Source organism: Rhodoferax sp., from assembly GCF_030646845.1.
GTDB lineage: Bacteria > Pseudomonadota > Gammaproteobacteria > Burkholderiales > Burkholderiaceae_C > Rhodoferax.
Window position 1 is genome coordinate 1 of the sequence record NZ_JAUSLE010000084.1, and the last position, 57,459, is coordinate 57,459.

Here is a 57,459-nt window from a genome sequence, read left to right on the forward strand (position 1 = left end):
GGCGTCTTCTGCGCTGCGGCGCTTGGCGTCTATCGCCACCACGATGCACTGCGCGCCGTACTTGGCCGACGCGTCTTCAATCACCTGCGGATTAGCCAGTGCCGCCGAGTTGAAACTGGTTTTGTCCGCCCCGGCATTGAGCAGGCGGCGCACGTCCTCGACCGTGCGCACCCCGCCGCCGACGGTGAGCGGAATGAACACCTGGGACGCCACCGCTTCAATGATGTGCAATATCAAATCACGCTCGTCGCTGGTGGCGGTGATGTCAAGAAACGTCAGCTCATCGGCACCCTGATCGTTGTAGCGCGCGGCAATTTCAACCGGGTCGCCAGCATCGCGCAGTTCGGTGAAATTAACGCCCTTGACGACACGGCCGCCGGTCACGTCAAGGCAGGGAATGATGCGTTTAGCTAGCATGGATGAGCCCCCACGCTTGCCACTTCGTGTGCTGCGCTGCCCCCCGAGGGGGCCGCTGCGCCTGCGGCCCGGCAAAGCCGGTTCCGCGGCCCCTGCTTGAAAATGCTGCCCCAGAGTTCACCATCGCGGTCATCCGTTGAGTTCATCGGCGCGCGTCTGCGCCGCTTCAAAGTCGAGATCGCCACTGTAGATGGAGCGGCCGCAGATCACGCCATGAACGCCCTCTTCCTCCACCTCGCACAGCGCTTCAATATCGGCCATGTTGGACAGCCCGCCCGAGGCGATGACAGGAATCGTCAGCGCCTGCGCCAGCCTGACGGTGGCGTCAATGTTGATGCCGCTGAGCATGCCGTCCCGTCCGATATCGGTGTAGATGATGGACTCCACACCGTAGTCTTCAAACTTCTTGCCCAGGTCCACCACGTCATGACGGGTGAGCTTGCTCCAGCCGTCGGTGGCCACTTTGCCGTCCCGGGCATCCAGGCCCACGATGATGTGGCCGCCAAAGGCGGTGCAGGCGTCCTGCAGAAAACCAGGGTTCTTCACCGCTGCCGTGCCAATGATCACGTAACGCAGACCGGCATCCAGGTAGCGCTCGATCGTGTCCAGATCGCGGATGCCGCCGCCGAGCTGCACGTCGACCTCGTTGCCAACCTCTTTGAGAATCTTGCGAATGGCCAGCTCGTTTTTCGGGTGACCGGCAAACGCGCCATTCAGGTCCACCAGATGCAGGCGTCGCGCGCCTTTGGAAACCCAGGTGCGGGCCATCACGGCTGGATCTTCGCCAAAGGTGGTGGATTGGTCCATGTCGCCTTGTTTGAGGCGAACGCAGTGGCCATCTTTTAAGTCAATTGCGGGGATTAAAAGCATGATGCTTAAGGTTGGAGAGGAAGGATGGTTTCAACGGGCTCGGGATGAGCAGGATTATCAGGGGTTCCAGTGAAGGAAGTTCCGATAGAGAGACAGACCGTGTTCGGCACTTTTTTCAGGGTGGAACTGGGTCGCAAAAATATTGTCGCGGGCAATCGCCGAGCTGAAGCGGCTGCCATAGTCGGTCTCGCCGACGCTGTGGCGTGCATCTGATGGCCGGGCGTAAAAACTGTGCACAAAGTAGAAGTAGCTGCCATCCGGCACGTCACCCCAGACCGGGTGCGGTGCACCGCCGTGGTTGTTGCGGTAAACCTGGTTCCAGCCCATTTGCGGCACTTTGTAGCGGCTACCGTCGGGCTGCAACTGGCCGGCAAGCTCGAACTTGAGCACTTCGCCATGAATCAGGCCTAATCCAGGGGTGCCAACACCCACCGGGCCCTCGGCACTGTGGTCCAGCAGCATTTGCATGCCCACACAGACGCCAAACAGGGGTTTGCTGGCCGCCGCTTCCAGCACCGACGCTTGCAGACCCGACTCACGCAATTCACGCATGCAGTCCGGCATGGCGCCCTGACCGGGCAGCACCACGCGCTCGCAGGCCCGCACTTCGTCCGGGTTGGCCGTAATCACCACCCGGTAGCCGGTGCCGGCCGCCGCGGCCTGCACCGCCTGCGACACCGAACGCAGGTTGCCCATACCGTAATCGACCACAGCCACGGTTTTCTCACGTCCACCACTTACTATCAAATTCATAGCTACTTACGCAATACCGACGGGGGCTAGAGGCCTATATGGCATAGAAACCTACAAAGACCCCTTGGTCGATGGAATGGTGCCCAGGGCGCGCGCATCAAACTCCAGCGCCGCGCGCAGGGCCCGGGCGAAAGCCTTGAACACGGTCTCGGCCTGGTGGTGGGCGTTCTCGCCGCGCAGGTTGTCGATGTGCAGCGTGACAAAGGCATGGTTCACAAAGCCCTGAAAAAATTCATGCGCCAGCTGGCTGTCGAAGGTGCCGATGATGCCGCTCTTGAAGGGCACGTTCATGATCAGGCCGGGGCGGCCGGACAGGTCAATGACGACGCGGGAGAGCGCCTCGTCCAGCGGGACATAGGCGTGACCATAGCGGCGAATGCCTTTTTTATCGCCCACGGCCTTGTGCACGGCCTGGCCGAATGCAATGCCCACGTCTTCCACCGTGTGGTGACCATCAATGTGCAGGTCCCCATCCGCCTGAATGTCCAGGTCGATCATGCCGTGGCGCGCGATCTGGTCCAGCATGTGATCAAAAAAGCCAATGCCCGTGTGCAGCCGGGCCTGGCCCGTGCCGTCCAGGTTAAGTTTGACCGTGATTTTTGTCTCGGCCGTGTTGCGGGACACTTCAGCCGTGCGTGGCGCCGGGATGGATGTGATGGTGGAGGTCGTCATAGTGATTCTCGAAGGGCCGCGAGCATGAGCCGGTTCTCGTCGGCGGTGCCGACGGTCAGGCGCAGGCAGTTGGCCAGCAGTGGGTGCATTTTAGAAACGTTCTTGACCAGTACCTTGCGCATCCGCATGCCTTCAAAAGTTTTTTGCGCGTCAGGCACCCGCAGCAGAATCATGTTGGCATCGCTGGGATAGACCCGCACGCCGGGCAAAAGCGCCAACGCTTCTAAAAGCATAGCACGCTGCGCACGTATCTCAAGGGCCTGGGCCGCAAAAACCTCATGATGCTCAAGCGCAAACAGGGCGCACTCGCAGTTCAGCACGCTGATGTTGTAGGGCGGGCGCACCTTGTCGATCTCGGCGATCAGCGCCTGCGGCCCCATCATGTACCCGAGCCGCACACCCGCCAGACCGAATTTGCTCAGGGTGCGCATCAGCAGCACATGGCTGTGGCGCGCCAGCCTGTCGATGTAGCTTTTGCTGGAAAACGGCTGGTAGGCCTCGTCCATCACGACCAGGCCGCCCTGCGCGCCCACGGCCAGGATGATCTTCTCGATCACCGCGTCGTCCCACAGATTGGCGGTGGGATTGTTCGGGTAGGCCAGATAGGTGATGGCGGGCTGGTGCTGCGCGATGGCGGCCAGCATGGCAGGCTCGTCCAGCTCGAAATCGGCCGTGAGCGGCACGCCATGAAAGCCAAGCCCCTGCAACTGCGCGCTCATGGCATACATCACAAAGCCGGGCACCGGCGCCAGCACGCCGGCGCGTCTGAAGCCATTCTCCGCGCCCGGCGGCACGGCGCAAGCCAGCGCCAGCAGGCTGATCAGTTCATCCGAGCCATTGCCCAGCATGATGTCAAAGCCCTCGGGCATACCGGCATAAGCGGCCAGCGCGTGGCGCAGGTCATTGACACGGCCATCGGGGTAGCGGTTCAGCGCGAGCGCGCCCAGACGTTGCCCCAACGCGACCTGCAATGCGGGCGGCAAACGATGCGGGTTCTCCATGGCGTCGAGTTTGACCATGCCCGCCGAGTCCTGGATGGCATAGGCGTGCATGGACTGCACGTCCTGACGAAAGATGCTCGCCCCCACGCTTGTCGCTTCGCGTACTGCGCTGCCCCCCGAGGGAGCCTTCGCGCCTTGGGGCAGCCCGGCGGCGCTCATGCCCGCATTCGCACTTGTCGCTTCGTGTCCAGCATTTTTCATTTCGTCACCCGCATCGGGGGTACAGACGCCAGGCGCAACTCGGCCGCGCGGGCATGCGCCTGCAGGCCTTCGCCGTAGGCCAGCTCAGCGGCGATGCGGCCCAGCGTCTGGGCGCCCGCTTCGCTCACCTCGATCAGGCTGGAGCGCTTCTGGAAATCGTACACACCCAGGGGGCTGGAAAAGCGTGCCGTGCCGCTGGTCGGCAGCACGTGGTTGGGGCCGGCACAGTAGTCGCCCAGCGATTCACTGGTGTAGGCGCCCAGAAAAATGGCGCCCGCATGCTTGAGCAGCGGCTCCCAGCGGTGCGGGTCACGGCTGGACACCTCCAGGTGCTCCGGCGCAATGCGGTTGCTGATGTCGCAGGCCTCTTCCATGCTGCGGGTATGAATCAAGGCGCCGCGGCCATTGAGCGACTTGGCGATGATCTCTGCCCGCGGCATGGCGGGCAGCAGGCGGTTGATGGCGTCCTGCACCTGCGCGATGTAGGCCGCGTCAGGACACAGCAGAATGCTCTGCGCCAACTCGTCGTGCTCGGCCTGGCTGAACAGGTCCATCGCCACCCAATCGGGCGGCGTGCTGCCGTCCGCCAGCACCAGAATCTCGCTCGGCCCGGCAATCATGTCGATGCCGACGGTGCCGAAGACACGGCGCTTGGCGGCGGCCACATAGGCATTGCCGGGGCCAGTGATCTTGTGCACCGCAGGAATGGTTTGCGTGCCGTAAGCCAGGGCTGCCACGGCCTGCGCCCCTCCGATGGTGAATGCGCGGGTGACACCCGCTGCATAGGCGGCAGCCAGCACCAGCGGGTTCTTCTCGCCCTTCGGCGTGGGCACCACCATGATGATTTCACCCACACCCGCCACATGCGCGGGGATGGCGTTCATCAACACCGAGGAGGGATAGGCCGCTTTGCCACCGGGCACATAGATGCCGACGCGGTCCAGCGGCGTGACTTTCTGGCCCAGCAAGGTGCCGTCCTCGTCGCGGTAGCTCCAGCTTTCACCGCTGGCCTTTTTCTGCGCTTCATGGTAGCTGCGCACCCGCTGTGCGGCCGCTTGCAGGGCATCACGCTGGGCAGCAGGAATCGCCTCGAAGGCGGCCTTCAGTTCGGCCTGTGTCAGTTCCAGCCCGGCCACCGTCGCGGCTTGCAGACCATCAAAACGCGCGGTGTACTCCAGCACCGCCGCATCACCGCGCTGCTGCACATCCGCCAGAATATCGGCCACCCGCTGCTCGATCGCGGCATCGGCATCGGCCGACCAATGCAGGCGCGCCTTGAAGTCAGCATCAAATGTGCTGTCAGCCGTGGATAGATGGGCGGGAGTAGCTATAAAAGTCATAGCAATCTAATAAGATAAATGGCCTGGGTTATTTGGCAACGGCGGAGGCAAAGGCATCGATGATCTTGCGAATCGGCGCCTGTTTCAACTTGAGCGCCGCCTGGTTGACCACCAGCCGCGAGCTGATGTCCATGATGTGCTCGACCTCGACCAGATGGTTGGCCTTGAGCGTATTGCCGGTAGAGACCAGATCGACAATCGCATCCGCCAGCCCGACCAGGGGCGCCAGCTCCATGCTGCCGTAAAGCTTGATCAAGTCCACGTGCACGCCCTTGGCGGCGAAAAATTCGCGGGCAATTGCCACGTACTTGGTGGCCACCTTCAGACGCGAGCCCTGCTTCACGGCAGACGCGTAGTCAAAATCGGCGCGCACCGCCACGCTGATGCGGCACTTGGCAATCTGCAGATCCAGCGGCTGGTAAAGACCATCGCTGCCATGCTCCAGCAGTGTGTCTTTGCCGGTGATGCCCAAGTCCGCACCGCCGTATTGCACGTAGGTCGGCACATCGGTGGCGCGCACCACCAGCACGCGCACATCGGGCTGATTGGTCGCGAGGATGAGCTTGCGCGATTTTTCAGGATCTTCCAGCACCTCAATGCCAGCAGCCCGCAGCAGGGGCAAGGTCTCTTCGAAAATCCGCCCTTTGGACAAAGCCAGTGTGATCATTTCACTCTCTCAATATCGGCACCCAGGCCACGCAGCTTGGCTTCCATCTGGTCGTAACCCCGGTCCAGATGGTAGATGCGGTCCACCACGGTTTCACCAGCGGCCACCAGGCCAGCAATCACCAGACTGGCAGAAGCACGCAGATCGGTGGCCATCACCGTGGCGCCCGAGAGCTTTTCGACACCTTCCACCACCGCCACCTTGCCATCAATCTGGATGTTGGCACCCAGGCGCACCATTTCATTCACGTGCATGAAACGGTTCTCGAAAATGGTCTCGGTCACCTTGGCCGTGCCATGCGAAATGCAATTGAGCGCCATGAACTGCGCCTGCATGTCGGTCGGGAAACCCGGGTACTCGGTGGTGCGAAAACTCTGCGCCTTGAGGCGGCCCTGGGACTGGACCCGGATGCCACCGTCCACCGGCGTGACTGTGGCCCCGGCATCGCGCAACTTTTCCACCACGGCTTCCAGGTGCTCTGCCCGGCCATGCCGCAGCAGCACATCGCCACCGGTCGCGGCCACCGCACAGAGGAAGGTGCCCGTCTCGATCCGGTCAGCCACCACCTGGTGCGCACAGCCATGCAGCTTCTCGACCCCCTGGATGCGAATGCGGCTGGTGCCGTGCCCTTCAATCTTCGCCCCCATCTTGATCAGCATTTCGGCCAAATCAGGAATCTCGGGCTCCTGCGCCGCATTCTCCAGAATGGTCTCGCCTTCGGCCAGGCATGCGGCCATCAGGAAGTTTTCAGTGCCGGTGACAGTGACCATGTCAGTCGCAATCCGTGCACCTTTCAGGCGTGTCCAGCCCTTGGGCAATCTGGCGATCATGTAGCCATGCTCGACCACAATCTCGGCACCCATGGCGGTCATGCCCTTGATGTGCTGGTCCACCGGCCGTGAACCAATGGCGCAGCCGCCCGGCAAGGACACCGTGGCCTCGCCAAAACGCGCCAGCAGGGGACCCAGCGCCAACACCGAAGCGCGCATGGTCTTGACCAGCTCATAGGGCGCTTCCGGCGAGCTCAGCGACCCGGCGTTCACGGTGACGACACCGTCATCGCTGCGCTCAACACCGACACCCATGTTGCGAATCAGCTTGAGCATGGTGGACACATCCTGCAAGCGTGGCACGTTGCTCAGGGTCACCGGCTCCGCCGTCAGCAGACAGGCACACAACTCTGGCAAAGCAGCGTTCTTGGCACCAGAGATGAAAACATCCCCGTGCAACTGCCGGCCGCCGCGAATCAGTAATTTATCCATACGGTCAGGCCTGCTGCGCGGCCCACTCGGCCGGCGTGAAAGTCTTCATCGACAGGGCATGCACCTCGTCGTTCTGCATCTTCGTGCCCAGCGTGGCGTACACCTGCTGATGCCGCTGGATCGCGCGCCGGCCTTCAAATTCGGCGGAAACGATCGTGGCATACCAGTGGCGGCCGTCGCCCTCAAGCTCGATGTGCTCGCATTTGATGCCAGCCGCAATCATGTTTTTGATCTGGTCTGCAGTCATGTCAACAATCCAAAAAGTAAAAAAAACAATTCAACCGCGAATCTTGTAGCCTGTGCGAAGCAGGTACATCGCAATCACGCTCACCACAGCCAGCGCGACACCCACCACGCACAGGCTCAACCACGGCGACACATCGCTCACGCCGAAAAATCCGTAGCGAAAACCGTCAATCATGTAAAAAAACGGGTTGAGATGGCTCACGTTCTGCCAGAACGCTGGCAGTGAATGAATGGAATAGAAAACGCCACTCAAAAAGGTCATGGGCATGACGACAAAATTTTGAAAGGCGGCCAGTTGATCAAACTTCTCGGCCCACAAGCCGGCGATCAGACCCAGGGTGCCCATCAGCGCGGCGCCCATCACGGCAAAAGCTGCTATCCACAGCGGCGCCGCAAAACTGACATCGGTAAACAGGGCGGAAACCGCAAACACGCCCAAGCCAACGACCAGACCCCGAATCACGGCCGCCCCCACATACGCCACAAACCAGTTCATGTACGAGAGTGGCGTCAGCATCAGAAACACGAGGTTGCCCATGACTTTGCTCATGATCAATGACGACGAGCTGTTGGCAAATGCGTTTTGCAGCAGGCTCATCATGGCCAGACCCGGCACCAGAAAAGCGGTATAGCTGACCTTGTCGTAGACCTTGACATGGGCTTCCAGGGCGTGCCCGAAGATCAGCAGATACAGCATCGCGGTCAGCACCGGACCCGCAACGGTCTGAAAGGCCACCTTCCAGAAGCGCAGCACTTCCTTGTACAACAGGGTTTGCCAGCCCGTCATGCTGCAAACTCCGCGGCCAATTCATGTTTCTTCATCACGTCCAGAAAGACATCTTCCAGATCGGCCTTGCGTATCTCCACATCGTGCGCCACCAGGCCCGCTTCGCGCACTGCGGCCAGGTACTGTTCAATTTCCAGGGCATCGTGCGCGGGGAACTGAACAATTCGCCCGGTAATTCTGGCCTTGTCCGCCAACACCTTGGGCAGCTGGCCGTCGACCTTGAAACGGAGCACGTTGCTGGAGGCCGCCTTCAACAGTTCGCTGGTGTGGTCCAGGGCCACGATCCGGCCCGACTTGAGCATGGCAATACGGCCGCACAAGGCTTCCGCCTCCTCCAGGTAGTGGGTGGTCAACAAGACCGTGTGCCCCTGCTTGTTGAGCTTGGCAATGAATTGCCACAAAGTCTGGCGCAACTCCACGTCGACACCGGCAGTGGGCTCATCCAGCACGATCACGGGCGGCTTGTGCACCAGCGCCTGCGCCACCAATACGCGCCGCTTCATGCCGCCTGACAGCTGACGCATGTTGGCGCCCGCCTTGTCGGTCAGGCCCAGGCTGTCGAGCAACTCATCGATCCAGGGATCGTTGTTCTTGATGCCAAAGTAGCCCGACTGAAAACGCAGCGCTTCCCGCACGTTGAAAAACGGGTCAAACACCAGCTCTTGCGGAACGACCCCCAGACTACGGCGCGCGAGGGCATAGTCAAGGTGCACATCATGACCCAGCACCGACACTTTGCCTGAATTGGCCCGTGAGAGACCGGCCAAAATGCTGATCATGGTGGTCTTGCCGGCGCCATTGGGACCCAGCAGACCGAAAAATTCACCCTCTTCAATGTCAAGGCTGACGCGGTCGAGCGCAAGAAAAGTGCTGCCTTTGGGTCCGCGTGGGGAAGGATAGACCTTGGAGACGGACTGGAAAGAAATTGCGGGCATGGGAGTCCGCTATTTTATGGGTGTCAACGGCGTGGCGGGCAACAACTCATCAATGCCGTACAGACTGGCCAGATCACCCAGGCGGGCGGGCAAGCCGCGGATGGAAAAACGCTTGCCCACAGCCAGGGTCTCGCGCCGGAACTCCAGCAGAACCGCCAGCGCCGCCGAATCGAATCGGCTCAGTGCCGTGGCGTCAACCACCACGTCCGGACCCGATTGGGCGCGCAAGCCCTGTACCAGCATGCGCAGGCATGCGGTGGCTTGGGATTGCGTCAGCTCATTTGGCAAGACCAGCACAATCAACCCTTCTTGGCGCTGGCGTTGGCCTTGTTGCGGTCCACCAGGGTGGTGATCAAGCCATTGAGGCCCTTGGCATTGATTTCCTGGGCAAACTGGCTGCGGTAGGTTTCAACCAGCCACACACCCAACACGTTCAGGTTATAGATTTTCCAGCCGGCGCCCTCACCAGGCGTTTTTTCCAGCTTGTAATCCAGTTGAATGGGGTCGCCCCTTCCTTTGACCTCGGTACGAACCACCACTTCTTTGTCTTCTGCAGCCGCACGCAAGGGCTTGACGACAATGACCTGATCACTGACCTGCGTCAGCGCGCCCGCATAGGTACGCACCAGCAATATCTTGAACTCGTCCTGCAAGCGTTTCTTCTGCTCCGGTGTAGCTTGCCGCCAGGCCGGTCCGACCGCGGATGCCGTCATGCGCGGGAAATTGACGTTTGGCATGATCTTGTTGTCCACCAGCACAACAATCTGCGACACATCCCCACTCTGGATGGTCTTGTCCGCCTTGATGCTGTCCAGCACGTCTGTCGACAAGCGTTTGATCAGGACATCTGGCGCTTCATCTGCGGCACTCACTGGCAGGGCCAGCAGGCTTGATGCGCTCAAAGCAAGCCCGACAAAAAGGTGACTCAATAAACGACGATTCATGGCTTTGCCCTCTCTTCTCCGGAAACTCCGGAATTGTTTAACGTTTCAGCCCGTGGTCGGGCCAGATCCTGTTGCGACGGCACAGCATCCAGACTCTCTTCCTCTGGCGGGTTGCCATCGAAAATCGAACTGCGGCGGCTCTGAAGAAAGGCATCGCGCGTGAACGAGTATTTGTCCAGCGCAGCCTCCTCCAGCAGGCCGGTGACTCTGAGCAAACCGGCCCGGTTGTCAACGACTCTCACCGCTTTCGCGGTGTTGCGGGTCGGAACGTGCTCGATGTTGGAGACAATATCGCCCATCATGTCAACAGGCAGAGCCACGGTGTCGCGCAAGGTCGAAGGCCCAAGCAAGGGAAGCACGAGATAAGGGCCCGGCGCAACGCCCCAATAACCCAGCGTGTGCCCGAAATCCTTGGTGTGTTTGTCGATGTTCATCTCGCTCGCCACGTCAAGAATGCCGCCCAGGCCGAGGAATGTATTGACGCCAAAACGAACCAGACTTTCTGCTGCCGCTTGCCCCTTCAACTGCAAGGCATTGTTCACAAACGACCAAGCATCTTCCAGATTGCCAAAAAAATTGCCGACGCCCCGGCGCACCGGCCCCGGCAGGACGTCCCGATACGCCGTGGCAACGGGCTTGAGGACTGCCTTGTCGAGCGCATCGTTGAACCGATAAACCCCACGATTGAACGGTTCAAGCGGGTCGCCCGGATTGGCGTTAGGCCCGGTTGCACAGCCACCCAGCAGGAAAAAAACCAGCAGCGCGCCGATCCACCGGACGCCACCGGCGCCCGAACCACCCATGCGGTACATACTCAGATTGACCATCATTTCTTGGCCTTGCTCCCATTGGCAGAGGCCGAGTCGGCGGTCTTGCTGTACAGGAACTGACCAATCAGGTTCTCCAGCACCACGGCCGATTGGGTACTGGAAATGGTATCGCCCGCCACCAGTACCTTTTCATCAGCACCGGCCTCAAGCCCCAGATACTGCTCACCCAGCATGCCGCTGGTCAATATCTTCAGGGAACTATCCTTGGGAAACACATAGCGGCTCTCCATGGCCAGAGTGACCTGAGCCTGAAAGGACTTGTCATCAAAGACGATCCGCTCTACCCGCCCCACCACCACACCCGCACTTCGCACTGCGGCCTTGGGCTTGAGCCCGCCAACATTGTCGAATTTGGCGTTGATTCGATAGGTCGGCTGGAAATTCAGGTTCAGCAAATTGGCTGACTGCAGGGCCAGGAACAGGATGGCCAGCGCACCAATCAGTACAAAAATGCCAACCCACACATCATTCTTCGAGCGTTGCACAACACTCTCCCTCAAATAGTAAACATCATGGCAGTCAGGATGAAATCCAGACCAAGAACCGACAGGGACGCGACCACCACGGTACGGGTGGTCGCGCTGGCCACGCCTTCAGGCGTGGGTTGGGCTTCAAAGCCCTGCAACAGCGCGACAAAGGTCACGGTAAAACCAAAGACGATGCTTTTGATGATGCCGTTACCGACGTCTTGCCAAACGTCGACGCCACCCTGGATTTGACTCCAGAACGAACCCGCATCAACGCCAATCATGAGCACGCCCACCACCCAGCCGCCAATGATGCCCATGGCACTGAAGACAGCTGCCAGCACGGGCATCGTGATGACGCCGGCCCAAAACCGGGGCGCCAGAATTCGTTTCACCGGGTCGACCGCCATCATTTCCATGACGCTGATCTGCTCGCCCGCCTTCATGAGGCCGATCTCAGCCGTCAGGGAGGTTCCCGCCCGACCGGCAAACAACAGGGCGGTCACCACCGGCCCCAGTTCCCTGACCAGCGTGAGCGTCACCAGCAGGCCCAATGACTCGGATGCGCCAAAGCGCTGCAAAGTGTAGTACCCCTGCAAGCCAAAGACAAAGCCGACGAATAAGCCGGACACCCCGATGATGACCAGTGAGTAGTTGCCCAAAAAATGAATCTGGTCGCGGATCAGGCCGAAACGTTTCAAGCTGCCACCCAGCGACGCCAGCAGACGAATGAAAAGACGGGCACCCTGCCCCAGATCGGCCAATTGACGGCGAGCGGCAAACCCGACATCGCCTGGTTTGTACCAGCTCATGACCTGGCTCCACTTCTTGAGGGGCGTTGCACCGCGGCGGAGCCCAAACCCAAGTCTTCCTCGAAAGAAGGGCCCGGATAGTGAAACCGCACCGGACCGTCGGACAAGGCATTCACGTACTGGTATACCAGCGGGTCGGTACTTTGTCGGACCTGTTCGGGGGTGCCCTGGGTCGCAATTTTTCCATTGGCCAGAATGATCACATGATCAGAAATCGCAAACGTCTGCTCCAGCTCATGGGAGACAAAAATGCTGGTCAACCCCATGGAATCATTCAGTTGGCGGATCAGGCGCGCCGCCGTACCAAGGGAAATCGGATCAAGTCCGGAAAACGGCTCGTCATACATCACCAATTCAGGGTCCAGTGCGATGGCTCGCGCCAATGCAATGCGTCGGGCCATGCCACCCGACACCTCGCTGGGCATCAAATCGCGAGCCCCACGCAAGCCCACTGCATTCAACTTCATCAGGACGATGTCCCGAATCAGGGCTTCGGGCAAATCGGTGTGCTCGCGCAGCGGAAACGCCACGTTCTCAAACACCGACAAATCCGCAAACAGCGCGCCAAACTGAAACAGCATGCCCATACGGCGACGCGCGGCGTAGATCTGGGTCTGGTCCATGGGGGTGACGTCCTGCCCGTCGAACAGCAATTGCCCTGACTGCGCCTTGTTTTGTCCGCCGATCAGCCTCAAAATGGTGGTCTTGCCGCCACCAGACGCCCCCATGAGGGCGGTGACCTTGCCACGCGGCACAGACAGCGAAATGTCGTCCAGAATCACCCGCTCACCGTAACCAAAGGTCAGGTTGCGGAGTTCGACAAGAGATTCTGCAGTGGATGAAGCGGCCATATTAAAAGAAAGGCCGGGGTATGCCCGGCCCTTGGATCATACGGGATTACCCGACCTCAGACTGGCGCAACACACGCAGTAGCCAGCGGGAAGAACATCTCAACGGGGCAGATCGCTGAATCCCATCAGAAATTCATCCACCGAGCGCGCGGCCTGGCGACCTTCGCGGATGGCCCACACCACAAGGCTCTGGCCACGGCGGATATCGCCGGCGGCAAAGACCTTGGGCACGTTGGTGGCATAACCACCCGTGAATTCAGTCGTCGCTTTGGCATTCCCGCGGGCATCCTTGTCGATGCCAAATGCCTCCAACACGGTCGCCACAGGGTTCACAAAACCCATGGCAAGCAGGACCAGGTCAGCCTTGTAGGTCTTCTCGGTGCCGGCAATCTCGACCATCTTGCCATCCTTGAACTCGATGTGCACGGTCTTGAGGCCGGTGACTTTGCCCTTTTCACCAATGAATTCCTTGGTGGAAATGGCGAACTCGCGCTCACACCCCTCTTCATGGCTGGAGCTGGTGCGCAGCTTGAGCGGCCAATAGGGCCAGGTCATGGGGCGGTTTTCCTCGACGGGTGGCTGGGGCATCACTTCAAACTGGGTAACACTGGCCGCGCCGTGGCGATTGCTGGTGCCTACGCAGTCCGAGCCTGTATCGCCACCGCCAATGACGATGACATCCTTGCCGTCGGCACGCAATTGCGCTTTAAGCTTGTCACCAGCATTGACCTTGTTCTGCTGCGGCAGGAATTCCATGGCGAAATGAATGCCGTCCAGGTCGCGCCCGGGCACCGACAGGTCGCGCGACTGCTCGGCGCCGCCGGTCAGCACGACCGCATCAAAGTCCTTTTGCAGCTGGGCGGCAGAAATGGTCTCCTTGGCCCAATTGGTGACTTTGGAGCCTTTGGGCAATTCACCCACCAGCACGCCGGTGCGGATCGTGACGCCTTCTTGCTGCATCTGCTCGATGCGGCGGTCGATGTGCGACTTTTCCATCTTGAAATCCGGAATGCCATAACGCAGCAAACCGCCCACCCGGTCGTTTTTCTCGAACAGGGTGACGTCATGGCCGACGCGTGCCAGCTGTTGCGCAGCCGCCATGCCAGCCGGGCCGGAGCCTACTACCGCGACCTTCTTGCCGGTCTTGTGTTTGGCCGGGCGGGGAGCAACCCAACCCTCCGCCCAGGCACGATCAATGATGGCGTGTTCGATGGACTTGATGCCCACCGCGTCGTCATTCACGTTCAGCGTGCAAGCCGCCTCACACGGAGCGGGACAGATACGGCCTGTGAACTCGGGGAAATTGTTGGTGCTGTGCAGCACCTCAATGGCGTTTTTCCAGTCGCCGCGGTACACGAGGTCGTTGAAGTCGGGAATGATGTTATTGACCGGGCAGCCGTTGTTGCAGAACGGTGTGCCGCAGTCCATGCAGCGCGCTGCCTGCACCTTAGCCTGGGCCTCGTCCAGGCCGACGACAAACTCTTTGTAATTCTTCAGGCGCGCCGGGACGGGCTTGTAGCCCTCCTCGATGCGCTCAAACTCCATGAAGCCAGTGACTTTTCCCATGATTCCTGTCCTTATACGCTGATGCCGCCCCGCCCTATTTGGCTGGAGTCACTTCTTTTTTTGTAGCTGCTTGTGCACGACTGGTGAGGGCTAGCGCCTCTTTTGGCAAAACCCCTCGTCCACGTGCATGAATTTCGCCCAGGGCGCGCTTGTACTCCAGCGGGAAGACCTTGACGAACTTCAGGCGGGAAACATCCCAGGTGTCGAGCAATTCACGGGCCCGCTTGCTGCCGGTCCAGCGGTTGTGGTCTTCGAGCAACTTGCGCAGCTGCGCTTCGTCACTTTGACCCCGATGCCATATGGCTTTGTCGACACTGGCCTCCTGCTCCGCCGTTGTCAACACCTTGTCCATGGAAACCATGGCGGTGTTGCAACGCTTGGAGAATTGGCCGTCTTCGTCATACACATAAGCCACGCCGCCACTCATGCCGGCGGCAAAGTTGCGGCCAGTCTTGCCCAGTACCGCCACCGTGCCGCCGGTCATGTACTCGCAACCGTGGTCGCCGGTACCTTCCACCACCGTGGTGGCGCCAGACAGACGCACGGCAAAACGCTCGCCGCCCACACCGCTGAAGAAGGCCTCACCACTGGTGGCGCCAAACATCACGGTATTACCCACGATGGTGTTGCGCACGGCGTCGCCCCGGAAGTCGATGCTGGGGCGCACCACAATGCGGCCACCCGACAGGCCCTTGCCGGTGTAGTCGTTGGCGTCGCCAATCAGGTACATGGTGATGCCCCTGGCCAGGAAGGCGCCAAATGACTGGCCACCCGTGCCTTCGAGCTGGATGCGGATGCTGTCGTCCGGCAAGCCTTCGGGGTGCACCTTGGTCACCGCGCCGGAGAGCATGGCACCCACCGAGCGGTTGACGTTGCGGGCAACCTCCATGAACTGCACTCTTTCGCCCTTGTCGATGGCTGCGCGGCTCTTCGCGATCAGCACGTTGTCCAGGGCTTTTTCCAGGCCATGGTCTTGCGTCAGCGTCTGGAAGCGCGGCACGTCGGCCGGCACCGGCGCCATGGCAAACAGGCGACTGAAGTCCAGACCGCTGGCTTTCCAGTGGGCGATGCCCTGGCGGGTGTCCAGCAGGTCGGCTCGGCCAATCATGTCGTCGAACTTGGCGATGCCCAGTTGCGCCATGATCTGACGCACTTCTTCGGCAATAAAGAAGAAGTAATTCACCACATGCTCAGGCTTGCCAGAGAACTTCTTGCGCAAGGCCGGGTCTTGCGTGGCCACACCAACCGGGCAGGTGTTGAGGTGGCACTTACGCATCATGATGCAGCCTTCCACCACCAGCGGCGCAGTGGCGAATCCGAATTCGTCAGCGCCCAGCAGCGCGCCAATGACAACGTCGCGACCGGTCTTCATCTGGCCGTCGGCCTGCACGCGAATGCGGCTGCGCAGACGGTTGAGCACCAGCGTTTGCTGGGTTTCAGCGAGACCGATTTCCCAGGGGCTGCCCGCGTGCTTGATGGACGACCAGGGCGACGCGCCCGTGCCGCCGTCGTGACCGGCGATCACCACATGGTCGCTCTTGCACTTGGCGACGCCCGCCGCGATGGTGCCGACGCCAATTTCCGACACCAGCTTGACGCTGATGCTGGAATGCGGTGCGACGTTTTTCAGGTCGTGAATCAGCTGCGCCAGGTCTTCAATCGAGTAGATGTCGTGGTGCGGCGGCGGCGAGATCAGACCCACACCCGGCACGGAATGGCGCAAGCGGCCGATATATTCGGACACCTTGCCACCAGGCAGCTGGCCGCCCTCACCGGGCTTGGCGCCCTGGGCCATCTTGATCTGGATCTGGTCGGCACTGGTCAGGTACTCGGCCGTCACACCAAAGCGGCCCGACGCCACCTGCTTGATGCGTGAACGCAAGCTGTCGCCCGCGTTCATGGCGATGTCAACCTCCACCACATCTTTGCCAATGATGTCGGCCATGGTCTGACCTTGCTTGATCGGGATGCCTTTGAGTTCGTTGCGGTAACGCGCAGGGTCTTCCCCGCCCTCGCCGGTGTTGCTCTTGCCGCCAATGCGGTTCATGGCAATGGCGAGCGTGGCGTGGGCCTCGGTGGAAATCGAGCCCAGCGACATGGCACCGGTGGCAAAGCGCTTGACAATTTCCTTGGCGCTTTCCACTTCGTCAATCGGAATGGCTTTGGCCGGGTCAATCTTGAATTCGAACAAACCGCGCAGTGTCATATGACGCTTGCTCTGGTCATTGATAAGCTGGGCGTACTCTTTGTAGGTATTCCAGTTGTTGGAACGGGTGGAGTGCTGCAGCTTGGCAATCGCATCCGGGCTCCACATGTGCTCTTCGCCACGGGCGCGCCAGGCGTACTCGCCACCGGCATCCAGCATGGATTCCAGAATGGGGTCGTCGCTGAAGGCGGCCTTATGCATGCGGATGGCTTCTTCGGCAATCTCGAAGACGCCAATGCCTTCGACGCGGCTGGGGGTGCCGGTGAAATACTTGGCGATGGTCTCGGAATTCAGGCCAATCGCCTCGAACAACTGGGCACCACAGTAGCTCATGTAGGTCGACACGCCCATCTTGGACATGATCTTGGACAGCCCCTTGCCGATGGCCTTGACGTAGTTGTAGATCGCCTTGTCAGCACTCAGGTCGCCCGGCAACTCCTTGTGCATGGCAGCCAACGTTTCCATGGCCAGGTAGGGGTGCACGGCTTCCGCGCCGTAACCGGCCAGCACGCCGAAGTGATGCACTTCACGCGCGGTGCCGGTCTCGACCACCAGACCGGCGGTGGTACGCAAGCCGGCTATCACCAGGTGCTGGTGAATGGCACTCAGGGCCAGCAGCGCTGGAATCGCCACCTGGCTGGCGCTGACGCCGCGGTCACTGATGATGAGAATATTCTTGCCGCCCTTGATGGCATCCACCGCTTCGGCGCACAGCGAGGCCAGCTTGGCCTCCACACCCTCGTGGCCCCAAACCAATGGATAAGTAATGTCGAGCGTGTAGCTGCGGAACTTGCCTTGCGTGTGTTTTTCGATGTCGCGCAGCTTGGCCATGTCGGCAAAATCGAGCACCGGCTGGCTCACTTCGAGGCGCATCGGCGGGTTGACCTGGTTGATGTCCAGCAGGTTGGGCTTGGGGCCGATGAAGGACACCAGACTCATCACGATCGCCTCGCGGATCGGGTCGATCGGCGGATTCGTCACTTGCGCAAACAACTGCTTGAAGTAGTTGTACAGCGGCTTGTTTTTGTCACTCAAGACAGCCAGCGGACTGTCGTTGCCCATGGAGCCAATGGCTTCTTCGCCCGCGGTGGCCATAGGGGCGATGAGGAACTTGAGGTCTTCCTGCGTGAACCCAAACGCCTGCTGGCGATCCAGCAAACTCACCACGCTCTCGGATGCGCTGGCGGGCTCACCGCCGCCCACCACATCGTCCAGGCGGATGCGCAGGTTTTCAATCCACTGCTTGTAGGGCTTGCTGTTGGCAAGGCTGGACTTGAGCTCTTCGTCGTCGATCATGCGACCCTGTTCCAGGTCAATCAGGAACATCTTGCCAGGCTGCAGGCGCCATTTGCGCACTATCTTGTTTTCGGGCACGGGCAGCACGCCCGACTCGGACGCCATGATGACGAGGTCGTCATCGGTGATGCAGTAGCGCGATGGTCGCAGGCCATTGCGGTCCAGCGTGGCGCCTATCTGGCGGCCGTCGGTGAACACGATGGAGGCTGGGCCATCCCAGGGCTCCAGCATGGCGGCGTGGTACTCATAGAAGGCCTTGCGGCGCTCGTCCATCGTGGTGTGCTGCTCCCAGGGCTCGGGAATCATCATCATGACGGCCTGGCTGATCGGGTAGCCGGCCATGGTCAGCAGTTCCAGGCAGTTGTCAAACGTGGCGGTGTCGGATTGGCCGGCAAAACTGATCGGATAGAGCTTCTGCAGGTCGGCGCCGAGCACCGGGGAAGACATCACACCTTCGCGCGCCTTCATCCAGTTGTAGTTGCCCTTGACGGTGTTGATCTCGCCGTTGTGCGCCACGTAGCGGTACGGATGCGCCAGCGGCCATTCGGGGAAAGTGTTGGTGGAGAATCGCTGGTGCACCAGACCCAGGGCGGACACGCAGCGCACGTCTGCGAGGTCCTTGAAATACACACCCACCTGATCGGCCAGCAGCAGTCCCTTGTAGACCACGGTGCGACTCGACATGCTGGGCACGTAATACTCTTTGCTGTGCGTCAGCTTGAGTGCCTGGATGTGGGCGCTGCAGGTCTTGCGGATCACATAGAGCTTGCGCTCCAGGGCATCCTGCACGATGACATCGTTGCCACGGCCAATGAAAACCTGGCGCAGGATCGGTTCCTTTTCGCGAACGGTGGGCGACATCGGCATATCCCGGTTGACCGGCACATCGCGCCAGCCCAGCAGCACCTGGCCCTCGGCCTTGATGGCGCGCTCCATCTCCTGTTCGCAGGCCAGCCTTGAGGCGTGCTCCTTGGGCAGGAAGACCATGCCGACACCGTATTCACCAGGAGGCGGCAGCGTCACACCCTGCGCCGCCATTTCTTCGCGGTACAGCGCATCGGGCAGTTGGATCAGAATTCCGGCGCCGTCGCCCATCAGCTTGTCGGCCCCTACGGCACCGCGATGGTCCAGGTTTTCGAGAATCTTCAGGGCATTCTTGACGATGTCGTGGGACTTGAGACCCTTGATATGCGCCACAAAGCCCACGCCGCAAGCATCATGCTCGTTCTCGGTGGAATACAAACCGTTGTTCTGAAGATGTTGGATTTCGGCAGCCGTCGTCATGGCGCTCTCCTAAAAATTGCACTGGGATGCGAAGAATACTGCAATGCAACAAAAGTGCCAAGCGGAATAATTGGGGTCAGATTCCAATTATTTTACGATTGAAGCCATCTATTTTTAATCGGGGACACATCGATATTGATAGCGTATAAGCCAATATGCATGAGGGATAGAGGCAAATTTCCTATAACTTCTTGGGCGAAACTGGCCGTCCAGCGGTGCTTTTCGTCACGCGGCGCTCAGTTCTTTTTTGCAGATCTGCGACGAAATCCGTATCGCCGAGCGCCCAGCCACGCAAGGCCGAGTCCGTCAATGCCACCTGCTGCACCGGGCTGATGCCCGACTGCACCAGTTCCGCGTATGCCGCTTCGCGGGCAAAGGGCGTGTTGCCCAGCGCCCAAACCAGCGGGTGCGGGGTGATGAGCTTGTCAATGTGCTGTCCTGTGTAGTGACCGTGACTGGACCAGCGATAGTCGCGCGCCTGGGCCACCAGCCCGGCGCGCACCGGATTGAGGTCGATGTAGGCCATGCACGCGAGCAAATAACGGTCCGCCTGGATCAAGGTGGACTTGTAGCGCCCCTCCCACAAGGTGCCACTGCGTTTTTGAGAATCGTTGAAGTAGCGTACATAACGCCGGCCCACGGCCTGCATCATCTGCGGCAGGGCCTCCAGGGTCTGAGGCGTCACCAGCAGATGAAAATGGTTGCTCATCAAGACATAGGCGTGTATGTCGACGGCGAATTTCCTGGCGTTTTCATCCAGCAGGTCAAGCAGCGTCTGGTAATCAGCCGCAGACGCAAAAATGGCCTGGCCGTTGTTGCCGCGCTGGATGACGTGGTGAGGATAGCCGGGCAGCGTGAGTCGGGAGAGTCGGGCCATGAAAATCCAGGTTTCAGAGACAGCAAATCCTGTCGGGATATGCCCCCGATGTTTACCTGACTGTCGGCGCTTTGGTCACACGAACCTTGCCGCCCGTCGTGACGAGAATCACCGGGTCGCCTGGCTGCAATATCTCGCTTCCTTTGGCTTGCACAATGGCGCGCCGGTCGCCATTCTTCAGCTGCACCAGAATCTCGACAGCCTCTTCCCGCGTGCCCATGCGTTCAACTGCATTGCCGGCCACGGCGCCGGCCACCGCCGCCAACACGCCAACAATGGCGCCCTCACGCCGACCACCCACGCTGGAGCCGGCGATGCCACCGACAACACCCCCGGCCGCTGCGCCCACGCCGGACTGGCTACCCTCCACCGTGACCGGTCGAATCGTCAGAACGGTCGCGTCCACGACTTCTGACAGACGCTGGGCGTCGCCACGTTGAATGATGTCTGGGCTGCTCGTAGCACACGCCGCAAGGGCCACAACGAGGCTCAATGTCAAAAATACCTTCATCATTTGTCCTCCACATCGAAAATTCGCGCGCCAAGCCGAAGCCCGCTCTCAATTCAAGGCGTTACGACCCCATCCATTTGAGCAGCGCGCGCATCCGGTCTTCGGCGCCAGTGTCAAACTCTTTGACGCCGATGCGTTTGAGTAGTTCTTGTCCCGATTCTGAGTTGGACAAAGCCAGCAACTCCTTTTGCACCGCCTGGATTTGATCGGGGCGAATCTTGCCATAAGCCACCAGCGGGAAGTAGGGCTGGGCCACGCTCTTGTGCAAAATGCGGTTGCCATCCGCTTCCCATTTCTTGCCTATTCCGGAATAGGAGGCGATCGCCCCTACCTCAGCAAACTTGTTGTCAAGGTAAAAGCCCACGGCCGCCTGTTCGCGCACGTATTGCACGTTCTCCTTGCCCAGCTCAATACCTTTGTCGCGCAATTCCGCGGCACAAAAGCGCGACATGTACGCTGCTTTTTCCGGTATGACGATCTTTTTCCCCTTGATGTCATCCAGCGTTTTCAGGGGCGAGCCTTTGGCAACGACGATGTAGCACTGCCCGTCGGGCTTGGCGCTGGCCACGTAGTTGTAGCCGTGGTCGCGCATGCCGCGTGCCGGATAGTCGCTGGGGCGGGCGATCACAAACGCAAACCGGCTGGTTTTCAGCCCTTCCTCCAACGCGGAAAATTCACGGATGAAAACCACGTTGACCGTGGTTTTCATTCCGCGCCCGATGGCATCGGCCAGCCCCCTGTACTTGGCGATGACCTGGGCATGGTCCATGCCGCCCGATGTGCCTTCGCTGACGGCCAACACGAGATCGCTGTCGGCCTGTGACGGCAGTGGCAGCGCCAGACTGAGCGCCAGAATCAGCAGTGCAAGGTGTCTGTTCATTTTTTTTTCTCAAAATTAAAGGGGATGAATCGGCGGTGATGGTGCCGTGACGTCCGACGCCACCTGCGGCAACTTGAATCGGGTCTCCAACAATTCTGCCAGACCAAACTGCTCCAGAATCGCGCGCAGCCGGTCGGCGGCACTTCGTTTCTTCTGTCCGGTGTACTTCGCGATGATGAGCTCGTTCTTCATGCTGTGTTCCCAGCCGACCAGCTCGGTGACTGTGACCTGGTAACCGTTGGCCTCGAGATACAGACAGCGCAGGACATTGGTGATCTGGCTGCCCATCTCCCGTGTGTGCAGGGGGTGGCGCCAGAGTTCCGCCAACGGTGTGCGCGACAGGGAGAGCGCCTTGTGCTCGCTCAAGCGTCGCGCCACTTCAGCCTGACAACAGGGCACCAACACCATGAATTTGGCATGTTTTTGCAGGCCGAACGCAATGGCATCATCGGTGGCCGTGTCGCAGGCATGCAGCGCCGTCACCACGTCGATACGCTCGGGCAGTTCGTCCGACCGGGCCGACTCGGCGACGCTCAGGTTCAGGAACGACATGCGGCCGAAGCCGAGCCGGGCCGACAACTCACGCGACTTCTGCACCAGTTCGGGTCGAGTCTCGATCCCATAGATGTGGCCCGTCTTCTGGTCCTTGAAAAACAGGTCATAAATGATGAAGCCCAGGTACGATTTGCCCGCGCCGTGGTCGGCCAGCGTGATGCCCTCAGGCTTGTCGGGCAACTCCTGCAGCAACTTCTCGATGAACTGGAACAGGTGGTACACCTGCTTGAGTTTGCGCCGCGAGTCCTGGTTGAGCTTGCCGTCACGGGTCAGGATATGCAGTTCTTTGAGCAACTCGATGGACTGGCCGGGCCTGATTTCTGGTGCCATGGCCACAGACTCTTGCACCTTGGCTTGCAGCCCACTGCCGGCATGGCGATCAGTTTTTTTGGTTTTCATCATTCGGTCCTGCTGCGCCCTTTGTGCCGGGTGTCTCGTCGTCGACTGGACCGGTTGAACGCCCTACCCCCAAGGCCGCCCAGCCCGCAGGCCCGAGCCGCTCAAGGGTTTGCATGTTCTGCTCATAAATGCTTTCCGCTTCCGGAAAGGCCTGCACCGCTTTGTCAATGCTGTCTTCGCGCAGCAGGTGCAGGGTCGGATACGGCGCGCGATTCGTGAAATTGGTGATGTCGTTGACCGAAGTCCCGGCAAACTGGAAATCCGGGTGGAAACTGGCAATCTGAAGCACCCCGTCGAGCTCCAGATCAAACAGGGCCTGGTCGGCCTCGGCCAGGAAATCATTGAAATCGAGAAAATCGGCAAGACAGTCAGGCGCTATCAAAAGCGTCGTGTCGCGCGCAGATGGATCTTGAGCCTGCAGCTCTTTTAACTCGACGACGAGTTCCTGCAGCAGGTCCTCGGGCGTCTGGGCGCCGCTCACCACATAGTGAATCTGCCCCTTCACATGCACGCCCTTGGCAAACGGACACAGGTTAAGGCCAATCACGGCACGCTCCAGCCAGACGCGCATGTCCTGCTCAATCAAATGAGCGGGGGCTTGGGGAGGGGAATGAGTCATCGGCTTGGGTTGTTCGAACACGAAACGTGCGCATACTGAATTTTAGGCGCGAGAGCCTTCAAGCTGCAGTTCCTGGTTCCAGCTGGCGCCCTAGCTGCCGGGCCAACAGCATACCCAGCACCGAACAGGCCCCGGTAACCAACCACGTCCAGTGCCAGCCTCCGGCGCCACTGGCCACCCAGGCCACCAGCGGCGGTCCGGCAAACTGGCCAAAGGCAGCCCATTGCTGCATCCAGCCGACGGTGGTGGACACAGTACGCTCACCCGGGGCCAACCGAACTGCCAGCGAAAACAAGGTGCCCGGAATCATGCCGCCCACCGCAGAGAACAGCAAAATGGCAGCAAAACGGATCATCGGCGGCAAGCTGGCACCGTCAGCCAAGGGAAGCGTGGCAAACGCCAGAAATGCCCCCAGAGCCATGACGCAAAAGCCTGTGTAAAGAAGATGCTGCGCAGGAACACCACGATGCAACAGACGCCCTGACGCCATGTTGCCCACGATATTTACCGCTGCCGCCAGTGCCGTCAGCACAGCGCTGGCGCTGCCCGCCACCCCGGCCTGGGCATAGATCGAGGGCAGAAAACCGATCACGGCCAACCACTGACCGGAGTACATGGCAAAGCTCAACGCCACCAGCCAGGGACCCGGTGAACGCAGCGTTTGGTGCAGGCGTTGCGACCAGGCTTCCCGGTCCGTCCCGCGGCTGTCAAGCGCCGGCACTGGACGGCGTTGATTGTCGCCGGGTACTGCGCACCAAACCCAGGCGGCCATCAGCAAAGACAGGCCGGCCGTGCCCCACCACCAGACTTGCCAGCTGGTGGCAAAGATCACCAGCGGGCCCGACAACAAGGCCGCCGCCGTGCCCAAAGGCATATAACCCCCCCAGATGCCCAACATGGCGCTGAGGCGATGGGCTGGCACCAATTGGCGCACGAGACTTGGCGCCGGCATGGAAACCAGCAAAAAGCCAAAGCCCTCGAGCGCCCGAAGTGCTATCAGACTCGCAGCATCCTGCGCCCAGCCACCCAGGGCTCCCGCCCCAAAAAGCACCAACAGTCCAGTCATCAGGCTGCGCCTCAAGCCGATCCCATCGGCCGTCAAACCAACGGCGAGACCCAGCGTCATACCGGCCAGCTGGACCATGGAGAGCAAAAATCCGGACTGCAGCAGCGTGATGCCCAGCGCCTCATGCAGCACCGGCAAGGCAGGCGGCAACTTGCCGACATGCAGTGCGGCACTGACACCCGCCAAAATAACCACGAAGGCCGGGTCGATGCGCCTTGGCCTCTCGCGCAGGGCGTCGGTCATGTCAGCAAGCGCTGGCCGGTCAGGCGCTCATGCTCACGACCGGCAAAGCGGTCGGTCATGCCGGCGATGTAGTCCGCCACCACGCGCGCCGTGGTGATGGCCTCATCTGGTACGTCGCGCGCCGCCTCTGATCGCGCCAGAAACCCGCCCTGCATTTCTTGCGGGTGCTCCAGATAGCCAGCGAAAAGGTCACGCACCACCTGCTGCGCCTGCCCCGTGGTTTGCATGACCCGCGGATGACGGTACAAATGCTGCAACAGGAATTTCTTGAGCGCCTGCGACTTGAGCCGCATATCCTGGCCAAACTGCACCAGGAGCGCCATCTGGCGAACTGCCTCGACGCTGTCTGGCGCGGCCGCTTCCAGCGCGGAGGTGGTCGCCACAATCACGTCGTACACCTGTGCACTGAGCATGCGGCGAATGGTTTCGTAGAGCAGGCGGCGCCCCTGTGTCTTGTCCTGCAATTGCGGATACTCCAGCAGCGTCTGCCGCCTGAAGTCATCAAACAGGGCCACTTCCTGGAGCTGGTCCAGCGTGATCAGGCCGGAACGCACACCGTCGTCAATGTCATGTGCGTTGTAGGCAATTTCATCGGCCAGATTGCACAACTGCGCCTCCAGGCTGGGCTGTGTTCGATCGAGAAAGCGCCGGGCTACGCCGCCGGGCTGGCTCTGCTCGAGCTTTAGGGCGTTCGCGCGGGAACAGTGTTTGAGAATGCCTTCGCGCGTCTCGAACGTCAGGTTCAGACCGTCGAACTGGGGGTAGCGCTCTTCCAGTTGATCCACAACGCGCAAGCTTTGCAGGTTGTGCTCGAAGCCACCGAACGCGGACATGCATTCATTGAGTGCGTCCTGCCCGGCATGGCCAAATGGCGTGTGTCCCAAGTCGTGTGCAAGCGCAATGGCCTCCACCAGGTCCTCATTGAGCCCCAGCGACCGCGCAATCGACCGCCCCAACTGCGCCACCTCCAGCGAGTGAGTCAGACGCGTGCGAAACAGGTCGCCTTCGTGGTTAAGAAACACCTGGGTTTTGTACACCAGCCGCCGAAATGCGCTGCAGTGAACGATACGGTCGCGGTCGCGCTGGTACTCGGTGCGCGTGGGTGCCGGCTCTTGCGGGTACAGTCGACCGCGCGATTTGGCTGGGTGGCAGGCAAAAACAGCGAGCATCATACTTATATATAAAACTAGGCTCCAGCCCCCGTCACATATGCGTCATCAGCTATTGTTTTGGTAGCAGTCAAGTGCAACACAAGTCAATCACTTCGCGCACCAGCGCATCGGGCGCGCTGCGCATGGCCGCCTTGGCGGGCCCGTCGATCACGACAAACCTGATTTCCCCGCCCTCCGCCTTCTTGTCCACGCGCATGAGTTCCAGGTAGCGCCCGGCGTTATCGGCCTTGGACAGATACGGTCCGGTCACGGGCAGACCTGCGTTGCGAATCAGCGTGGTCAGCCGCCGAACAAAGACGTCGTCCACCAGACCCAGACGATGTGACAAGTGCGCCGCCATCACCATGCCACAGCCGACGGCCTCGCCATGCAACCACTGGCCGTAACCCAGCCCCGCCTCGATCGCATGACCAAAGGTATGACCAAAGTTGAGGATGGCACGCAGCCCCGATTCACGTTCATCCTGTCCCACCACCCACGCCTTGATTTCACAGCTGCGTTTGACCGCATGGGCCAGTGCCGCGGGTTCGCGCGCCATCAGCGCGTCAATGTTGGTCTCAATCCATGCCAGGAAGTCCAGGTCCGCAATCGGGCCGTACTTGATCACTTCGGCCAGACCGGCGCTGAGTTCACGTTGGGGCAGGGTCTTGAGCGTATCCAGGTCACACACGACCTTGAGCGGCTGATAAAACGCACCGATCATGTTCTTGCCGGCCGGATGGTTAATACCGGTCTTGCCGCCTACCGAAGAGTCGACCTGCGCCAGCAAGGTCGTGGGCACCTGAACAAAAGGCACCCCCCGCATATAACTTGCGGCGGCAAAGCCTGTCATGTCGCCTACAACGCCGCCGCCGAGGGCGAAGAGAACCGTTTTCCGGTCACAGGCGTTCTCCAGCAAGGCATCGAAAATCAGGTTGAGGGTCTGCCAGGTCTTGAATTCTTCGCCATCGGGCAGGATCACCGTGTGGATGTTCGGGTACTTTCCCTGCAAGGCCGTTTGCAGCCGCTTGGCATACAGTGGCGCGACCGTGGCATTGGTCACGATCAACGCGCTACTTGATCCCGGAAGCTCTGAATAGGTGAGTGGATTGTCAAGAAGCGCGCCAGCAATGGCAATGTTGTAGCTGCGCGACTGCAGATCAATGGTGACGGTTGATCCTGTTGAATTCGATTGGGAGTCTGGGGCATTCATACCCGTGAGTTTAGAGGCACTTCGCCGTGTTTCGTGCGGCCCTCTGACAAGGCTGATTCAGGGCGCGGACACCACACCCGCCAGTTCAAGCTGCATCACAATCATGTTCACCAGGGTGGCGACAGACGGGCGCCCGGTTTCGATAATGAAATGCGCCGTCTCCCGATACAGCGGATCGCGCACGGCGTAAAGATCACGCAGGCGACTCAAGGGATCTGCCACCTGGAGCAAAGGCCGGTTCACGTCATGGCGCAAGCGTCGAAACAATTCGTCTGGAGAGGAATTCAAGTAGACCACCTGGCCACGCTCACGCAGGTGCTGGCGGTTTGCGGCCCGCAGAACAACACCGCCACCGGTCGACAGCACAGCTTTTGGATTCTGGGTGAGCTGGTCAATCACCGATTCCTCGACATCCCGGAACCGGTCCTCCCCCTCACGCTCAAAGTAGTCACGGATCGAGCAGCCCAATTGCTGCTCGATCACATGATCGGAATCAAAGAATGGAAGTTGCAGTCGCCGGGCGAGCTGTCGCCCGACCGTTGACTTGCCGGAACCGGGCAGACCGATCAGGCTGAATATCAATTTGCCAACGAATTACGCGTCACGTCGCAGCCACCTGCCAAGGTCAACGCGAACCCTTGTCAGCAACAACCTTGGGTGTGATGAACACGAGCATTTCGCGTTTTTCCGACGAGCGGGAAGTTCTCTTGAACAAATTGCCTACACCCGGCAAATCGCCGAGGAAGGGAACCTTGTCGACACTGTCCACCTGGTCTTCTGTGAAGATGCCGCCAACCACCACGGTGCCACCGTTCTCCACCAGTACTTGCGTCTTGATGTGTTTGGTATCGATGGCATAGCCAGCGGCAGTCTGAATGCCGCGGGTATCCTTGTTGACATCGAGATCGAGAATGATGTTGCCCTCGGGCGTAATTTGCGGTGTCACTTCCAGCTTCAGACTCGCTTTGCGGAAGGCAATGGACGTGGCGCCGCTGGAAGTCGCCACCTGATAAGGGAACTCCGTGCCCTGCTCGATCAAGGCCTTGATCTGGTCGGCAGTGATCACGCGGGGGCTCGATACAACCTTGCCCTTGCCGTCAGCCTCAAGCGCTGATAGTTCGAGGTTGAGGAAACGGTTGGCCGCCGCGTTGAAAATGGACACTGCAAAGCTCGCTCCGCCCGCGACCGGGAAATTCACAAAATCCCCCGATGTTGTATTTGCAGATCCAGCCGCGTAGGTGGACCCGAATGTCGCATTCAGTGGATTGCCGCCGGTGCTCGCAACTTGCACGCCACCAGGGGGGTTGACGCCGCCGCCCAGGCGAACGCCAAGGGCCTTGTTAAAGGTATCCGACGCTTCCACGATGCGGGCTTCAATCAACACCTGGCGTACCGGGATATCAATTTTGCTGATCAATTGCTGAACCTGCTCCAGCTTGCTGGCAATATCGGTGACGAACAGTTGATTGGTCCGAGTTTCAAAAATCACACTGCCGCGCGCGCTCAGAATCCGAGTGCTGTTGGCGCCTCCAGCCCCTGTCAAGCCAGTTGCCACCTCAGCCGCTTTCGTATAGTTCATCTGGAAGGATTGCGTGCGCAAAGGCTCCAGGCTTTGAAGCGACGCGACCGATTCCAAGTCCAATTTTTCCTTGGCATTGATCTCATCCTTGGGAGCGATCCAGAGCACATTTCCGGTCTTGCGCATGCCCAGGCCCTTGGCCTGCAAAATAATGTCCAGCGCCTGGTCCCAAGGCACATCCTGAAGACGCAACGTCACCGAACCAGTCACGGAGTCGGATGTAATGATGTTGAAATTCGTGAAATCAGCGATAACCTGAAGCAGTGAGCGAACCTCAATGTTCTGGAAGTTAAGCGACAGCTTTTGCCCGCTGTAGCCAGGACCTTGAGTCAGTTTTGACGCATCGACTTTCAACGGCTTGACTTCCACTACAAACTGCTCGTCGCTCTGGTACGCACTGTGGACCCACTGGCCTTTGGGTTCGATCACCATGCGCACACGATCACCCACTTGGAACGTGGTCACCGTTCGGACAGGGGTGCCAAAATCACTCACATCAAGACGGCGGCGCAGGCCTTCCGGTAAAGTGGATTTCATGAATTCGACTACCAGGGTCTGTCCTTGCTGGCGAATGTCAACGCCGACCTGGTTATTGGGCAAGGCAACCACGATTCGTCCAGAGCCCTCTTCGCCACGACGGAAATCCAGATCTTTAAGTGGCAATGTATCCCGACTCTGGCTTGCCGCAAAAACGGGCACTGCAGACGCAGAAGGAGCCGCGACGGCTACGGATTCGAGCACAACCAGAAGGGATTTTCCCTGCAGCTGCGCTTTATAGGGGGTCGCCTGCTTCAGGTTGAGAACCACGCGGGTACGGTCGCCGGCTTGCACCACACTGACCGACTTCAAATTGCCCTGGTTGATCTCGACAGTGGAGCGCCCCATAGCGTTGGCGACCCCCGGGAAATCGAGCGCAATTCTTGCTGGAGACTGGATCGCGAATCCCGCTGGAATCGCCGCCAACGGCTGAGTCAGATCGATTTTGACGACCTCAACACCACCTTGAATAGACCCCGACACCGCTTCAATGGCGCCCTGAGCCTGGGAGGCAAATGCCGCCACCATGAGTGACGTGGCAAGGAAAACCCGTTGCCACGCTCGCTTGACCATCCAACAATTCTGATTATTCATTTCGACCTCTCTTGCAGCTGCAACGTAGCTGTGCGTTCAATCCATTCACCCACAGCGTCTTGCACAATTTCACGCAGCGTGACTTCTGTCTCACTGATCTTTGTCACGCGCCCGTAGTTTTGTCCGAGGTAGTTGCCAGGCCGCACCTGATACAACAAGTTGTCAACCTTCACCAGCGCCACGGGTTGGCCCGCCTTGGCCAGACTCCCTACCAGCGCCATTGCATCCAGGGGGAAGGACTCCAGGGCTTCCTTGCGACGGGCCAATTCAGGCGCTATCAAAGCACCGCTGGCAGCCGTTTGTGTCGCTTCCTTCTTCAGGGCCTGAGTCAGCTTTTGATTGCTGAAAGGCTCTATGGCCGTGACCTGGGTATAGCTTTCCGGCTTGAATTGCTTAGGTTCGGAAATGGGGGCGATCTTCGGTCGCGTCTGGCTCTTCTGCTCGGCCATCCATTGACGCAATTCATCCTCACTGGAGGCGCCGCAGCCGGAAAGTGCCATGGCAACCGCAACAAACAGGAATCTAGTCATGAGCCTCATTTCTTGACTCCTTTCGGTGCCGCCGCCTTGCGCTGCGCAGCCACTTCATCGGAATCCAGATAGCGGAAAGTCTTGGCAGTGGCGTCCATTGCCAGCGTCCCATCCTTGGCAGGCAAGATAGTCAAGTTATTGAGCGTCACGATACGGGACAGATTGGCGATGTCCGACGCAAAAGCGCCGATATCGTGATACCGCCCTGTGACACGCACCGCAATTGGCAGCTCGGCATAATAGTCCTTGACCGCTACTTGACCCGGACGGAACAGGTCAAACTGAAGGCTTCGCCCCAGGCCAGCCTGGTTGATATCGGACAAGAGGGCATCCATCTCGGCTTTGCTCGGCAGTTGCTTTTCGAGTTGCGTGACGTATTGCTGAACCTGCTCACGCTGTTTCTTCAGTGCGTCAAGATTCACCGCCTTGCTCAGCTTGGCTTTGTACTCTTCACGCAGCGTCACTTCCTTGGCCTGCTCCGCTTCAAGCTCAAGCTCCGAGGTGTTCAGCCACAAGAACCACAACACGACGACCAGCAGAATGGTGACTGCCAAAAAGAGCGCATAGCGCGGGAACGCTGGCCAATTGGAGGGATCCTTGGGATCCAGATTGCGAAATTGCCCGACTAATTTCTCCTGCATGGCAGGGAAGTCGAAATTCAATGAGGATTTTTTTGTCATGATGCCTTGCCCCTACTTCTTGACAGGAGTTGAGGCGGCGACTGCCGGGACGGCTACAGCGGTTCCGGGAATAGGCCCGGAGGCGGCGGCGATTGCGGCGGCCCGCATCTTTTCAGCCTCGCTGGCGCGCATCAGGCGAACGCGGATTGTGAAATTGGCCACACGACGCTGATCACGCGGCGTCAGAGCGACCGAACCGGCCACAATCTCAACCAACTCCGGCTTGGAAAACCAGGGAGTATTGTTTCCGAGATTGCGCAATAGTTCAGACACCCGCTCATTGGATTGAGCAACACCTTGCAGCGTCACACTCTGGTTTTCTTGACGCATGCTGGCGATATACACGCCATCAGGCAATTGCCTGACGAGTTCTGTCAGCAGATGAACAGGCAGATTCCGGTCCGCCTGCAGATCTTCTACCGCCTGCTGGCGAGCCCGCAAGGCCGCAATCTCCGCTTCGAGGCCGGCGATATCCTTGATTTGCTCATCAAAACGCTTAATCTCGGTCTGCAGCAGTTGGTTTTTCCCTTGCTGCCCGGAAATCTGGGCTTGAAACCAAAGGAAGATAATTCCCGCGAGCAGACCACCGGCAAGCGCAGACGCCCCCAGGCTGACGTTGAATATATCCCGGCGCAGCTTGCGCGCAGCTTCGCGGTGGGGAAGCAGATTGATCAGAATCACTGCATGAACCTCCGCAAAGCCAGTCCGCATGACGTCAGGTACGACGGCGCTTCCCGTGTCATCTTCTTCAAACGAACACCCTCACCAATTTCCATGCCGTCAAACGGATTCACCAGACTGCATGGGAAAGTGGTGTGCTGTGTCACAGCTGCCGTCAAACCCGGCAGCGCCGACGAGCCGCCGGCCAGCATGATGTAGTCAACCTTGTTGTGTGGCGTGCTCGTGAAGAAGAACTGTAGAGCCCGTCCGATTTCCTGGACCATGCTTTCAACAAACGGGCGCAGCACACTGGATTCATAGTCATCCGGCAACTCACCACTTCGCTTCTTGCTTTCAGCCTCTTCCAGGGAAAAACCATACTGGCGCACAATCAGCTGAGTCAGCTGGGCGCCACCAAACGCCTGATCCCGGTCATACAAGACTTCATCGTTGCGGATAACCTGCATACTGGTGGTCAAGGCGCCCACCTCAAACAGGGCCACGATGCTTCCAACGCCTTTGTTGGGCAGGCTTTCAATCAGGCGCCCAGTCGCCAGTCGCGATGCGTAGGATTCCACATCCACAATCACTGGCTTCAGCCCAGCCGCCTCGGCCAAGCCCTGAATATCCTGAACTTTTTCCCGACGTGACGCCGCGATGAGCACTTCGATGTCGCCGGAAGAAGCGGCACTGGGCCCCACAATACAGAAATCAAGACTGACTTCATCCAGGGGGAACGGGATGTACTGGTTGGCCTCCGTCTCGACCTGCAGTTCCAGTTCCTGGTCGGACATGCCACCAGGAAGAATGATTTTCTTCGTGATGACGGCGGAGGGTGGCAAGGCCATCGCCACATTTTTGGTCTTGGTTCCGCTTTTTTTCACCAGCCGGCGAACCGCATCAGCCACTTCGTCGAATTTCTCGATGTTGCCGTCGGTAATCCATCCACGCTCCAGCGGAACAATCGCACAATGCTCAAGCACCAAATTCCCAGCCTTGTCTTGACCCAACTCCACCAGTTTGACACTGGAAGAACTGATGTCCAAACCCAGCATAGGTGCTGGTTGACGGCTAAACAAGGACCCCAAAGAGATCAAAACTATCCCCTGAAACAGGCTAATCAAAGATCAGCGAAACTTAAGACTTCACTTGAATGCTAGCAGCAAGCTTGTTGTCACGCAAAGATATTTCCTGATTTGCGGGAATACGAGCGTTGTCAAAAGTAGACGTTTTGTATTCAAACGTGACAGACAGGGGGCCTTGAACACACACCAGGGGGTTAACCCGCAACAATAGCGGCCCTGCCCATGAAAACATCATTTTTTATAATGGCGAAGCGTTTCTATGAAGTATTTCCATGCCCTCCAAATCACCACCTAGCGAACCCGGCCGTGCCCAAGCTTCCAGCTCCCGAGTCAGTGCGATGAGTTGGTTCCTGCGCATTGCATTGTGGGGGATCGGGCTGGCGCTGGCGGGCGTCCTTTCCATACTGATCATTGTTGCTATTGCGATGGCAGTGGCATTTCCTAACCTGCCAGATATTTCAGCCTTGTCTGATTACCGCCCCAAGTTGCCCTTGCGCGTCTTCTCATCGGAAGGTGCCCTGATTGGCGAGTTTGGCGAGGAGCGTCGGCACCTGACACCCATCAAGGAAATCCCGAAGGTCATGACGGATGCCGTCCTGGCCATTGAGGACTCACGCTTTTACGAGCATGGCGGCGTGGATTACAAAGGCGTCTTGCGCGCGGCGCTGGCAAACCTGGGACGCGTCAAAAGCCAGGGCGCATCAACCATCACCATGCAGGTGGCCCGCAACGTCTATTTGTCCACGGAAAAGACCTACACCCGCAAGATCTACGAAATCCTGCTGACTTTCAAGCTGGAGCACTTGTTGACCAAGGACCAGATTCTTGAGATCTATATGAATCAAATCTTTCTGGGTAACCGCGCGTACGGTTTTGCCGCGGCGTCGGAGGCATATTTTGACAAGCCGTTGAAGAACGTGACGATTGCGGAAGCGGCCATGCTGGCCGGACTGCCCAAGGCGCCATCCGCCTACAACCCGATCAACAATCCGAAAAGAGCCCGGGCGCGCCAGCTTTACATCATTGAGCGCATGGAGGAAAACGGCTTTATCTCCGCAGAGCAGGCGATTGCAGCAAAAAAGGAAGAACTCAAGGTCAAATCGGGATCAGACAACACCAAAGTGCACGCAGAGTACGTGGCCGAGACAGTGCGCCAGTTGATGTACGCACAGTATGGCGATGAGACGTACACCCGGGGTCTGAACGTCTACACGACGCTGCGGGCGGCCGACCAGGACGCAGCCTATAAGGCGCTGCGGCGCGGAATTATGGATTTTGAACGGCGTCAAATTTACCGTGGCCCAGAGGAATTTGTGACCCTGCCGACCAATCCGGAGGAGATCGAGGACGCCATCGACGATGCCCTGGACAATCACCCAGACAATGGCGACGTGATGTCGGCCATGGTGCTGGAAGCGGATGCCAGAAAGATCAAGGCCATCCGCCTGAACGGGGAGAGCGTCGAAATAACCGGCGAGGGGCTCAAACCCGCCCAGTCGGGCTTGTCGGACAAGGCTCCGCCCAATATCAAAATACGGCGGGGCGCCGTGATTCGGGTTGCAAAAACGCCCAAGAACACCTGGGAAATCACGCAATTGCCCGAAGTTGAGGGCGCCTTTGTGGCGCTGGACCCGCGCGATGGCTCCATCAAGGCATTGGTCGGTGGATTTGATTTTGAAAAGAACAAGTTCAACCACGTGACTCAAGCCTGGCGTCAACCCGGCTCGGGCTTCAAGCCGTTCATTTATTCCGCTGCACTGGAGAAAGGCTTCACTCCCGCAACAGTGATCAATGACGCGCCCCTCTTCTTTGGCGCGGGTGTGACGGGTGGTCAACCTTGGGAGCCCAAAAATTACGACGGCAAATTTGAGGGTCCCATGACGATGCGCCGCGGCTTGGCCAAATCCAAGAACATGATCTCGATCCGCATCCTGCAGGCGGTCGGAGCCCAGAACGCACAGGAATGGATCACGCGCTTCGGCTTCGATGCGGACAAGCACCCGGCCTACCTGACCATGGCACTGGGCGCCGGATCGGTGACCCCCATGCAGATGGCTTCAGCCTATTCGGTTTTTGCCAACGGCGGCTACCGCATCAACCCATGGCTGATTGCCAGGGTAACCGAGCAAAAAGGCAAAGTTCTGGTGGAAACCAAACCCAAGGCGCTGGACGAGTCGATGCGCGCCATCGATGCGCGCAATGCTTTCATCATGGACAGTCTGCTGCAAGAAGTGACGCGTTCAGGCACGGCGGCCTCCGCGCAAAGGGAACTGAGGCGTACTGACTTGTACGGCAAAACCGGAACTACCAACGATTCGATGGACGCCTGGTTTGCAGGATTTCAGCCGACGCTGACCGCCATCACCTGGATCGGCTATGACACGCCGCGCAAGCTCGGCGACCGCGAAACAGGGGGCGGGTTGAGCCTGCCGATCTGGATCAGGTTCATGGAACATGCACTCAAAGGCGTCCCGGTGACCGAACCCAGCGTCCCACCGGGCATTGTCAATTCAGGCGGCGAATGGTTCTATGAGGAATACGCCAGAGGCGCCGGCGTCAGCGGTTTGGGACTCACGGACTCGCCGGATGGGACGGCAGGAACCACTGTTCAGCCGCTGCCACCGGCCGACGAAAAGAAGAGCATTCTCGACCTCTTCAAGAACTAATGCCAAACTTTGCGTGACAGGCCGCAATGACACGGCGTGAGCCAGTTCGGCCCGTGACCAATTAGACGGTGAACACCAGCGGGCAACCCGCCTGCTCACTGGCATAGCGCGACAAGCTGGCAAAAAACTCGCCCTGCCCCTTGGTATCGAGCCACTGTTCCTTGTCAAATTTGTAGTGATAGCCACCGGATTTCGCTGCCAACCAGACTTCGTGCAAGGGTTTTTGCAGATTGATGACGATCTGACTTTTGTTGGAAAAAACGAGCGTGATCATGCCCCCCACGCGCTGATTGTCGATATCTGCACGATTCTCGTCATTGATGCGGTCACAACTCGCCTCGACGGCCTTGAGCAGTTTTTCCGCACGGTCCATGAATTCAGGGTCGGTCATTACAATTTCACCATGTTGCGTTTTTCTCAAATTCTAGTCAGTACGCTTGTCCTTGGCGCCAGTGCGGTGAGTCTGTCGGCCTGTGGCCAGCAGGGCCCGCTGTATTTGCCCACGGAACCGGCGGCTGCCAATCGTGCCACACTGCCCGAAACACTGTTGCACATCCGACCCTCAAAAGCCGCCCCACAGGCACCCGCTGATCCAGCTTCTGCCAGCCCTTCGGCCCCAGCATCTACCTCAGTCCCTCAATGATCTCTCAAAATCTCCCCGGCCAACCCCAGATTGCCTATCGGGGCAACGAGCTTTTTTCTGAAGACGTTCGTCTGACTGACTTGGCAAAAGAACATGGCACGCCGCTTTTTGTCTATTCGAAGAGCGCCATGTTGTCAGCGCTGGCCGCTTACCAGCGTGGATTTGCCGGACGAAAGGTTCAGATTTGTTACGCCATGAAAGCCAACCCGGCTTTGGGCGTGATTCAGGTTTTTGCGCAGGCCGGTTGCGGCTTTGACATCGTCTCGGGTGGCGACATGGACCGTGTTCTGGCCGCTGGCGGACGGGCCGACAAAATCATCTTTTCCGGCGTGGGCAAGACGCGGGCGGAAATGCGGCGCGCGCTGGAAGCGGGCATTGGCTGCTTCAACGTCGAAAGCGAAGCCGAACTTGAAGTCCTGAGCGAAGTGGCCCTGTCCACGGGCTTGCGCGCACCGGTCAGCATCCGCGTCAACCCGAACGTGGACCCCATGACTCACCCGTACATTTCCACGGGCCTCAAAGGCAACAAATTTGGCATCGCCCACGAGCGCGTCGTGCGCACCTATCAGCGGGCGGCCACCCTGGCCGGCATTCGCGTGGTTGGTATTGACTGCCACATCGGTTCGCAAATCACTCAAGAAGAACCCTACCTTGACGCCATGGACCGCATGCTGGACCTGGTGGAAGCAATCGAGACAGCGGGCATCCCCATTCAGCACATTGATTTTGGCGGTGGTCTGGGTATCGACTACAACGGCGACACGCCACCTCCTGCAGACCGCCTCTGGGAAAAGCTGCTGGCCAAACTGGATGCGCGCGGCTTTGACCAGCGGCAACTGATGATCGAGCCCGGGCGCTCACTGGTTGGCAATGCAGGCGTGTGTCTGACAGAAGTGCTGTACCTCAAACCCGGTGAGCAAAAGAACTTCTGCATCATCGACGCCGCCATGAACGATCTGCCCCGCCCGGCCATGTACCAGGCGTTTCACCAGATCGTGCCGTTGCGATCACGAGCAGAAGCCCCCGCCACTTGGGATGTCGTGGGTCCGATCTGTGAGAGCGGCGACTGGATCGGGCATGACCGCGCCCTGGCGGTGCAGCCAGGTGACTTGCTCGCGGTTTTGTCTGCAGGGGCCTACTGCATGAGCATGGCCAGCAACTACAACTCCCGGGGGCGCGCGGCCGAGATTCTGGTGGAGGGCAACCAGACCCGCCTCATTCGGCAACGGGAGACGATTGCCGACCAGATGAGGCAAGAGATTTTGCTACTAAATAAGTAGCTATAGACGCATAAGGAGCGGGGGCTAGAGCCTCTTTTTCTTCAAAAAATCAACCAGTCGCCAGCTTAACAGTCCACCCAAAATCGCGGCATAGACGAAGACCTCGGTGAAGTTGTTCTTGCCTGCCCGCATCCACAAGAAATGCAGGACTGCAAGCCCGGCGACGACGTACACCAACTTGTGCAAGAGCTGCCAGCGTCTGGCGCCAAGCGCCTTGATCGCCTGATTGAAAGACGTCAATGCCAGCGGTGTGAGCAAGACAAAGGCGGAGAAACCCACCAGAATGAAGGGACGTTTCACAATGTCCTTTGCAATGTCGGTCACCTCAAAACCCATGTCAAACCAGCTGTAGCTGAGCAGATGGAGCACGGCATAGAAATAGACAAACAGGCCCAGCATGCGACGAAATCGGGCCAGTGCCGGTGTGCCGGTGATCAATCGAAGCGGCGTTACCGCCAGCACCAGGCAAAGATAGCGCAAGGTCCAGTCGCCGGTGGACCGGCTCAAGGCTTCCGCCGGATTGGCACCCAACTGGTTGGTGATGGCGGCCACCAGCAGCCAGCAAAACGGCATCAGCGACAGGCCAAATACGATCGGTTTGGCAAACTGGTGCAGCAGCAGTTTTTGCACCCGCGCCCTTGGCCATGGGGTGGCGAGCGCCACCATCAGAAAAACTTCTTGAGATCCATCCCGGCGTAAAGCTGCCCGACCTGGGCCTCATAGCCGTTGAACATCAGCGTCTTGCGCTTCTTGGCAAACAAGCCATCTTCGCCGATACGCCGCTCCGTGGCCTGACTCCAGCGCGGGTGGTCCACCGCAGGATTGACATTGGAGTAGAAGCCGTATTCATTGACTGCCGCTTTGTTCCAGGCCGTGGCGGGTTGCTTGTCGGTGAAGCGGATTTTCACCAGGCTTTTACCGCTCTTGAAGCCGTATTTCCATGGCACCACCAGCCGCACCGGCGCGCCGTTCTGGTTGGGCAATATCTCACCGTACATGCCGAAGCTCAGCAAGGTCAGCGGATGCATGGCCTCGTCCATGCGCAAGCCCTCCACATAGGGCCAGTCCAGTACTCTGGAACCGACAAAGGGCATGGTTTTTGGATCAGCCAGCGTCACAAACTCGACGTACCTGGCGTTCCCCAACGGCTCCACTCTTTTTATCAGTTCGCTCAGTGAATAGCCTACCCACGGGATCACCATGGACCAGCCTTCAACGCAGCGCAGACGATAGATTCGCTCCTCCTGCGCACTCAGCTTGAGGAGATCTTCAAGGGTGTACTTGGCCGGCTTTTTGACGAGGCCTTCAATCTCTACCGTCCACGGTTTCGTCTTGAGGGTGTGGGCGTTCTGTGCAGGATCAGATTTGTCAGTGCCGAATTCGTAGAAGTTGTTATAGGTGCTGGCATCCTTGTAGTCAGTCACCTTCTCCATGGTGACTGCACCGGGCAGACTCGACTTGACACCCGACAATGCGGCCAGTTTGCCGGGCCGCGGGACCGACCCGGTGGTTTGTGCTTGGGCGTCACGCGACGCCCAAGACGCCAACGCCGCACCAGCGACACCGCCGGCCATGAGCCTGATGAGGTCGCGCCGCCCGGCATAGACCGCCTGCGTCGTGATTTCGCTAGCGACGGGATGGCAATAACCGTCCCGGCTTGTCTTGATCAACATAAAGATGCCCTCGTTTCACTGGTAGTCGTGGAACGACGTCTGTTCTTACACAATATGCCGCCAGTCCGCCCGCCCCCTATACCGTGGCCTTAAAGCGTGCCGTAGCTGTGCAAGCCGCTCAAGAACATGTTCACGCCAATGAACGCAAAAGTGGTGACAGCCAGACCACCCAAGGCCCACCAGGCCGCCACGGTGCCTCGCAGACCCTTCATCAACCGCATGTGCAGCCAGGCTGCATAGTTGAGCCAGACGATGAGGGCCCAGGTCTCTTTCGGATCCCAGCTCCAGTAACCGCCCCAAGCCTCGGCAGCCCAGAGCGCCCCCAGCACCGTGGCAATGGTGAAGAACGCAAAGCCAACGGCGATGGACTTGTACATCACATCGTCAAGAATCTCAAAGGATGGCAGTCTGGACGCGATCTGGCGCCGCCCGAACAGGATGCCACCCACAATCAGCGCGGAAATACCAAAGTACACGGCCCAGTAGTCGCTCATGCCACCGACGGCCGACTTGCGAAACACGATGGGCTCAAAACACAACACAATGCCAAGCAACCACAGCGGAGCCAGCTTGTACCAACGCGTCTCTGTCGCCTGCTGCTTGATCAGGTAGGCAAAGGCCACCATGGCCGCCAGCGCAAAAGTGCCGTATCCGATGAAATTGGCAGGCACGTGCAGCTTCATCCACCAGCTCTTGAGAGCGGGTACCAGTGGCTGAATTTCATGCGCTTCACGCACCAGCGTGTACCAGAGCAAAAACCCGACGGCAGCACTGACCACCAGCATGACAAAAGCGCCCAACGCCCGCGTTTTGTACTGCGCTTCAAAGTAAAGATAAAACGCCGCCGTCATCCAGCAGAACAGCACGAACACTTCATACAGGTTGCTCACCGGAATATGTCCGATGTCCGCGCCCAGCAAATAGCCCTCATACCAGCGGACCATGGTGCCGATCAGTGCCATGCCCACCGCCACCCAGACCAGGCGCGATGCCACCAGCGTCAAGGCGTCGCCGCCCTGCCGTGGGGCGAACATGCCGATCCAGTAGAAGACGGTGCTCATGAAGAACAGCATGCTCATCCACAGAATGGCCGACTGGCTGGACAGGAAGTACTTGAGCCAGAAAACGCTGTCCGCGTTCGCCAGACTGCCCTGGTACGACACGATGCCGAGCAGCGAAAACCCGGCCACGGCCAGCATCAACGTGCGCAGGGGCCGCCAGAACCAGCCCAGCATGATGGCGCTGGGCATGGCAGCCAGCAAAATGCCCTTCTCATAAACGTCCATCGCCGCGTTGTAGCGCGAAAACGCGAACAAGCCGCCGGCCAGCACAATGGCCGCAAACAACCAGTCAAACCAGTTGCGTTTGGCGAAATAACCTTCGTTCAAGGTCAATGTAGTACCAACAGTCGTTGAAGCCGTATTCATGTCATTCTTCCTTGATCCCAATCAGCCGGGATTTAAGCCTCTCAAATTCGCGATCACCATCCATGGTTTTGCGGTTAGTTGACAAGGCCATCGTGGCAGTGGCCCGCCCGTCCACCGTTCCATCAATGGGCGCCAGCCATACCCACAGCCGCCGCTCGCGAATGTAAAGCATCGCAAATACCCCCAGAATAAGCAGGGCACAACCCAGATAGACAATATTCTTCCCAGGGGCACGGGCGACCTGGAAAACGCTGGCCTGTACGTGGGTAAAGTCGGCCAGCTGCAATACCATGGGGGCTGGGTAAACCTGCGCGTCGCTGAGTGCCAGCACCGCCTGGGTCATGAACCCTTGCGTTTTTTCATTGGCCTCAAAGGGTTGCAGGCCTACACGCTCACGCGTGAGCTGGGCCAGTTCATACAGGGCACCATTCAGAATACGGATGAGCACCTCGCCTGCCCGCGCTCTCTCGCCCTCAGGCACGTTGGTTTCCATGAAGTCCGCAATGGCCTGCAAACCGCCCACGGCTTTGCCGTCCACGCCCGCCTCAGCACCGGCAAACAGGGCCAGCGCACGCGACGCCGACGCCGCCAGAGGCTTGTTTAAATCCGGGCGACTTGGGTCCACCGCTCGTGCAACATAGCGCTGAACTGCCAGATCGCGCACCACGGGGTCCGACAACGCCGCACGCAGCCTGAAGAACTCCTCGGGAGTTCCCTTGTCATCGGCCGGAACGCGCAGATAGCGGAAAGGCTCAGCCGGTGAATCGCGCAGCCCCATCAAAAACACCGGAGCACCATCGCCCATGTCGACCGGCAGCATGTAGTTGTGGTATTCACGCGCCTGGCCGGCAGCGTCGCGCAGCTTGTACGAAATACTGGGTCCCACATTTCGCAACTCTTTTTTGGCACCTGCCTTATTGGCAGCACCAAGCCGGGAATTGATCGACTCGCGCAGATCGACCTTGCGAACATCCACGCCTGCCACGCCATTGCCCGCAAAATTCTCGACGTTGATGACACGCAAGCCGGTGTACTCGATCGTCAGCTTGTCGTTGCCATTGGTGAGCTGGGATGAACCACCGATAACCCCCTCAACTTCAAACGGTTTCGTAGCCGCGTTCATGGGCAAGGCTTTGAGCTTGACGGTGGAACCACCATCATCAAAGCTGGACTGGTAGATTTCCACACCCTTGTAACTCGCCGGATGATTGACCTCGACCCGTGCCGGGATCTGTTCCCCGGTCTGAATATCGTGAATGATGATGTCGCTGGCAAACAGCTTGGGCATGCCCGTCGAGTAGTACTCCACAAAGAATTTCTTCAGTTCCACTGCAAATGGCAACTCCTGCAGCAGAATGCCGTCCGATTGACTCAGAATCGCCGTGCTGGACCTCGTGCCTTCGGTCACCAACAAATTGCCGCGGAATGTCGGATTGCGGTCGCTCAGACGGTGCTCCGGTTTCACATCGGCAATCATGCCGCCGCCGCTGTACACGGTTTTCCCGTTGAACCACATTTGCGCACGAACGACCAGATCGCCATCCAGCAAGCCGCCCAGGCACACCAGGACAATGGCGCTGTGAGCCGCGATATAGCCAATCTTGTTGGCAGCGCCTGCCTTCGCGGCAACCATCCAGCCACGGGCGCCGGGCGCGTCGCGCTGTTGCAGTTTGACCTTCCAGCCCCCGGTGACCAGCATCTGGCCAATGCGTTTGGCCGCGACCTCAGGCGTCTCATTCAGCTCGGCCTGGGCCCGATGGCCGAACGCCTTCAGGCTTTGCTCACGGATGTTCTCTTTGTAGGTTCTCAGATCCGTGAGGATTTTGGGCGTGTTGCGCGCGATGCACAGCGAGGTGCTGGTCACCAGAAAAGCGAGTATCAGCAAGAACCACCATGCGCTGTAGACCGAATACAGGCTGACGGCAGCAAACACCTCAGCCCAGAACGGCCCGAACTGATTGACATAGTTCGTGCTGGGTTCGTGCTGCTTGAGCACCGTGCCAATGACTGAGGCAATACAGATGACTGTCAACAAGGAGATCGAGAAGCGCATCGACGACAGCAATTCGACAGCAGCGCGTAGCGGTCGCGAACCGGATTTGAGTTCTAGGCCTTGGGTGGAGACTGTCATTGGAAGAATTGTCGCGGCATTGTCGTATTTTCAAAAAGAAAGGGCAGGCCCACATCAAAATGGACCTGCCCCCGTTTGGGTTTGTTGCCCGCGTTTAGTTCAATCAAAAAAACCGAACGCGGGTAACCAGCAACCCTGGCCTGCGGCTAGCGCAGACCGGCAATGTAGTCAGAGACGGCCTTGATTTCGCGATCGTTCATTTTGGCGGCCACTTGCGTCATCTGCAGGCTGTTCTTGCGCACGCCGTCACGGAAACCGGTCAACTGGGCCGCCGTGTAATCAGCATGCTGGCCACCCAGGCGGGGGTACTGCGCAGGAATCCCGGCGCCATTGGGACTGTGGCAACCCGCGCAGGCGGCAACCTGACGATCTGCAATGCCACCACGGTAGATGCGCTCACCCAGAGTGACCAGCTCCTTCTCCTTGGCAAAGCCCGGTTTGGCATTCTTCGAGCTCACCCAGTAGGCGATGTTCTTCATGTCAGCATCGCTCAGTGTCGCGGCAAAGCCGGACATGATGGCGTTGGAGCGCTTGCCCGATTTGAATTCCTGCAGCTGCTTCACCAGGTACTCCGGGTGTTGCTGTGCCAGTTTGGGGTTGACCGGAATGCCCGAGTTGCCATCTGCCGCATGACAGGCAGCGCACACGGCGGCATAGCTGGCGTCGCCTTTGACCAGATCAGGCTTGACCGGTTTCGCGGGTTCAGCTTTGGCCTCCGCCTGGGGCGCAGCAGGCTTGGCCTCTTGTGCAAAGGTGGAAAAAGCGGGAGCTGCCAATAAGGCAGCAAACAAAAGGGAGGCAAGCAACTTCATATTGAACGTCGTGTCAGGTGACCAAAACAGCGTGATTCTACAATGCTGCTTCGGGTTTCCCCGCTTTAATCAATGACTACCAACTCAAACCCACCGGCTTCGGCCCCCCAGGCACCTCCTTCGGATGTCGCCGCCAAGGCTGCGGCCAATGTTGCGTTGGGCTGGCTTCACACCGCCAAATTCCTCACGACGGCGCCCCAGCTGCATTTCCTGCCGGCTCTTGATGTGCCCGAGATTGCCTTTGTGGGCCGCTCCAACGCGGGCAAATCGACCTGTATCAACACACTGACGCAGCAAAAGCAGCTGGCCTTTGCCTCCAAAAAACCGGGGCGCACCCAGCACATCAACCTGTTCTCGCTGGGCAAGCAGGGTGTGACCGATGCCGTCCTGACTGACTTGCCGGGCTATGGTTACGCCGCAGTACCCAAATCGGACAAGATTCGCTGGCAGCAAGTGATGGCCAATTACCTGGTCACGCGTGAAAACCTGAAGGCCATTGTGCTGATGTGCGATCCGCGCCACGGGCTGACGGAACTGGACGAAATCCTCCTGGACATCATCCGTCCGCGGGTTGAAGAGGGGCTCAAGTTTCTGGTCATTCTCACCAAGGCCGACAAACTGACTCGCGTCGAGCAAGCCAAAGCTCTGTCCATCATGAAGCTGCAGGCTGGTGGCGGTGAAGTGCGGCTGTTTTCCGCCACCAAACGCCAGGGAATTGACGAGGTCGCCACGTTGCTGTGGCAGTGGGCGCACCCCACTGTGGACCAGGCCGACACCTGAGCAGACCGACAGGCGAACGCGTCATTCGTCGCGGTCCCAAATGCGACTGCACAAGGCCGTCTGGTGTCGTAATCTCACACCCGTTTTGACTTTGACGGGCTGACTTCACCATGATCGAGACTTATGCCCAGCCATTGCCGCATGGCATCACCCTGAGTTGCCGGGCGGCCGGCGATCGGGGGCGTCCGGTTCTCATGTTCCTGCATGGCTTCCCTGAAGCGGCTTTTGTGTGGGACTTCCTGCTGGCGTATTTTTCTCGCGCCGAAAACGGCGGCTACCGCTGCGTGGCGCCCAATCTGCGGGGCTTCGAGCATTCCAGCGCGCCAACCGACGTCAGCGCCTACCGGCCCAAATACCTGGTGCAGGACATCGCTGCCCTGATTGCGATCGAAACGCAAAACCAGGGCGGCCAACTGGCCTGCCTGGTAGCGCACGACTGGGGCGGCGCCGTGGCGTGGAATCTCGCCAACCAGTTGCCGCATCTGGCAAAGCGCCTGGCCATCATCAATTCACCCCATCCCGGCACGTTTTTGCGCGAACTCAAAGATAACCCGGCGCAGCAGGCGGCCAGCGCCTACATGAACTTCCTCATTCGCCCGGATGCGGAAAAATTGCTGACGCAGGACGACTACCGCCGACTCTGGGAGTTCCTGACCAATACTTTTGGCTCTCACCCCGCCACCTGGCTCACAGAACAGGTCAAGGCCCAGTACCGCGAGGTCTGGAATGCGGGATTGACCGGCGGCTGCAACCTGTATCGGGCGTCACCGCTGCGACCGCCGCGAGCACAGGACCCTGCCGCTGCCGCGGTTGATCTGCCGCACGCTATGTTGACGGTAACGCAGCCCACGCTGGTGATCTGGGCCCTGGACGATATCGCGCTGCCGCCAGCGCTGATTGAGGGACTCGATGCGTATGTTGAGTGCCTGACAGTTCAGACGATACCCGACGCCACCCACTGGGTCGTACATGAAAAGCCGCAACTGGTGGCGCAATCCCTGCTGCAGTTTTTGCTATTAAATTAATAGCTATTAGCGCTTATTCCATGAGGGCTAGAGCCCGAAATATCTAATATTTTCAGTACACCGATGGCACGCCCGGTGGGCGATCCTTGAAACGCTTGTGGACCCAGAAGTACTGGTCAGGCATGGTGTCTATGTAAGACTGCAAGCGCTGGTTCATGAGCGCCGTGTCCGCGACCACATCATCGGTCGGGAACCCCTGCCATGACGGCATGATTTGAACCTCGTAACCTTGGCGCGTCATGCGCGTCACCACCGGCACCACCTTTGCGCGACCCAGTCTGGCAAAGCGCGACAGGGACGGCACCGTGGCCGCCGAAACGCCATAAAACGGCACAAAGACGGACTCCTCCAGGCCAAAGTTCATATCGGGCAACAGATACAAGGGATCACCCGCGCGCAGCGTGGCCACAACGGTTTTGACGCCGTCAACGCGACCAAAAAGCCGGGCAGAGCCAAACCGCTGGCGACCTTCCAGAATCCAGCCGTCGATGACCTTGTTGGCCTGGTTCGTGTAGATCGTGGTGAATTGCCGCGGCAGCTGCTGGGTCAGGGCCGTCCAGCCCGCGTCCAGCCCCACGAAATGCGGCGAAAAAATCACCGTTGGCTCGTCGCCCTGCAATTCGCTCACGGCTCCGGTCAGTGTCAAACGCTGCCGAACCACAGTTGGAGAGCCGTGCCAGAGCCAGCCGCGATCCAGCCAGGCCTGGGCGAAATGAACGAAAGTGCCGATCGCCATCGCCCGAATTTGTTGCACGGACCGGTCCGGAAAACACAAACGCAGGTTGGTCAGGGCCACGCGGCGGCGGGGCACAACCAGCCCGTAGAGCACCCAACCCAACAAACAGCCCAGCGCACGCAGCCATGACAGGGGCATGCGCCCCAGCAGATGCATCACCAATATGCCAAGCTGGCTCAACATAATGCGCAACCCGTGGTCATGGTTCCTGCCTCGGCTGTTTGTAGCGCGCATAGCCCCACAGGTACTGCTGCGGACAGTGACGAATCAGATCTTCCATCGCCCGGTTGATGACCCCCGCCGCCTGTGCCCCGTCCGCTGGCAAGGCCTCCATCAAGGGCTGCACGTGCACCCGATAGCCGCGCCCCCAAGACAAACGTTCGCCCCAAGTCAGCAACACCGTGGCGCCGGTCTGCTGCGCCAATCGCGCCGACAGCGTCATGGTGTAGGCCGCCCGGCCAAAAAACGGCACCCACAGCCCCATACCCAGCGGCGGCACCTGGTCCGGCAACAGGGCCACGGATTGGCCCTGTTTCAAAGCTTTGATCATCTGCTTGACGCCCGCCAACGTGGTTGGGGCCGTGTGCAAGCCGGGACGAGCCCGGGCAGTCGCAACCAACGCCCGCAGCCACGCCTTCCGCGGCGGGCGAAACAGCACGGTAAGAGGGTATTTCGCCTGGCCGTAGCGTCGGGCATAGGCCTGAGCCGCGATCTCAAAACAGCCCAGGTGGGGCGTCAGGAACACCACGCCACGTTCCAGGGCCAACGCCGCCTCGACGTGGTGAGCGCCATCCCACAGCACCCGCACCGGCCGCCCCATCCACAGGCGCGGCAACTCGGCCACCAGTTTGCCGCCCTCGCCGACGGCACCCAGCCACTGCCGCCAATGGATGCCAGCCTGTCGCACGTTCGCCAAAAAACGCCGGCGATACACCCCGGAGACGGCGAACACCAGCCAGCCCAAGCCCCAGCCCACCCCGTGTGCCAACCACAACGGCAATACGGACAAAATTCTGAAAAGGGAGATCATCGGTGGGATAAAATGCGCGGGTCGCTGAGTTACGGAACTACTTGCAGGGCGACACACATGGAGCGGCTCCCGCGAGCCGCCATTGTGCCTTGTCAAATTTGACAAATCTGCTAAAGCGTTCGCCGAAGCCTCCAAGCCCAAGCAACGCGGTCTTGAACTTGTTTGAACTTGTGATTGGAGCTTCTTACTATGGCGAGCGATTTTCTTTTTACGTCCGAGTCCGTTTCCGAAGGACACCCCGACAAGGTGGCCGACCAGATTTCCGACGCGATTCTCGATGCGATCTTCAAGCAGGATCCCAAGTCCCGCGTCGCCGCCGAGACCTTGTGCAACACCGGTCTGGTGGTGCTCGCCGGTGAAATCACCACCAACGCGCACGTGGACTACATCCAGGTCGCGCGCGACACCATCAAGCGCATCGGTTACGACAACACCGAGTACGGCATCGACTACAAGGGCTGCGCGGTACTGGTGGCCTATGACAAGCAGAGCAACGACATTGCCCAGGGCGTCGATCACGCCAGTGACGACCACCTGAACACCGGCGCTGGCGACCAGGGCCTGATGTTTGGCTATGCCTGCAATGAGACGCCCGAACTCATGCCCGCGCCCATCTACTACGCCCACCGGCTGGTGGAGCGCCAGGCCCAGTTGCGCAAAGACGGCCGCCTGCCCTTCCTGCGACCCGACGCCAAGAGCCAGGTCACCATGCGTTATGTGGACGGCAAGCCGCACAGCATCGACACGGTGGTGCTGTCCAGCCAGCACAGCCCGGAAATGAGCGACGGCGCCAAGATGAAGCCCGCCTTTATTGAGGCGGTGATCGAAGACATCATCAAGCCCGTGCTGCCCAAGGAATGGCTGACCGCCGACACCAAGTACCTGATCAACCCCACCGGGCGTTTCGTCATTGGTGGCCCGCAAGGCGACTGCGGCCTGACCGGGCGCAAGATCATTGTGGACACCTACGGCGGCGCCTGCCCGCACGGCGGCGGCGCCTTCAGCGGAAAAGACCCGACAAAGGTGGACCGCTCCGCTGCCTATGCGGCCCGTTATGTGGCCAAAAACATTGTGGCGGCTGGGTTGGCCCGGCAGTGCCAGATCCAGGTAGCGTATGCCATCGGCGTGGCCAAGCCCATGAACGTGACGGTGTACACCGAAGGCACAGGCGTGATTCCAGACGAAAAAATCGCGGAACTGGTTAACGAGTACTTCGACCTGCGCCCCAAAGGCATCATCCTGATGCTCGATCTGCTGCGTCCCATCTATGAAAAGACCGCGGCTTACGGCCATTTCGGTCGTGAAGAGCCGGAGTTCACCTGGGAGCGCACCGACAAGGCCCAGACACTGCGTGCCGCTGCCGGGCTGCCCAACGCCTGACAGGCGGGTCGGGATACATGAGAGTACAGACACAGCGCTGGATTGACCGCTGGCTGGGCCAGTTGCTTTGTGGGATCGTGTCTGTGTGGGCTCGGCTCGTAACGCTGGGGCGACGACCGCCCGCGCTGGCGCAAGAGCCGCGTCACATTCTGGTGATTCTGCTTTCCGAAATGGGCAGTGTCGTGTTGGCGGGCCCCATGTTTGCCACCCTGCGGCAGCGCTACCCCGGCGCCACGCTGCACGTGCTGCAACTCCAGAAAAACCAGGAAGTGGCCGCCCTGCTTGGGCTGGCCAAGCCGGAACACCTGCATGCGCTGGACGACAGCGCCGGCCTGGGCTTGCTGGGTGACATCTGGCGCGTCAGCATGCACCTGCGCCGCCTGCCGCTGGATGCCGTCATCGACTGCGAGCTGTTTTCCCGCATCAGCAGCCTGATGTCCTACCTGAGCGGAGCGCCTCTGCGCGTCGGTTTTACGCCGCACACGCAAGAGGGCCTGTACCGCGGCAGCTACATCAACCGGGCGATTCCGTATAACCCATACCAGCACATCAGCAAGCAGTTTTTATCCCTGGTCGATGCACTGGACGCTGATTCGATGCCGCGCAACAAGGCGGCACCCATTCGTGGACTGCCGTCCGACACGCAACTGGTCGTGCCGTTTGAGGCCGCCGAACTGAATGCCTACCGCCACAAGATGCTGGCTGACCACCCCACGCTGGCGGACCGGAAAATCGTGCTGATCTATGCAGGTGGCGGCCTCCTGCCAGAGCGCGCCTGGCCCGCGGCACACTACGCCCGGGTGGCGCGCGGCCTGTGCCAGGCCGGTCACGCGGTCGGGCTGATTGGCTTGCGCGACGATGCACAACTGGCGCACGATCTGCTGGCGCAAATCGGAAGCGAATTCTGCGTGGACCTGACCGGCTATACCCGCAGCATCCGCGAACTGCTGATGCTGTTTCATTGCGCTGATTTGTTGATCACCAACGATGGTGGACCTGGTCACTTTGCCAGCCTCACGCCGATTCGCACCATGGTGTTCTTTGGCCCCGAAACGGGTCGTCTGTATGGACCGCTTGGATCCCGCGCACAAGTGCTGGAATCCGGCTTGGCCTGCTCGCCCTGCCTGAGTGCCTACAACCACCGTGAAACCTTTTGCGACGGCGACAACCAGTGCCTCAAACGCATTGCGCCTGACCCGGTGCTGGCAGATGCCCTGACCGCCCTCGCCCAGCCAAGCCAGGCGCATTCATGAGTCAGCGCACAGGCTGGCAGCAGCGTCTCTTCTCGCTGATCGAATGGCTCAAGGGTTTTCGCTACATCAAGTTCGGACTGGTGGGCGCCAGCGGGACCGTGGTCAACATGGCCGTCCTGTTTGTCGCGCAGGAGTACCTGTTTGCTGCCATTGCCGCGCCGCGCAGCCGGCTCTATGCCTCTCTCGCCCTGGCCATTGCGGTCGCAACGATCAACAACTTCACCTGGAACCGTCTCTGGACCTGGGCCGACCGGCTGCGTGACGCTGCCGCGCGGGCCCGACCCGGGAGCGCCCCCCAGACGGGTGTCTCGCTCTATTTTGGTCAGCTGGGGCGCTACGCCGTCGCCTCCTGGTTTGGCATTGCACTTCAATATGGCCTCACGCTGTGGCTGTCGCACTCCCTGCATTACCTGCTGGCCAATGTCATCGCCATCGTGATTGCCAGCGTGAGCAACTTTCTGGCCAATGACCTCTGGACGTTTCGCCACCGTCCGTCAAAATAGGTCATGCGTGACGCCCCGCCGAAAAATCGCCCCCTTGATGCCTCGACTCTGGCCTGGCTTGCCTTGCTGGCGTTCGCCGTGTGCGTCTATGCCTTCGGCCTGGATGGGCAGTACGTCCCAAGCATCGGTGATGAGCTGGTTTACACGCACATTGCGCGCCTGACCGCCGCCTCAAACCACTGGCTGCCGCTGGTGTCCGAGCTGGACCACATGCGCAACACCAAACCGCCCTTGCTCTTTTGGCAGGCCATGGTGGCCGGAGACTGGGGGCAGCACTGGAGCATGGCCGCACTGCGCACACCCAGCCTGATTTACACACTGTTGGTGGCGGGGGCGGTCGCCTGGACTGTGCAGCAACTCACCCGCGACCTGCGCACAGCCTGTCTGGCGGCCTGTGTTTACCTCGCATTTTTTTGCACCTTCCGTTTCGGTCGCACCTATTTGACGAGCGCCCCTGAAACCTTCTGGCTGAACCTGCCCATGTTCTGGTTGCTGTGGCAACGCTTGCGCTCCACGCCTGCAGCGCCGACGCGCCCTCTGGGCTGGTTGACCCACGTGGCGTTCGGGCTGGCGCTGGGGCTCGGGCTGGCCTACAAATCCTTTGCCCTCATTGCACCGGCAGCCGCCACGCTGTGGTGCGCCCAACTTTTGACTGAGCGCACGTTGAACTGGCGCCTGGTTGTTCAGACCACCCTCAAGGTCAGCCTGAGTGCGGCCGTCGCGCTGGGCATTTTTGCCTTGTGGTTTGTCCTTGACCCGGATCCAGGTGCCGTGTGGCAGGAGTTTGTCATCGGTGAAAACGCCGGCAAGATGTCCAATAGCCAGGGCTACTGGCGCCTGGCCTTGTTGGGTGGCGGGGGCAGCGTATGGGTGCAATTGCTGGCCTATGCGCAAAATGCCGGCCTGCTGGCATTCGTCGTCATCGGTCTGGCGTGGGTCGGACTGCGGACGTGGGCCAAACGCGGGGCCAAGGCCCATCTATCCCCGACCCTGTTGATTCTGCTCATATGGCTGGCCGTGTGGCTGATTGTGTTTACCCTGCCAAGCCAGCGTTCGGCGCGCTATGTCGTTCCTGCCATGCCGGCGCTGGCCATACTGCTCGCGCTGTACTGGGACCGCATTGCACGGGGCTGGTTCTTGCTGTCGTTGCTGCTATGCGGGATTTTTGTTGGCGTGTTGGGGCGCATCGCCTGGGCGGCGCATGACGTCGGCATCGGCACGGGTCTCGAATTGGGCGCCACCCTGTTCGTGGTGGTGGCCGGTCTCCTGCTGGTGATCGGCGGCTCGTTGAGACCAGCCTGGACTCGCGCTGCTACCGTCGCGGCGTGCTTCGCCGTCTACGCAGGCTTCGGCTTGACCACAGCGCCATTGAACGGAGCGGCCGGGCACTACGAAGCGCAAACCATCGCCAGGATTCACGAGGCACGCGTGGCCGTGCCAAGCAGTTTCAATGGTCAGTTCGAACGGTTTCAGTTCCTGCTGCCCGGCAACCAGTTTGTGCCCTATGACGGTGAAGGTCGCGCCGCCCACAGCGCGAGCGAAAATGCGCAGGCGCTCAATGGTCTGCTAGCCACACACGACGCGGTCGTCTGGCTGCAGTCGGAGCCTGCCGAGCAGGGACCACCCTGCGCGCCAGGGTGCACTGTGCTGGGGATGCGATGGGAAGTGAAAGGCCGGCACAAAAGCGGCGAAATCAACCTGCCCAACTTGTGGTACCCGCAAACCTGGTTGTTCAGACGCGAGTGGCTGGTGACGCTCGCCCACCCGCCTTCAGGCGACGCACAACGCTGACAAACCACCCGAGTTGAAGCGCGACCCACAACCAGGGGTCAAGCAGGGCATCCCACACATTGCCGGTAGGCAATCGTGTCAGCAGGAACAGCATCAGCACCAGCGGTGGTAGCACGAATGCAACCAGCTGCGACGCCTTTCGATTCGTGCCTGTCGCACCAAACAACACCCATAACAGCATGGCGGACACAAGCACCGAAGAGAAGGCAGCCGTGCTGAAACCCCAGGCATAGATCGACACCGGCAGCCAGGCCAGCGTGTCCATCAGCAACACCCAACCAAGGCCGACACCAACCCACGCCAGCATTCCCAGTGCATCCACTCGTGGCCCAGCCATCGAAACACCCGTCCCCGGCGCCTGCCGTGCCTGTCTCAAAAACCAAACCAGGCAAATCGCACCACTCATCAAACTGGGCGTCTGAAACGCCAGACCCAGCCAGTACGCTGGCGACATGGCACCCGGCATCAGAGTCCACGCAATGACCAGAAAGGACAGGCCCAGTCGATAAGGCCGCGCGAGCTTGCCCGCGATCAACAGCGCACCACTGCCCAGCACGATGGCCCACAGCAAATGCAAGGCCACCCGCATTGCCGTGGCACTGGGCAACACCGCGTTGTCCGTCGCCCACAGAATGTCCAAAAAAGTGCTCATGTCCATGAAGTACTGCTGCCTCAGCGGGCGGTGGGCGAAAAAGAAAACCGTTGCCAGGCAATGCTGCGGCGCTGATCGGTGTAGCTGACCCACAGGCTGTCGTCAGCCCAGGCCAGTGCCGGATAAGAGTACTCGTCGGCAGCCGATCCGTGGGCCAGCGACTGCGCCAGGACCCAGGCCCGGCCATCCATTGAACTGCTGAGATCCAGGGCGCTGCGAGAGTGGGGTGATGAGTTATGGGCAAGAAACATTCGCCCGGGCGCCGAAGCCAAGCCCGCGACGGAAGCGTCGGGGTTATGCAACGCCAGATCGGGCAAATCGACCCAGTTCTTCCCGCCGTTGGTGGTTTGGGCCACGCCCACCTTGCCTTCAGGACGCTGGTCGCGCATCAACGCCAGCCAGCGTGATTCACTCACCATGACCAGCGTGGGTTGCAGCAGGTGCTTGCGACTTGAAATCCGCACCATCCCTTTGAACTCTCCGCCGGCATCAAAGCGCAGGGCGACCGGGTACTTGATGCCCAGTTCAAAATGCACAGGCAACACCATGCCGCCATCCGCCAGGGGGAGCGGTGCGCTGCGCACCAGAAAGCTGGTATTCCACAGCCAGGACAGTGGCAGCGCGCGCACCACGTCAAACGACATCGCAGAAAAATCTTGACCTTCATTGCTTTGGCGCAAATGAACGATGCGCGCCGCTGCCCACCCACCCAGACCGGTGGCCACCACAAACAAGTGAATCTTGCCCTGGCTGTCGAGCCAGGCCACCGGATTTCCCAGTCGGCGCACACCAAAATCCAGTTGATCACCCATCACCTGCCGGTTCACCACAAAACGCGCCGCGCTCCACTGCTGCGTGGTGCGATCGAATTGTGAGGCAGCTATCTGGACGTCAGCAGCGCTTTCACGCGTGCCGGCAAACCAGAACGCCAGCAAGGCAGATGGGTGGGATGCGGGCATCGCCAGCAAGCTACTGGCATGGGCAGCGGGCGTGTTGGTGGGCATGGGAACGTGGCCGCGGCCGGTCGGCGTCAGGGGACCATCGACCACCATCTTGCCGGCGGTGGGCCATACCGCTTGCGCGGCCGGATTTACCTCAGCGCGGCGCCCGGCATCCAGGCCAGTCAAAGTCGCAAAGACCAGCAGACCAATTGCCAATCGCATGCCGAAAGAACGGGGAAAAACTGCGATCAGGGAATCAGACATTGCACATTGGGTGAAGAGATTCGTTCAAGTGTGAAATATCAAAAAAACAATCTTAAGTGGTAGGAAGTGTGCGTCGCAGGCGTCGAGAATGTTTACATTGAATGACAGAGTTTCTTTGCGGTTTTTTCAAAACCCCATATAAAACAATTGCTTACACGCTTTCAATTGAGATGGCACAGTATGTGCTTATATTGCATCGCGGTTGGCGATTGGCGCTATTAGCAGGCTTCAGACACTCACTTTAGGAGAATCAGTATGAAAAAAACAGCAATCGGGATGGCCATTGCAACGCTTTTGGCATCTCCTGCATTTGCCGCTTCGTTTGTGAACGGCAGTTTCGAAGATGGCAATATCAATGGTTGGCTCGCGGGGGGGGGTAACGCGTCCATCTCTTCGCGTTCGGGCGTGTCCAATAGTGCGCTCACTCCGGCTGCCTGGCTACCGGGCGGTCTCCACTATAACGCTGCCAACAGCAATTCTGCCATCATCGACAACACCTCAGCCTACGTTGATCCCAATGTCGGCGCGGCTCTGGGTACCACCGTCTATGGCGGTCGTTACTCCTATCGTGTGGAAAACACGAGCAACGGTGGTTACGCGTCTGCCATCAGTCAGACCGTCGCGAACTATACCGATCCTACAATTTTCTTCGCATGGAAGGCCGTGCTTGAGGCCGCCCACACCGCAGACACGGCTGCGACCATGAAGCTAAATCTGCGCGACGATACGGACGGAATCGACCTGATCACCCGCACCTATAACGCCACATCTGGCGGCGTGGATCCTACGAAATTCACTTTCTCGGGTGGCAACTACTACACCGCGGCTTGGCAAATCGAGCAGTTGAATATCAGCGCTGCTCTATCTGGTCATACCTTTACCTTGTCGGTGATTGCAGCGGATTGCCAGCCGACCGGCCACTTTGGTTATGTCTACCTCGATGGTTTCGGTGCCAATATTCCTGATCCTACCAATAATGTTCCGGAACCCACATCTGTGGCGTTGCTTGGCCTCGGTTTGGCTGGTCTGGCTGCCTCCCGTCGTCGCAAGAGCGTCTGACGAGATCTGTTCGATGCTGAAAGGCGGCCTGCGGGCCGCTTTTTTGCATATGTAGAATCACGTCGAGGCGCTGCCGAGGTCTTTGGATTCTCCCTCCGGCTAGCAAATGGACTTTCGTCGTTACCGCATTCGGCCCTTGAATTGGTGGCGTCTGCGAGTTTTCAAGATACTCAATTGATCCATTGAATATGACCAGTTTCGCACCGCGCGGTTATGCCACTGTCTCAGTCAGCCATACGTCTGCAGTTGCTCCTGGGACCAGCCCCTTGGCGCGCGCCCAAGCCGCTGTCAAAGCTCGCAATTTCGCTGAAGCCGCGAAATGGTTTGAGAAAGCATGCCAAGAACATCCGGATGACGCTCAAACCCAGGCTTGGCTCGGGCAATCCCTGAGTAGCATCGGGCGGCGCGATGAGGGCATTGCCCATCTGCGTGAGGCCGGTCGAGGTCTCCTGAAAGACGCCCGCGAAACCGGGAATATCAACCTGGTTCTGGAAGTTGCGGGCCAATTGCAGCATTGGAGCGATTTTCCCGGCGCCCTGGAGCTCCTCAGTGCGGCAGTTCAGATTAACCCTCATGAGTTTCGCGGGTATCAGCTACTTGCGGTTACCTTTGCCCAGCTGAATCAGAAGGCCGAAGCACTTGTAGCGGGAGAACAGGCTCTAAAACTCTCCCCTGAGAACAACATGATGCAGGTTTTCCAGGGAAGCCTGGAAGCCGATGCTGGGAAAAGTGAGGTGGCGCGGGAGCGTCTTCAGAGAGTTCTCGCCACGCAGCCGAATGCCAGGGAAGCATTCCGGGCGCACAAGGAATTGGCACGAGTGCTCGACAAACTTGGGGTGTATTGTCAGGTTTTTTCGCATCTGCACGCTTCTGGCAATTTATCACGCTCCTTGCCGGAGTATGCACAGCAGGATGCGAGCCTCATCCCGAACATGCTCAAGGCGAACCGAGCCGGATTTGACCGTCAACTCCTGAGTCGCTGGGCCGGTACTGAATTCCCACTGGATCAACCTGCACCGAATTTCGTCCTCGGCTTCATGCGCTCCGGGACCACCTTGACCCAGGAGGTGCTGGATGCGCATCCCGATGTATTCGTTGCCGACGAGATAGATTTTGTCTCGGCCATGAAGCGCGAATTGCATGAACGGGACCGATCCAATATCAGCACAGCAGAGAAGCTAAGCCGTCTTGACCTGCCTGGCGTGCTACATCTGCGGGAGTTCTACTGGAAAAGGGTGCGTGAGCGGTTTGGGGATGCCATTGAACAGCGGCTTTTTGTCGACAAGTTCACCATGAATACGGTGGACCTTGGCCTGATCAACTGTGTATTTCCTGATGCCAAGGTCGTTTTTGTGATGCGGGACCCACGCGATGTTTGCCTAAGTTGTTTCATGCAACTCATGGTCCCGACACCAACCACCGTCCAGCTTTTGAGTTGGGAGGGAACGGCGAAATTCTATGCCGAGGTGATGGAGTGGTGGATGTACATCAAACAGCAGATGACACTGCAGTTCATCGAATTCCGCTACGAAGACGTGGTCTCGGATTTCGAGCAGACTTATCGAAAGGTCTTCGATTTTCTGGGGATCACATGGGACGCAGCGGTTGTCGATTTTCACAAAAGCGCGGCACGAAAATTTATCGCCACCCCCAGTCGCTCCCAAGTGACCCAGCCGCTATACGCTTCGTCAGTAGCCAAGTGGCGGTGTTTTGAATCAGACTTTGCGCCAATCAATGGCGTCTTGGCGCCTTACATTCGCGCATTCAACTACCATTTTTCTTAAGTCTGCAAGCGTCAGGGTTTGACGCCTAACCACCGAGGCCACTACTGAGCCGGGCAAGGGTTTCCTGATCTTTGGTTCCGAGTTTCTTTCGGTCCATGGCCTGAATCAGATTACCAGCCTCCTTGCGGTTGCCTGACGCAATATACAACTCGGCGAGATGAAACCTGGTTGTCGGCACCTTCGGTGCAAGGTTGACCGCCGTACGCAAGGTGGCAATCGCTTCAGTTTGCTTGCCTGCCAGTGCTTGGGCCATGCCCAGGGTATCCAGCACTTCTGGGCTGCCTGGCGCGAGTTCGGCCGCCCTGGTCGCATTCTTTAGGGCATCGGCTTGTTTTGCCTCAATCTGAGCCCATGCAAGATCGTTCAGTACGACAGGATTACGCGGATTCTTATCGGCGATCTTTTGCAGGAGTTCAACTGCTTTTCCGGGATTCCCCTGCGCTCGGATGCGTTGTGCTGCAAAACCCATCACCGTCGGGTCCTCAGGATACTTGCGCAAGGCATCGGCCAATTCCTGCTCAGCGGCTTGGCTACGCTTGGTTCGATCGAGAATCTGAACATTGCGCAGCAGCGCCGCAGGCACGGCGCCAGCCTTTGCGGCTTTGGCGAATTGCTTGAGGGCCGCGTCCGATTGCCCGGCTAGAGCGAGCAAGTCGCCCTCCAGGAGCATGGCCGTCAGTTTATTGGGTTCCTTTTCACCGAGTTCCCTGGCGATGGAGAATGCTTCTTGCAGATTGTCCGGCCTGGTAAGGTGGGCCAATGTGACGTATGGCTGGGGATCGAACGGGCGGTCGGCGATCAGTGAACGAAGGATGGTGGTAGCTTCTTTCTTTCGGTCGGCACCCAACTCCAGTTCTGCCAGCCTGAGTCTCCAGTCCGCGCGCTGCGGATAGTTGGCGGCGAGCTTTCGATAAGTTTCGGTGGCCAATTGAGTTTCGCCAACTCGTTCGTAGATGGTGGCGAGCAGAGCTGTTGCATCGGGGGATGCATTGTTGGCAGACGCGCCGGCCTGCGCAACGCTGAGCGCCGCATCTGGTTTGCCA

At 59.4% G+C, this 57,459-nt stretch carries 55 protein-coding genes (1 of these 55 only partly in view); 11 read left to right on the forward strand and 44 right to left on the reverse strand.

The genetic code is table 11. From position 1 onward, the window contains the following. The 33 genes from hisF to Q7T10_RS19920 all read right to left on the reverse strand — a co-directional run. A partial coding sequence (gene hisF, locus Q7T10_RS19760; RefSeq protein ID WP_304751458.1) for an imidazole glycerol phosphate synthase subunit HisF occupies positions 1–417 on the reverse strand: 417 nt, incomplete at its 3' end. 129 nt (positions 418–546) lie between these two features. Then, positions 547–1,287, reverse strand: coding sequence for a 1-(5-phosphoribosyl)-5-[(5-phosphoribosylamino)methylideneamino]imidazole-4-carboxamide isomerase (gene hisA / locus Q7T10_RS19765; RefSeq protein ID WP_304751460.1), 741 nt, complete (start codon positions 1,285–1,287; stop codon positions 547–549). A gap of 57 nt (positions 1,288–1,344) precedes the next feature. After that, positions 1,345–2,040 (reverse strand): imidazole glycerol phosphate synthase subunit HisH, encoded by a 696-nt coding sequence (gene hisH / locus Q7T10_RS19770; protein WP_304751462.1) that lies wholly within the window; start codon positions 2,038–2,040, stop codon positions 1,345–1,347. A gap of 51 nt (positions 2,041–2,091) precedes the next feature. Beyond that, positions 2,092–2,712 carry an imidazoleglycerol-phosphate dehydratase HisB gene (gene hisB / locus Q7T10_RS19775; RefSeq protein WP_304751464.1) on the reverse strand — a complete coding sequence of 207 codons (621 nt, stop codon included), beginning with the start codon at positions 2,710–2,712 and terminating at the stop codon, positions 2,092–2,094. Continuing rightward, positions 2,709–3,764, reverse strand: coding sequence for a histidinol-phosphate transaminase (hisC, locus tag Q7T10_RS19780; RefSeq protein WP_304751556.1), 1,056 nt, complete (start codon positions 3,762–3,764; stop codon positions 2,709–2,711). The genes hisB and hisC overlap by 4 nt, the downstream gene beginning before the upstream one ends. 146 nt (positions 3,765–3,910) lie before the next feature. Continuing rightward, positions 3,911–5,254 (reverse strand): histidinol dehydrogenase, encoded by a 1,344-nt coding sequence (gene hisD / locus Q7T10_RS19785; protein WP_304751466.1) that lies wholly within the window; start codon positions 5,252–5,254, stop codon positions 3,911–3,913. A 28-nt stretch (positions 5,255–5,282) separates the two neighbouring features. Continuing rightward, positions 5,283–5,921, reverse strand: a complete 639-nt coding sequence (gene hisG / locus Q7T10_RS19790) for an ATP phosphoribosyltransferase (RefSeq protein WP_304751468.1) — start codon at positions 5,919–5,921, stop codon at positions 5,283–5,285. Continuing rightward, complete coding sequence (gene murA, locus Q7T10_RS19795; protein ID WP_304751470.1) at positions 5,918–7,183, reverse strand: UDP-N-acetylglucosamine 1-carboxyvinyltransferase; 1,266 nt, start codon at positions 7,181–7,183, stop codon at positions 5,918–5,920. The genes hisG and murA overlap by 4 nt, the downstream gene beginning before the upstream one ends. Before the next feature lie 4 nt (positions 7,184–7,187). Further along, the gene (locus tag Q7T10_RS19800; RefSeq protein ID WP_304751472.1) at positions 7,188–7,430 is read right to left on the reverse strand and encodes a BolA family protein; all 243 of its coding nucleotides are present in this window, start codon (positions 7,428–7,430) and stop codon (positions 7,188–7,190) included. Between the two features lie 30 nt (positions 7,431–7,460). Beyond that, positions 7,461–8,216: an ABC transporter permease gene (locus Q7T10_RS19805; RefSeq protein WP_304751474.1), complete on the reverse strand. Its 756-nt coding sequence runs from the start codon at positions 8,214–8,216 to the stop codon at positions 7,461–7,463. After that, complete coding sequence (locus Q7T10_RS19810; protein ID WP_304751476.1) at positions 8,213–9,151, reverse strand: ABC transporter ATP-binding protein; 939 nt, start codon at positions 9,149–9,151, stop codon at positions 8,213–8,215. Before Q7T10_RS19810 ends, Q7T10_RS19805 begins: the two co-directional genes overlap by 4 nt. A gap of 9 nt (positions 9,152–9,160) precedes the next feature. After that, positions 9,161–9,448: a lipid asymmetry maintenance protein MlaB gene (locus Q7T10_RS19815; RefSeq protein WP_304751478.1), complete on the reverse strand. Its 288-nt coding sequence runs from the start codon at positions 9,446–9,448 to the stop codon at positions 9,161–9,163. A 2-nt stretch (positions 9,449–9,450) separates the two neighbouring features. Continuing rightward, a complete protein-coding gene (locus Q7T10_RS19820; protein ID WP_304751481.1) occupies positions 9,451–10,095 on the reverse strand; it encodes a phospholipid-binding protein MlaC in 645 nt (214 codons plus the stop codon). Beyond that, positions 10,092–10,925 (reverse strand): VacJ family lipoprotein, encoded by an 834-nt coding sequence (locus Q7T10_RS19825; protein ID WP_370653803.1) that lies wholly within the window; start codon positions 10,923–10,925, stop codon positions 10,092–10,094. Before Q7T10_RS19825 ends, Q7T10_RS19820 begins: the two co-directional genes overlap by 4 nt. After that, on the reverse strand, positions 10,922–11,410 hold the full coding sequence (gene mlaD, locus Q7T10_RS19830) for an outer membrane lipid asymmetry maintenance protein MlaD (RefSeq protein WP_304751483.1): 489 nt from the start codon (positions 11,408–11,410) through the stop codon (positions 10,922–10,924). The genes Q7T10_RS19825 and mlaD overlap by 4 nt, the downstream gene beginning before the upstream one ends. Positions 11,411–11,421: 11 nt before the next feature. Then, positions 11,422–12,204 carry a lipid asymmetry maintenance ABC transporter permease subunit MlaE gene (mlaE, locus tag Q7T10_RS19835; protein WP_304751485.1) on the reverse strand — a complete coding sequence of 261 codons (783 nt, stop codon included), beginning with the start codon at positions 12,202–12,204 and terminating at the stop codon, positions 11,422–11,424. Next, the gene (locus Q7T10_RS19840; RefSeq protein ID WP_304751486.1) at positions 12,201–13,055 is read right to left on the reverse strand and encodes an ABC transporter ATP-binding protein; all 855 of its coding nucleotides are present in this window, start codon (positions 13,053–13,055) and stop codon (positions 12,201–12,203) included. The genes mlaE and Q7T10_RS19840 overlap by 4 nt, the downstream gene beginning before the upstream one ends. 99 nt (positions 13,056–13,154) lie before the next feature. After that, entirely contained in the window at positions 13,155–14,621 is a 1,467-nt protein-coding gene (locus Q7T10_RS19845; RefSeq protein WP_304751487.1) for a glutamate synthase subunit beta, read from the reverse strand. Between the two features lie 34 nt (positions 14,622–14,655). Continuing rightward, entirely contained in the window at positions 14,656–19,407 is a 4,752-nt protein-coding gene (locus tag Q7T10_RS19850; RefSeq protein WP_304751489.1) for a glutamate synthase-related protein, read from the reverse strand. A gap of 181 nt (positions 19,408–19,588) precedes the next feature. Continuing rightward, a complete protein-coding gene (locus Q7T10_RS19855; RefSeq protein ID WP_304751491.1) occupies positions 19,589–20,284 on the reverse strand; it encodes a transposase in 696 nt (231 codons plus the stop codon). Positions 20,285–20,336: 52 nt separating this feature from the next. Further along, positions 20,337–20,795: a hypothetical protein gene (locus Q7T10_RS19860; protein ID WP_304751493.1), complete on the reverse strand. Its 459-nt coding sequence runs from the start codon at positions 20,793–20,795 to the stop codon at positions 20,337–20,339. Positions 20,796–20,856: 61 nt separating this feature from the next. Next, the gene (locus tag Q7T10_RS19865) at positions 20,857–21,675 is read right to left on the reverse strand and encodes a phosphate/phosphite/phosphonate ABC transporter substrate-binding protein (RefSeq protein WP_304751495.1); all 819 of its coding nucleotides are present in this window, start codon (positions 21,673–21,675) and stop codon (positions 20,857–20,859) included. A 15-nt stretch (positions 21,676–21,690) separates the two neighbouring features. Next, the gene (locus Q7T10_RS19870) at positions 21,691–22,560 is read right to left on the reverse strand and encodes an SAM-dependent methyltransferase (protein WP_304751560.1); all 870 of its coding nucleotides are present in this window, start codon (positions 22,558–22,560) and stop codon (positions 21,691–21,693) included. A gap of 49 nt (positions 22,561–22,609) precedes the next feature. Then, positions 22,610–23,248 (reverse strand): DUF1415 domain-containing protein, encoded by a 639-nt coding sequence (locus Q7T10_RS19875; RefSeq protein WP_304751497.1) that lies wholly within the window; start codon positions 23,246–23,248, stop codon positions 22,610–22,612. A 58-nt stretch (positions 23,249–23,306) separates the two neighbouring features. Next, positions 23,307–24,557, reverse strand: a complete 1,251-nt coding sequence (locus Q7T10_RS19880) for a CynX/NimT family MFS transporter (RefSeq protein WP_304751499.1) — start codon at positions 24,555–24,557, stop codon at positions 23,307–23,309. Continuing rightward, positions 24,554–25,729, reverse strand: a complete 1,176-nt coding sequence (locus tag Q7T10_RS19885) for a deoxyguanosinetriphosphate triphosphohydrolase (RefSeq protein ID WP_304751501.1) — start codon at positions 25,727–25,729, stop codon at positions 24,554–24,556. The genes Q7T10_RS19880 and Q7T10_RS19885 overlap by 4 nt, the downstream gene beginning before the upstream one ends. 67 nt (positions 25,730–25,796) lie before the next feature. Then, a complete protein-coding gene (aroB, locus tag Q7T10_RS19890) occupies positions 25,797–26,921 on the reverse strand; it encodes a 3-dehydroquinate synthase (protein ID WP_304751503.1) in 1,125 nt (374 codons plus the stop codon). Between the two features lie 57 nt (positions 26,922–26,978). Continuing rightward, positions 26,979–27,503, reverse strand: coding sequence for a shikimate kinase (locus Q7T10_RS19895; protein WP_304751505.1), 525 nt, complete (start codon positions 27,501–27,503; stop codon positions 26,979–26,981). Between the two features lie 43 nt (positions 27,504–27,546). Then, a complete protein-coding gene (gene pilQ, locus Q7T10_RS19900) occupies positions 27,547–29,631 on the reverse strand; it encodes a type IV pilus secretin PilQ (protein WP_304751507.1) in 2,085 nt (694 codons plus the stop codon). Beyond that, on the reverse strand, positions 29,628–30,170 hold the full coding sequence (locus tag Q7T10_RS19905; protein WP_370653804.1) for a pilus assembly protein PilP: 543 nt from the start codon (positions 30,168–30,170) through the stop codon (positions 29,628–29,630). Before Q7T10_RS19905 ends, pilQ begins: the two co-directional genes overlap by 4 nt. After that, a complete protein-coding gene (locus tag Q7T10_RS19910; RefSeq protein WP_304751509.1) occupies positions 30,167–30,841 on the reverse strand; it encodes a type 4a pilus biogenesis protein PilO in 675 nt (224 codons plus the stop codon). The genes Q7T10_RS19905 and Q7T10_RS19910 overlap by 4 nt, the downstream gene beginning before the upstream one ends. 12 nt (positions 30,842–30,853) lie before the next feature. Then, positions 30,854–31,522 (reverse strand): PilN domain-containing protein, encoded by a 669-nt coding sequence (locus tag Q7T10_RS19915; protein ID WP_304751510.1) that lies wholly within the window; start codon positions 31,520–31,522, stop codon positions 30,854–30,856. Continuing rightward, a complete protein-coding gene (locus Q7T10_RS19920) occupies positions 31,519–32,598 on the reverse strand; it encodes a pilus assembly protein PilM (RefSeq protein ID WP_304751512.1) in 1,080 nt (359 codons plus the stop codon). The genes Q7T10_RS19915 and Q7T10_RS19920 overlap by 4 nt, the downstream gene beginning before the upstream one ends. A gap of 326 nt (positions 32,599–32,924) precedes the next feature. On the opposite strand from Q7T10_RS19920, the gene Q7T10_RS19925 reads away from it, so the two are divergent. Continuing rightward, complete coding sequence (locus tag Q7T10_RS19925; protein WP_370653805.1) at positions 32,925–35,252, forward strand: penicillin-binding protein 1A; 2,328 nt, start codon at positions 32,925–32,927, stop codon at positions 35,250–35,252. A gap of 61 nt (positions 35,253–35,313) precedes the next feature. Here Q7T10_RS19925 and cyaY read toward each other — a convergent pair whose 3' ends face one another. Then, positions 35,314–35,643: an iron donor protein CyaY gene (cyaY, locus tag Q7T10_RS19930; protein WP_304751516.1), complete on the reverse strand. Its 330-nt coding sequence runs from the start codon at positions 35,641–35,643 to the stop codon at positions 35,314–35,316. A gap of 12 nt (positions 35,644–35,655) precedes the next feature. On the opposite strand from cyaY, the gene Q7T10_RS19935 reads away from it, so the two are divergent. Next, positions 35,656–35,895 carry a lipoprotein gene (locus tag Q7T10_RS19935; RefSeq protein ID WP_304751517.1) on the forward strand — a complete coding sequence of 80 codons (240 nt, stop codon included), beginning with the start codon at positions 35,656–35,658 and terminating at the stop codon, positions 35,893–35,895. Further along, positions 35,892–37,175: a diaminopimelate decarboxylase gene (gene lysA, locus Q7T10_RS19940; protein ID WP_304751518.1), complete on the forward strand. Its 1,284-nt coding sequence runs from the start codon at positions 35,892–35,894 to the stop codon at positions 37,173–37,175. The genes Q7T10_RS19935 and lysA overlap by 4 nt, the downstream gene beginning before the upstream one ends. A 24-nt stretch (positions 37,176–37,199) precedes the next feature. Here lysA and Q7T10_RS19945 read toward each other — a convergent pair whose 3' ends face one another. The 5 genes from Q7T10_RS19945 to Q7T10_RS19965 form a co-directional block, all read right to left on the reverse strand. Beyond that, on the reverse strand, positions 37,200–37,841 hold the full coding sequence (locus Q7T10_RS19945) for a sulfite oxidase heme-binding subunit YedZ (RefSeq protein WP_304751519.1): 642 nt from the start codon (positions 37,839–37,841) through the stop codon (positions 37,200–37,202). After that, the gene (gene msrP / locus Q7T10_RS19950; RefSeq protein WP_304751521.1) at positions 37,841–38,848 is read right to left on the reverse strand and encodes a protein-methionine-sulfoxide reductase catalytic subunit MsrP; all 1,008 of its coding nucleotides are present in this window, start codon (positions 38,846–38,848) and stop codon (positions 37,841–37,843) included. The genes Q7T10_RS19945 and msrP overlap by 1 nt, the downstream gene beginning before the upstream one ends. A gap of 89 nt (positions 38,849–38,937) precedes the next feature. Further along, on the reverse strand, positions 38,938–40,275 hold the full coding sequence (gene ccsB, locus Q7T10_RS19955; RefSeq protein ID WP_304751523.1) for a c-type cytochrome biogenesis protein CcsB: 1,338 nt from the start codon (positions 40,273–40,275) through the stop codon (positions 38,938–38,940). 1 nt (position 40,276) lies between these two features. Further along, a complete protein-coding gene (locus Q7T10_RS19960) occupies positions 40,277–42,406 on the reverse strand; it encodes a cytochrome c biogenesis protein ResB (protein WP_304751524.1) in 2,130 nt (709 codons plus the stop codon). Between the two features lie 146 nt (positions 42,407–42,552). Next, positions 42,553–43,218: a c-type cytochrome gene (locus tag Q7T10_RS19965; protein ID WP_304751526.1), complete on the reverse strand. Its 666-nt coding sequence runs from the start codon at positions 43,216–43,218 to the stop codon at positions 42,553–42,555. A 72-nt stretch (positions 43,219–43,290) separates the two neighbouring features. On the opposite strand from Q7T10_RS19965, the gene yihA reads away from it, so the two are divergent. Both yihA and Q7T10_RS19975 read left to right on the forward strand, forming a co-directional pair. Continuing rightward, positions 43,291–43,998, forward strand: a complete 708-nt coding sequence (gene yihA, locus Q7T10_RS19970) for a ribosome biogenesis GTP-binding protein YihA/YsxC (RefSeq protein WP_304751527.1) — start codon at positions 43,291–43,293, stop codon at positions 43,996–43,998. Between the two features lie 110 nt (positions 43,999–44,108). Next, entirely contained in the window at positions 44,109–45,023 is a 915-nt protein-coding gene (locus Q7T10_RS19975; protein WP_304751528.1) for an alpha/beta fold hydrolase, read from the forward strand. Between the two features lie 52 nt (positions 45,024–45,075). Here the strand turns inward: Q7T10_RS19975 and Q7T10_RS19980 are convergent, their stop codons facing one another. Further along, entirely contained in the window at positions 45,076–45,942 is an 867-nt protein-coding gene (locus Q7T10_RS19980; RefSeq protein WP_304751529.1) for a lipid A biosynthesis acyltransferase, read from the reverse strand. Between the two features lie 16 nt (positions 45,943–45,958). Beyond that, positions 45,959–46,789 (reverse strand): lysophospholipid acyltransferase family protein, encoded by an 831-nt coding sequence (locus Q7T10_RS19985; protein ID WP_304751531.1) that lies wholly within the window; start codon positions 46,787–46,789, stop codon positions 45,959–45,961. Between the two features lie 189 nt (positions 46,790–46,978). On the opposite strand from Q7T10_RS19985, the gene metK reads away from it, so the two are divergent. Genes metK through Q7T10_RS20005 form a run of 4 tightly spaced genes read left to right on the forward strand, consistent with a single transcriptional unit; the run spans position 46,979 to position 51,716 of the window. Then, a complete protein-coding gene (gene metK / locus Q7T10_RS19990) occupies positions 46,979–48,169 on the forward strand; it encodes a methionine adenosyltransferase (RefSeq protein WP_304751533.1) in 1,191 nt (396 codons plus the stop codon). A 17-nt stretch (positions 48,170–48,186) separates the two neighbouring features. Further along, positions 48,187–49,422, forward strand: a complete 1,236-nt coding sequence (locus Q7T10_RS19995) for a glycosyltransferase family 9 protein (RefSeq protein WP_304751535.1) — start codon at positions 48,187–48,189, stop codon at positions 49,420–49,422. Then, complete coding sequence (locus Q7T10_RS20000) at positions 49,419–49,925, forward strand: GtrA family protein (RefSeq protein ID WP_304751537.1); 507 nt, start codon at positions 49,419–49,421, stop codon at positions 49,923–49,925. Before Q7T10_RS19995 ends, Q7T10_RS20000 begins: the two co-directional genes overlap by 4 nt. 3 nt (positions 49,926–49,928) lie before the next feature. Then, positions 49,929–51,716: a glycosyltransferase family 39 protein gene (locus Q7T10_RS20005; protein WP_304751539.1), complete on the forward strand. Its 1,788-nt coding sequence runs from the start codon at positions 49,929–49,931 to the stop codon at positions 51,714–51,716. Here Q7T10_RS20005 and Q7T10_RS20010 read toward each other — a convergent pair. Next, positions 51,658–52,368: a hypothetical protein gene (locus Q7T10_RS20010; protein ID WP_304751541.1), complete on the reverse strand. Its 711-nt coding sequence runs from the start codon at positions 52,366–52,368 to the stop codon at positions 51,658–51,660. The two genes, Q7T10_RS20005 and Q7T10_RS20010, sit on opposite strands and share 59 nt — an antisense overlap. Before the next feature lie 20 nt (positions 52,369–52,388). After that, entirely contained in the window at positions 52,389–53,531 is a 1,143-nt protein-coding gene (locus Q7T10_RS20015; protein ID WP_304751543.1) for a sialidase family protein, read from the reverse strand. A gap of 297 nt (positions 53,532–53,828) precedes the next feature. Between Q7T10_RS20015 and Q7T10_RS20020 the strand changes: the two genes are divergently transcribed. Both Q7T10_RS20020 and Q7T10_RS20025 read left to right on the forward strand, forming a co-directional pair. Further along, positions 53,829–54,632 (forward strand): PEP-CTERM sorting domain-containing protein, encoded by an 804-nt coding sequence (locus Q7T10_RS20020; protein WP_304751544.1) that lies wholly within the window; start codon positions 53,829–53,831, stop codon positions 54,630–54,632. A 188-nt stretch (positions 54,633–54,820) separates the two neighbouring features. Beyond that, a complete protein-coding gene (locus Q7T10_RS20025; RefSeq protein ID WP_304751546.1) occupies positions 54,821–56,416 on the forward strand; it encodes a tetratricopeptide repeat-containing sulfotransferase family protein in 1,596 nt (531 codons plus the stop codon). Positions 56,417–56,441: 25 nt separating this feature from the next. Here Q7T10_RS20025 and prsT read toward each other — a convergent pair whose 3' ends face one another. After that, positions 56,442–57,459, reverse strand: partial view of an XrtA/PEP-CTERM system TPR-repeat protein PrsT gene (gene prsT / locus Q7T10_RS20030; protein ID WP_304751547.1) — the end only. The gene runs 1,769 nt beyond the window's last position; only the last 1,018 of its 2,787 coding nucleotides appear in the window; the start codon falls outside the window, past its right edge — the gene reads right to left on this strand; its stop codon occupies positions 56,442–56,444.

Coding starts and splice junctions, on each gene's coding strand:
- Q7T10_RS19810 (WP_304751476.1), bottom strand. CDS start 9,151: ATGCCCGCAATTTCTTTCCAGTCCGTCTCCAAGGTCTATCCTTCCCCA.
- Q7T10_RS20020 (WP_304751544.1), top strand. CDS start 53,829: ATGAAAAAAACAGCAATCGGGATGGCCATTGCAACGCTTTTGGCATCT.
- hisG (WP_304751468.1), bottom strand. CDS start 5,921: ATGATCACACTGGCTTTGTCCAAAGGGCGGATTTTCGAAGAGACCTTG.
- Q7T10_RS20000 (WP_304751537.1), top strand. CDS start 49,419: ATGAGTCAGCGCACAGGCTGGCAGCAGCGTCTCTTCTCGCTGATCGAA.
- Q7T10_RS19995 (WP_304751535.1), top strand. CDS start 48,187: ATGAGAGTACAGACACAGCGCTGGATTGACCGCTGGCTGGGCCAGTTG.
- Q7T10_RS19960 (WP_304751524.1), bottom strand. CDS start 42,406: ATGACAGTCTCCACCCAAGGCCTAGAACTCAAATCCGGTTCGCGACCG.
- Q7T10_RS19870 (WP_304751560.1), bottom strand. CDS start 22,560: ATGGCACCAGAAATCAGGCCCGGCCAGTCCATCGAGTTGCTCAAAGAA.
- Q7T10_RS19805 (WP_304751474.1), bottom strand. CDS start 8,216: ATGACGGGCTGGCAAACCCTGTTGTACAAGGAAGTGCTGCGCTTCTGG.
- Q7T10_RS19825 (WP_370653803.1), bottom strand. CDS start 10,925: ATGATGGTCAATCTGAGTATGTACCGCATGGGTGGTTCGGGCGCCGGT.
- Q7T10_RS20010 (WP_304751541.1), bottom strand. CDS start 52,368: ATGAGCACTTTTTTGGACATTCTGTGGGCGACGGACAACGCGGTGTTG.
- Q7T10_RS20005 (WP_304751539.1), top strand. CDS start 49,929: ATGCGTGACGCCCCGCCGAAAAATCGCCCCCTTGATGCCTCGACTCTG.
- Q7T10_RS19820 (WP_304751481.1), bottom strand. CDS start 10,095: ATGAATCGTCGTTTATTGAGTCACCTTTTTGTCGGGCTTGCTTTGAGC.
- hisC (WP_304751556.1), bottom strand. CDS start 3,764: ATGCACGCCTATGCCATCCAGGACTCGGCGGGCATGGTCAAACTCGAC.
- mlaE (WP_304751485.1), bottom strand. CDS start 12,204: ATGAGCTGGTACAAACCAGGCGATGTCGGGTTTGCCGCTCGCCGTCAA.
- Q7T10_RS19935 (WP_304751517.1), top strand. CDS start 35,656: ATGTTGCGTTTTTCTCAAATTCTAGTCAGTACGCTTGTCCTTGGCGCC.
- Q7T10_RS19850 (WP_304751489.1), bottom strand. CDS start 19,407: ATGACGACGGCTGCCGAAATCCAACATCTTCAGAACAACGGTTTGTAT.
- hisA (WP_304751460.1), bottom strand. CDS start 1,287: ATGCTTTTAATCCCCGCAATTGACTTAAAAGATGGCCACTGCGTTCGC.
- Q7T10_RS19800 (WP_304751472.1), bottom strand. CDS start 7,430: ATGACTGCAGACCAGATCAAAAACATGATTGCGGCTGGCATCAAATGC.
- lysA (WP_304751518.1), top strand. CDS start 35,892: ATGATCTCTCAAAATCTCCCCGGCCAACCCCAGATTGCCTATCGGGGC.
- Q7T10_RS19880 (WP_304751499.1), bottom strand. CDS start 24,557: ATGACCGACGCCCTGCGCGAGAGGCCAAGGCGCATCGACCCGGCCTTC.
- murA (WP_304751470.1), bottom strand. CDS start 7,183: ATGGATAAATTACTGATTCGCGGCGGCCGGCAGTTGCACGGGGATGTT.
- ccsB (WP_304751523.1), bottom strand. CDS start 40,275: ATGAATACGGCTTCAACGACTGTTGGTACTACATTGACCTTGAACGAA.
- Q7T10_RS19840 (WP_304751486.1), bottom strand. CDS start 13,055: ATGGCCGCTTCATCCACTGCAGAATCTCTTGTCGAACTCCGCAACCTG.
- hisD (WP_304751466.1), bottom strand. CDS start 5,254: ATGACTTTTATAGCTACTCCCGCCCATCTATCCACGGCTGACAGCACA.
- Q7T10_RS19975 (WP_304751528.1), top strand. CDS start 44,109: ATGATCGAGACTTATGCCCAGCCATTGCCGCATGGCATCACCCTGAGT.
- Q7T10_RS19925 (WP_370653805.1), top strand. CDS start 32,925: ATGAGTTGGTTCCTGCGCATTGCATTGTGGGGGATCGGGCTGGCGCTG.
- Q7T10_RS19945 (WP_304751519.1), bottom strand. CDS start 37,841: ATGGTGGCGCTCGCCACCCCATGGCCAAGGGCGCGGGTGCAAAAACTG.
- metK (WP_304751533.1), top strand. CDS start 46,979: ATGGCGAGCGATTTTCTTTTTACGTCCGAGTCCGTTTCCGAAGGACAC.
- Q7T10_RS19845 (WP_304751487.1), bottom strand. CDS start 14,621: ATGGGAAAAGTCACTGGCTTCATGGAGTTTGAGCGCATCGAGGAGGGC.
- hisH (WP_304751462.1), bottom strand. CDS start 2,040: ATGAATTTGATAGTAAGTGGTGGACGTGAGAAAACCGTGGCTGTGGTC.
- Q7T10_RS19865 (WP_304751495.1), bottom strand. CDS start 21,675: ATGAACAGACACCTTGCACTGCTGATTCTGGCGCTCAGTCTGGCGCTG.
- Q7T10_RS19910 (WP_304751509.1), bottom strand. CDS start 30,841: ATGACAAAAAAATCCTCATTGAATTTCGACTTCCCTGCCATGCAGGAG.
- pilQ (WP_304751507.1), bottom strand. CDS start 29,631: ATGAATAATCAGAATTGTTGGATGGTCAAGCGAGCGTGGCAACGGGTT.
- hisB (WP_304751464.1), bottom strand. CDS start 2,712: ATGACGACCTCCACCATCACATCCATCCCGGCGCCACGCACGGCTGAA.
- cyaY (WP_304751516.1), bottom strand. CDS start 35,643: ATGACCGACCCTGAATTCATGGACCGTGCGGAAAAACTGCTCAAGGCC.
- Q7T10_RS19980 (WP_304751529.1), bottom strand. CDS start 45,942: ATGTTGAGCCAGCTTGGCATATTGGTGATGCATCTGCTGGGGCGCATG.
- Q7T10_RS19855 (WP_304751491.1), bottom strand. CDS start 20,284: ATGGCCCGACTCTCCCGACTCACGCTGCCCGGCTATCCTCACCACGTC.
- aroB (WP_304751503.1), bottom strand. CDS start 26,921: ATGAATGCCCCAGACTCCCAATCGAATTCAACAGGATCAACCGTCACC.
- Q7T10_RS19965 (WP_304751526.1), bottom strand. CDS start 43,218: ATGAAGTTGCTTGCCTCCCTTTTGTTTGCTGCCTTATTGGCAGCTCCC.
- msrP (WP_304751521.1), bottom strand. CDS start 38,848: ATGTTGATCAAGACAAGCCGGGACGGTTATTGCCATCCCGTCGCTAGC.
- Q7T10_RS19875 (WP_304751497.1), bottom strand. CDS start 23,248: ATGACTCATTCCCCTCCCCAAGCCCCCGCTCATTTGATTGAGCAGGAC.
- Q7T10_RS19905 (WP_370653804.1), bottom strand. CDS start 30,170: ATGAGGCTCATGACTAGATTCCTGTTTGTTGCGGTTGCCATGGCACTT.
- Q7T10_RS20015 (WP_304751543.1), bottom strand. CDS start 53,531: ATGCGATTGGCAATTGGTCTGCTGGTCTTTGCGACTTTGACTGGCCTG.
- yihA (WP_304751527.1), top strand. CDS start 43,291: ATGACTACCAACTCAAACCCACCGGCTTCGGCCCCCCAGGCACCTCCT.
- Q7T10_RS20025 (WP_304751546.1), top strand. CDS start 54,821: ATGACCAGTTTCGCACCGCGCGGTTATGCCACTGTCTCAGTCAGCCAT.
- Q7T10_RS19860 (WP_304751493.1), bottom strand. CDS start 20,795: ATGAAGGTATTTTTGACATTGAGCCTCGTTGTGGCCCTTGCGGCGTGT.
- Q7T10_RS19985 (WP_304751531.1), bottom strand. CDS start 46,789: ATGATCTCCCTTTTCAGAATTTTGTCCGTATTGCCGTTGTGGTTGGCA.
- Q7T10_RS19885 (WP_304751501.1), bottom strand. CDS start 25,729: ATGATGCTCGCTGTTTTTGCCTGCCACCCAGCCAAATCGCGCGGTCGA.